42 protein-coding genes and 1 pseudogene are annotated in these 49,807 nt (G+C 42.9%); 13 read left to right on the forward strand and 30 right to left on the reverse strand.

Annotated elements, in window-relative coordinates:
* Positions 1-110: 110 nt before the first annotated feature.
* The 4 genes and pseudogenes from FFR00_RS11565 to FFR00_RS11580 all read right to left on the reverse strand — a co-directional run bounded on the left by FFR00_RS11565 (position 111) and on the right by FFR00_RS11580 (position 4,248).
* Positions 111-1,013, reverse strand: a complete 903-nt coding sequence (locus tag FFR00_RS11565; RefSeq protein WP_137673558.1) for a hypothetical protein — start codon at positions 1,011-1,013, stop codon at positions 111-113.
* 85 nt (positions 1,014-1,098) lie between these two features.
* Positions 1,099-1,809 carry a DUF4145 domain-containing protein gene (locus FFR00_RS11570; protein WP_137673559.1) on the reverse strand — a complete coding sequence of 237 codons (711 nt, stop codon included), beginning with the start codon at positions 1,807-1,809 and terminating at the stop codon, positions 1,099-1,101.
* Between the two features lie 273 nt (positions 1,810-2,082).
* Entirely contained in the window at positions 2,083-2,574 is a 492-nt protein-coding gene (locus tag FFR00_RS11575; protein ID WP_137673560.1) for a hypothetical protein, read from the reverse strand.
* 769 nt (positions 2,575-3,343) lie between these two features.
* Positions 3,344-4,248 (reverse strand): annotated as a pseudogene (locus tag FFR00_RS11580) (IS4 family transposase).
* Positions 4,249-4,401: 153 nt separating this feature from the next.
* Between FFR00_RS11580 and FFR00_RS11585 the strand changes: the two are divergent.
* A complete protein-coding gene (locus FFR00_RS11585) occupies positions 4,402-5,289 on the forward strand; it encodes a GIY-YIG nuclease family protein (RefSeq protein ID WP_137673561.1) in 888 nt (295 codons plus the stop codon).
* A gap of 302 nt (positions 5,290-5,591) precedes the next feature.
* Here FFR00_RS11585 and FFR00_RS11590 read toward each other — a convergent pair whose 3' ends face one another.
* The gene (locus tag FFR00_RS11590) at positions 5,592-6,653 is read right to left on the reverse strand and encodes a hypothetical protein (RefSeq protein WP_137673562.1); all 1,062 of its coding nucleotides are present in this window, start codon (positions 6,651-6,653) and stop codon (positions 5,592-5,594) included.
* Between the two features lie 158 nt (positions 6,654-6,811).
* Between FFR00_RS11590 and FFR00_RS11595 the strand changes: the two genes are divergently transcribed.
* Positions 6,812-7,816, forward strand: coding sequence for a hypothetical protein (locus tag FFR00_RS11595; protein ID WP_137673563.1), 1,005 nt, complete (start codon positions 6,812-6,814; stop codon positions 7,814-7,816).
* 78 nt (positions 7,817-7,894) lie between these two features.
* Here the strand turns inward: FFR00_RS11595 and FFR00_RS11600 are convergent, their stop codons facing one another.
* Positions 7,895-8,929 carry a hypothetical protein gene (locus tag FFR00_RS11600; protein ID WP_137673564.1) on the reverse strand — a complete coding sequence of 345 codons (1,035 nt, stop codon included), beginning with the start codon at positions 8,927-8,929 and terminating at the stop codon, positions 7,895-7,897.
* Between the two features lie 411 nt (positions 8,930-9,340).
* Between FFR00_RS11600 and FFR00_RS11605 the strand changes: the two genes are divergently transcribed.
* Together FFR00_RS11605 and FFR00_RS11610 are read left to right on the forward strand one after the other, a co-directional pair.
* Positions 9,341-10,306 (forward strand): hypothetical protein, encoded by a 966-nt coding sequence (locus tag FFR00_RS11605; RefSeq protein ID WP_137673565.1) that lies wholly within the window; start codon positions 9,341-9,343, stop codon positions 10,304-10,306.
* Positions 10,307-10,408: 102 nt separating this feature from the next.
* Complete coding sequence (locus tag FFR00_RS11610; protein ID WP_161985155.1) at positions 10,409-12,325, forward strand: P-loop NTPase fold protein; 1,917 nt, start codon at positions 10,409-10,411, stop codon at positions 12,323-12,325.
* A 406-nt stretch (positions 12,326-12,731) separates the two neighbouring features.
* Here the strand turns inward: FFR00_RS11610 and FFR00_RS11615 are convergent, their stop codons facing one another.
* From FFR00_RS11615 to FFR00_RS11660, 10 genes are all read right to left on the reverse strand, one after another.
* Positions 12,732-13,073: a helix-turn-helix domain-containing protein gene (locus tag FFR00_RS11615; protein WP_137673567.1), complete on the reverse strand. Its 342-nt coding sequence runs from the start codon at positions 13,071-13,073 to the stop codon at positions 12,732-12,734.
* 78 nt (positions 13,074-13,151) lie between these two features.
* A complete protein-coding gene (locus FFR00_RS11620) occupies positions 13,152-14,315 on the reverse strand; it encodes a site-specific integrase (RefSeq protein ID WP_137673568.1) in 1,164 nt (387 codons plus the stop codon).
* A gap of 170 nt (positions 14,316-14,485) precedes the next feature.
* Entirely contained in the window at positions 14,486-15,850 is a 1,365-nt protein-coding gene (gene mnmE / locus FFR00_RS11625; protein WP_137673569.1) for a tRNA uridine-5-carboxymethylaminomethyl(34) synthesis GTPase MnmE, read from the reverse strand.
* An 87-nt stretch (positions 15,851-15,937) separates the two neighbouring features.
* Complete coding sequence (gene yidC / locus FFR00_RS11630; RefSeq protein ID WP_137673570.1) at positions 15,938-17,578, reverse strand: membrane protein insertase YidC; 1,641 nt, start codon at positions 17,576-17,578, stop codon at positions 15,938-15,940.
* A gap of 8 nt (positions 17,579-17,586) precedes the next feature.
* Positions 17,587-17,841 carry a membrane protein insertion efficiency factor YidD gene (gene yidD / locus FFR00_RS11635; RefSeq protein ID WP_137673571.1) on the reverse strand — a complete coding sequence of 85 codons (255 nt, stop codon included), beginning with the start codon at positions 17,839-17,841 and terminating at the stop codon, positions 17,587-17,589.
* Positions 17,811-18,119: a ribonuclease P protein component gene (gene rnpA / locus FFR00_RS11640; protein WP_373681410.1), complete on the reverse strand. Its 309-nt coding sequence runs from the start codon at positions 18,117-18,119 to the stop codon at positions 17,811-17,813. The genes yidD and rnpA overlap by 31 nt, the downstream gene beginning before the upstream one ends.
* Positions 18,120-18,168: 49 nt before the next feature.
* Complete coding sequence (rpmH, locus tag FFR00_RS11645) at positions 18,169-18,303, reverse strand: 50S ribosomal protein L34 (protein WP_016400276.1); 135 nt, start codon at positions 18,301-18,303, stop codon at positions 18,169-18,171.
* A gap of 217 nt (positions 18,304-18,520) precedes the next feature.
* Positions 18,521-19,267, reverse strand: a complete 747-nt coding sequence (locus FFR00_RS11650) for an amino acid ABC transporter ATP-binding protein (RefSeq protein ID WP_137673573.1) — start codon at positions 19,265-19,267, stop codon at positions 18,521-18,523.
* A gap of 1 nt (position 19,268) precedes the next feature.
* The gene (locus tag FFR00_RS11655) at positions 19,269-19,937 is read right to left on the reverse strand and encodes an amino acid ABC transporter permease (RefSeq protein WP_137673574.1); all 669 of its coding nucleotides are present in this window, start codon (positions 19,935-19,937) and stop codon (positions 19,269-19,271) included.
* The gene (locus FFR00_RS11660; RefSeq protein WP_137673575.1) at positions 19,937-20,695 is read right to left on the reverse strand and encodes an amino acid ABC transporter substrate-binding protein; all 759 of its coding nucleotides are present in this window, start codon (positions 20,693-20,695) and stop codon (positions 19,937-19,939) included. Before FFR00_RS11660 ends, FFR00_RS11655 begins: the two co-directional genes overlap by 1 nt.
* 227 nt (positions 20,696-20,922) lie before the next feature.
* On the opposite strand from FFR00_RS11660, the gene dnaA reads away from it, so the two are divergent.
* The 5 genes from dnaA (at position 20,923) to FFR00_RS11685 (ending at position 27,620) form a co-directional block, all read left to right on the forward strand.
* On the forward strand, positions 20,923-22,326 hold the full coding sequence (dnaA, locus tag FFR00_RS11665; RefSeq protein WP_137673576.1) for a chromosomal replication initiator protein DnaA: 1,404 nt from the start codon (positions 20,923-20,925) through the stop codon (positions 22,324-22,326).
* A 20-nt stretch (positions 22,327-22,346) separates the two neighbouring features.
* A complete protein-coding gene (gene dnaN / locus FFR00_RS11670; RefSeq protein WP_137673577.1) occupies positions 22,347-23,450 on the forward strand; it encodes a DNA polymerase III subunit beta in 1,104 nt (367 codons plus the stop codon).
* Between the two features lie 10 nt (positions 23,451-23,460).
* Positions 23,461-24,546, forward strand: coding sequence for a DNA replication/repair protein RecF (gene recF / locus FFR00_RS11675; RefSeq protein WP_137673578.1), 1,086 nt, complete (start codon positions 23,461-23,463; stop codon positions 24,544-24,546).
* The gene (gene gyrB / locus FFR00_RS11680; protein WP_137673579.1) at positions 24,539-26,956 is read left to right on the forward strand and encodes a DNA topoisomerase (ATP-hydrolyzing) subunit B; all 2,418 of its coding nucleotides are present in this window, start codon (positions 24,539-24,541) and stop codon (positions 26,954-26,956) included. The genes recF and gyrB overlap by 8 nt, the downstream gene beginning before the upstream one ends.
* A gap of 187 nt (positions 26,957-27,143) precedes the next feature.
* Positions 27,144-27,620 carry an Hsp20 family protein gene (locus FFR00_RS11685; RefSeq protein WP_137673580.1) on the forward strand — a complete coding sequence of 159 codons (477 nt, stop codon included), beginning with the start codon at positions 27,144-27,146 and terminating at the stop codon, positions 27,618-27,620.
* 55 nt (positions 27,621-27,675) lie between these two features.
* On the opposite strand, the gene FFR00_RS11690 is transcribed toward FFR00_RS11685, so the two are convergent.
* From FFR00_RS11690 to fadB, 14 genes are all read right to left on the reverse strand, one after another.
* A complete protein-coding gene (locus FFR00_RS11690; protein ID WP_137673581.1) occupies positions 27,676-28,923 on the reverse strand; it encodes a valine--pyruvate transaminase in 1,248 nt (415 codons plus the stop codon).
* Positions 28,924-29,075: 152 nt separating this feature from the next.
* Complete coding sequence (locus FFR00_RS11695; RefSeq protein ID WP_137673582.1) at positions 29,076-30,914, reverse strand: alpha-amylase; 1,839 nt, start codon at positions 30,912-30,914, stop codon at positions 29,076-29,078.
* Between the two features lie 86 nt (positions 30,915-31,000).
* Positions 31,001-31,450, reverse strand: coding sequence for a hypothetical protein (locus FFR00_RS11700; RefSeq protein ID WP_137673583.1), 450 nt, complete (start codon positions 31,448-31,450; stop codon positions 31,001-31,003).
* A gap of 240 nt (positions 31,451-31,690) precedes the next feature.
* Positions 31,691-33,769 carry a glycine--tRNA ligase subunit beta gene (gene glyS, locus FFR00_RS11705; RefSeq protein WP_137673584.1) on the reverse strand — a complete coding sequence of 693 codons (2,079 nt, stop codon included), beginning with the start codon at positions 33,767-33,769 and terminating at the stop codon, positions 31,691-31,693.
* 10 nt (positions 33,770-33,779) lie between these two features.
* Complete coding sequence (gene glyQ / locus FFR00_RS11710; protein WP_137673606.1) at positions 33,780-34,685, reverse strand: glycine--tRNA ligase subunit alpha; 906 nt, start codon at positions 34,683-34,685, stop codon at positions 33,780-33,782.
* A 131-nt stretch (positions 34,686-34,816) separates the two neighbouring features.
* The gene (gene tusA / locus FFR00_RS11715) at positions 34,817-35,068 is read right to left on the reverse strand and encodes a sulfurtransferase TusA (protein ID WP_137673585.1); all 252 of its coding nucleotides are present in this window, start codon (positions 35,066-35,068) and stop codon (positions 34,817-34,819) included.
* 174 nt (positions 35,069-35,242) lie between these two features.
* Positions 35,243-36,355 (reverse strand): ABC transporter ATP-binding protein, encoded by a 1,113-nt coding sequence (locus FFR00_RS11720; RefSeq protein WP_137673586.1) that lies wholly within the window; start codon positions 36,353-36,355, stop codon positions 35,243-35,245.
* Between the two features lie 6 nt (positions 36,356-36,361).
* Positions 36,362-37,216, reverse strand: a complete 855-nt coding sequence (locus tag FFR00_RS11725) for a carbohydrate ABC transporter permease (RefSeq protein WP_137673587.1) — start codon at positions 37,214-37,216, stop codon at positions 36,362-36,364.
* Positions 37,217-37,218: 2 nt separating this feature from the next.
* Positions 37,219-38,091, reverse strand: coding sequence for a carbohydrate ABC transporter permease (locus tag FFR00_RS11730; RefSeq protein ID WP_201798740.1), 873 nt, complete (start codon positions 38,089-38,091; stop codon positions 37,219-37,221).
* Between the two features lie 106 nt (positions 38,092-38,197).
* Complete coding sequence (locus tag FFR00_RS11735) at positions 38,198-39,448, reverse strand: ABC transporter substrate-binding protein (RefSeq protein WP_137673589.1); 1,251 nt, start codon at positions 39,446-39,448, stop codon at positions 38,198-38,200.
* 138 nt (positions 39,449-39,586) lie between these two features.
* Positions 39,587-41,026, reverse strand: a complete 1,440-nt coding sequence (locus tag FFR00_RS11740; protein ID WP_137673590.1) for an ATP-binding protein — start codon at positions 41,024-41,026, stop codon at positions 39,587-39,589.
* The gene (locus tag FFR00_RS11745; protein WP_137673591.1) at positions 41,016-41,732 is read right to left on the reverse strand and encodes a response regulator; all 717 of its coding nucleotides are present in this window, start codon (positions 41,730-41,732) and stop codon (positions 41,016-41,018) included. Before FFR00_RS11745 ends, FFR00_RS11740 begins: the two co-directional genes overlap by 11 nt.
* Before the next feature lie 131 nt (positions 41,733-41,863).
* On the reverse strand, positions 41,864-43,027 hold the full coding sequence (fadA, locus tag FFR00_RS11750; RefSeq protein WP_137673592.1) for an acetyl-CoA C-acyltransferase FadA: 1,164 nt from the start codon (positions 43,025-43,027) through the stop codon (positions 41,864-41,866).
* A gap of 14 nt (positions 43,028-43,041) precedes the next feature.
* Positions 43,042-45,201 (reverse strand): fatty acid oxidation complex subunit alpha FadB, encoded by a 2,160-nt coding sequence (gene fadB, locus FFR00_RS11755; RefSeq protein WP_137673593.1) that lies wholly within the window; start codon positions 45,199-45,201, stop codon positions 43,042-43,044.
* A gap of 271 nt (positions 45,202-45,472) precedes the next feature.
* Between fadB and pepQ the strand changes: the two genes are divergently transcribed.
* From pepQ to hemG, 4 genes are all read left to right on the forward strand, one after another.
* Positions 45,473-46,798, forward strand: a complete 1,326-nt coding sequence (pepQ, locus tag FFR00_RS11760) for a Xaa-Pro dipeptidase (protein ID WP_137673594.1) — start codon at positions 45,473-45,475, stop codon at positions 46,796-46,798.
* Positions 46,789-47,418, forward strand: a complete 630-nt coding sequence (locus FFR00_RS11765; protein WP_137673595.1) for a YigZ family protein — start codon at positions 46,789-46,791, stop codon at positions 47,416-47,418. The genes pepQ and FFR00_RS11765 overlap by 10 nt, the downstream gene beginning before the upstream one ends.
* Positions 47,419-47,487: 69 nt before the next feature.
* The gene (locus tag FFR00_RS11770) at positions 47,488-48,945 is read left to right on the forward strand and encodes a TrkH family potassium uptake protein (protein ID WP_137673596.1); all 1,458 of its coding nucleotides are present in this window, start codon (positions 47,488-47,490) and stop codon (positions 48,943-48,945) included.
* Between the two features lie 2 nt (positions 48,946-48,947).
* Positions 48,948-49,481 (forward strand): menaquinone-dependent protoporphyrinogen IX dehydrogenase, encoded by a 534-nt coding sequence (gene hemG, locus FFR00_RS11775; RefSeq protein ID WP_137673597.1) that lies wholly within the window; start codon positions 48,948-48,950, stop codon positions 49,479-49,481.
* Positions 49,482-49,807: the final 326 nt, after the last annotated feature.

Consider the following 49,807-nt stretch of genomic DNA (forward strand, 5'->3'; position numbering starts at 1 on the left):
CAATTAAGGTGTGAGCCACGCTACCACGATACTCAATTGGGACGCCGCAAACACTAGACTTGACCTAAACCAAAAATGCCAAGCGTGGGGAATCACTCTTAAATTGTTTGTTAGCTTAATACCCAAGGAGTTCTGTAAAGTTCATCATAAGACTGTTCATGTACTACCTGAACACCAACACTGTCTAAGAACAAATCTTGCCCTGTTGGTAATGGTTTTCCATTAGCATGAACAAAGTATGCTCTTTTTCTACGTTGAGGGAACTGATTAAAGTACTTTGCTCGTTCTATCAACAACCATCGTAAAAACACTTCGGTTGTATCTAAGCCGAGCCCAATAAAAACTAAGTCGTTATTAAAAACAACGTGCAACCAGCTTTGATAACCTGACCACTCATCAACATTTTTTCCCGAGAACAACCTCGATTCATTTCCTTTATGGATTAATCGTCTAGCCTTCTCGACAGAGCCCATGTAGTGAGACAACCCCAATCGTATGCTTCGACTGTATCTCTGTATTCCATTAATATGCCAGATCGCAAACTCATTAGCGGGATCATGTACTTTATGATCAGAAAAGTAACTTTGCCATGGATAAAAGTCAGTAAAGGACTTTGAATCAAAGTGTGTGATGTCGCTTGTGATATTTGAGGACAATGTTTCCTCAAAGTTTGTTGTAAGTATTGGTACACCCTGAGACTGAGCCCATTTGGAAATCGAGATATGATGATCTTTAGGTGCCCAACTGCTCATTAACTCACAAAACTCTTTTTGTAAGTTGATTTCGACAGACCTCTTCGTTAGATCAAGAGCATCATAAAACTCAGTAAGCGAAATCCCGTCGGGAGCAGACATCTGCTGTGCAGACACACTGTGCTTTTCCCAAAGCTCCAGTAGCATTTTATCCCAAGAGTTATTCCCATCAGCTTTAGTACTGTTATAACGATTAATGCCATTACCAATTACGAGCGCTGGCTTTAGGTTTTCGTCACTTAGGATATCTACTAATTTCAAATTTAACCTCTTATTAAGCTAACGCCTCAATAACCGGCGCAGCTTTGCTGCGTCCGGCGCCGCAGGCGCGAAGTTGATTGACTTGTTAGCTTTGCTCTTCACGCTGCAAATCTTCTGGTTCTCTTCCGGCTTCTTGTAAGAGTGTTAAAACAGAGCCTCTATCGTCATAGAAGTCCTCAAGGATTCGCTGGCAATAATGACGACAAGCTTCTACGTCTTCTTCAGGAATCTCTTGCCATTCATCGTGAAGAACATCATTGCCTAAAACCCTTATTTCGTCATGCGCCCTTCTTTTTCTTGCCTGGGTAATGACGCCATCTTCGGCTGCAGCTTCAATCTGCTGGTATAAATTCTTTTCTTGATTAGTTTTATAACCGTTTGCTCTCATTGTTTTGTCTAGGACTGATCGAAACAAGCCAGCAGCGGCGCGAAAACAATTATTATCAAAACATTCTTCCGCTTCGCGAAACTCATTCGCGATTCCTCGCGGGGTGTCGGCAGGTATATCTAAGCGTTGTTTTGATTCCGGATAGAAATTGGCAAGCCTATTATACGACCCAGGATAATCTTCGTAGTTTTTATAAAGAATTACTCCGTAGGCACCCATCCCACAGCCTGCGCATCTGAATAATCTAAAGTCGCGTTTACAAGTAGTTCGCCAAGGATTGTTATCGGTGGTATCAGTTATTACGCCAATTTCACGCCCACCGACTTGCCACTCAAACGTACTTCTGCCTCCTCGACATCCCGGACAATGGGCAACAATCGATCCTTGTTTTTCATTAAGTTGAGCCATTGATGATTCCTATTTTTTGTGAAGCTAACGCCTGCATTTGCGGCTTGGGTGAAATGGCGACTTTTGTGCGTATTTTTTGCACAAACGGTGACAGTTTACTCAAGTCAGACAAGATGCACTTGTTAGGCAAACTAGCCTCAACTTCATCTGGTGCCGACAAGAATAGCCTTGGCATTACCTTTCTCTTTGAAACTAAGAAGCAACAGGTAAGGAGCTAAAAACATGATCCCGAAATAGCGACAACAATGATAACACCGTCATTTTTCACAGCCATTATTTGTTGTGCATTAAGGTCCATGGATCATCCAAATTGTTAAAATAAATTCGACAGTTTTCTAGCTCTGAAATAGTTCGGAATAGGACGACATAATCATCACACATTTTGTTGGCTGCATTAACAAAATCAACCATCTCATTTCTTAGCATTTTGTGGCCTGTTTTTATGCCAATAAAGTCCCGAAAAACAGCCCCTTTTGGGTAACCGTTTGGGCCCTTTTTTATGTGCTTAGTGGTAGGCACTGAGGACCTTTTTCTGTAGGTGATTTGGCGAAAATAGAAACAATGTCTCTCGAAAACATGATCGCCCACTTTTATCGAAAAAGTTTTGAAATAGATTTCCCTATATCGAAATCGGAAAAGGGGATTGGCCTTTTTGTGCTCCATGAGCGCCTCAAAATTTTCTTGATTGTAAAGAGCTACCCGTTGCAATAGTACCTCCATTGCTATCCGATATTGCGTACTATAAGGCTCAAACAGTTTGTCCATATCTATCTCCCAAAATTACATAAAACTAGGCATAAAAAGCATGTGCAGAAAAACACGAAAAAGCGTGTGCAAAAAACGCCAGAATCACCAATCATTTCACAAAACAATAGGACCAATTTCCCGTGTGCACTTCTCTAAGAAAAAGCGTGTGCAAAAAGCATGTGAAGATCACCAATTCAGCAAACTGCACATTTCACCAAAAATTTCTGATTTGAGGCGAATTGGCAACTATCTAGTCCCAAAACATACATAGTCAAAGTTTTAAAATGTTATTGTAGACGGGTGAAAAATAAATTTTAGTAACTGATTTTCGAACACGTATCGCCCCCTTTGTTGATAACTCTAATTTTTACGACCTGTTTTTTTTCCTCGGTTTTTTGAATCGCAAATATCTGCAATTTGCACTAAACAGCCTTGCTGTAAATAGCTCAATAAGTTCTGCTTCGTTAGCAAAGGGTGGTGCCAAATTCTGGCACCAAAACTGGCGCCAAATTCTGGCACCAAAACTGGCGCCAAATTCTGGCACCAAAACTGGCGCCAAATTCTGGCACCAAAACTGGCGCCAAAACTGGCGCCAAATTCTGGCGCCAAATCAAAGAGTTGATCAGCAAAAAAAATGCATGAATTGACCGAAAAAAAAGCCCGAAAAAATTGGGCTTGATGTGGGCGTTTTGACCGCCTCATTTAACTAGGCGAGCAAAGATGCCTTATAACAAATAAGAATAGGTGTCGCGCAGCCGACACCTTATTCGGGTGCTGGAGGATCCCCTCATAAATCTTTGAGTCCCGAAGAGTGAGTTAACCAGCTATACGCGTTAATTGCCCAGCGTATTCGCTGTTCTGTTATCATATACTCAGGCCTTCGCCGCACTTCTTTTCCGAACCTGACTACCGATAAAACCGTCCGTTCGTGGATGGTATTGGCCTGAAAGTGTCTTTGCCAACCCACTTGCTGTGCTACTAAACCTAACCACCATAAAATGATGTCTGCCAACATTGCTATCAGCAGTAGTTCATCATAGCGGTGCGGGCATCTTGAACGGCTATGGCGCAAACCAAAGCCGTATTGTGGGCTTTTTAAGTCTCGGAAGGTTTTTTCTATTTGCATCCGTTTGGCATACAGTTTTACCACTTGCTTAACGGTAAACAGCTCTGGTGGCAGGTTTGTGGTCAGTACCCAAGGCTCTTTAGCGGAACGATGATAAAGCTTCTTCGCTGAATGGTTATAGCCTGAGCGGCACGAACGCTTATCTTTACGCTGTTTATCCTTAGATTTAAACACGTATAATTGACAAGGCATGGGCTTCTTGCGGGCAATTTTCACCGCACCTATGTAATGCGCCTTACAGCTTGCCGAATCATACAAGGTTTTAGTCAGCGCCCATTGGTCACTGAGCTGATAACACACTTCGCCCCGCAAATCTGCTGAGCATGACATTGATATATGGCTAAACGTTCGCTATTTAAATGATGATTACCGAGCAAACGGGCCATGCGTTTTATGCTGTGTTTGGGTGAAGTACGGCTGGTGATATTCCGCCCTAGTTCGGTAAAGGACAATTTATCGCGAACTAATAGTGATGTAGTGGCAACCATCAGAGAGTTAGGGCGTTTTTTGTGAATATTAGGGCATAGCTCAATAAGCATTTGGTGTAGAATTTGAATTTCGCGCATCCTGACTGCCTCCGTGCAGGTTTGATAGGATTTGTTTTTGGCGAAATTAATTAGATCAAACAACGGGGTGCGCGTCTACTTATATGAATTCCCGAGGAATTATGAGGGGATTCGCTAGATTAGGGCGTTAGGTTTACAGGAAGTTTCGAGAATATGTCTAAGTTTGGAAGAAGTATAAGAATATTTTTAGCTGACGGTAGTCCCACTGGATTGCGCCATGTAGAAATAGCTAACTGGTCAGGTCAAGCTTTAGCTTGTCCACGAAGTCGATTTTCCGAGCTAGGAAAATGGGAAGAGTCAAAACGACCTGGCGTATATTTCTTATTTGAGAATTCTGCGGGTGATAACAATGTTGCATACATTGGTGAATCTGAAGACGTATTTAAAAGACTTGCAGATCATGACCGTAAAAAAGAATTTTGGAATGAGGTAATAATCTTTACAAGTAAAGATGAAAACCTAACAAAAGGTCATATTAAATATCTAGAGGCAAGGCTCGTAGAAATCAGCAAATCAGCTGATAGATATGAATTAGAAAATAGTAATACACCCACAAAATCTAATCTTCCTCGCGCTGACGCTGCTGCAATGGAAGAGTTTGTCGATAATATTCGTATTGTTTTAGGTAGTTTAAGTCATAGAATTTTGGAGTCTGTTTCTTCAGGGGCTGTTCAAACTATTGTCGAGCCAAAAGAAGACTCTCTAGTAAATTATCCATTTAGTTTTAAGGTAAATAAAGTCACCGCACAAGGCAGAATTACTGATGATGGCTTCTTACTTTTACAAGGTTCTCAAATCGCACATAAATCATCACCGAGTATGCCGGGTAAAAATTTACTCATTAAAGAACAAATGATCTCTGATGGTCTTCTAGAAGATAAAGGTAGTTTTTACCTGCTACTCAAGGATAAGTTAATGAGTTCATCTTCATATGCAGCCGCATTAGTTGCAGGCAATAGTCGCAGTGGTCCACAAAGTTGGAAAACTCCTGAGGGTGAGTATTTAAAAGTAATCGAAGAGCGGTTGGTAAGTAAAACCTAACACATATGAGCCTCCGGGTAGGCAATAGGCGAGTGTAGTGGCTAGTTCTTTTCCATGCGAGAAAATTAGCGTTTCCGGTTAGAACAATTATTTTTCAAAACAAAGAAGATCTATTTTCATTATTTCAATGTGCTAGTTTTTTTCACTAGAAAGATTGTCTTCGTTCTATTCAAATAGTCTTCGTTTTAATTTCATCAAAACAACTGTATTGGTGGAAAAATAACGAAGACAAAGTGCTGTTGTAAACCCACGTATTAGAGCCCACCAAGGACTCTAAAAATGAAATTAAAACGAAGACAATCCTAACTAGCGGAATACTTGGACTTAATCCCCGCAACAATTATTTGAGGTCTTCCGTTACGAAATGCTGCCTTTACTTCCAATTCAGCAACGCAGGGAAACAGCATGGTTTCCAGAGTCGGAATCAGAGACTCATCAAAAACCATAGTATCTACTTCGTAACCACTTCTTGAGCGAACCGTGTAATTGCTAGAGCAACTCCCTGATATCACCTTTCCAACTTTAAGTAATGAGATATCAAAATCACGACCTTTTTTACGTGAGTATCCGTATGCGGAACTGTAACCAAGTAAAAGAACTTGGTGCGGTGTGGGGCTAAGAAGCGGGGTGGCTGGTGTGCTAGAGCTTTGCTCAGTTAACTGATAGTGCTCTATCACGGCAGTTTTCAAGCGTAAGTTTGCTGAAGCGATTTCTTCCTCAAGTTCTCTAGATAACTGCTCTTTAATTTCACTATGAGCTGGATGATACGCCCAGCGGCGGGGTGCCTCGTAAAGCACTGCTTTTTCTAAGGTATCCATGTCTTCCATTGAGTTGTGCCCCGACATGTCGATAACTATCATGGAAATTCCGCTTTCAACAACCTTCTCCAGTTTTTCAGGTGAGATATCATTAGTCACGACGACTTCAATGTGTACCTTTTCCCTTTCTGCTATGCAGGTGAGGTCGGGTCGGAAATCGCCACATGCCTGTTCAACAATGACTTCTTTGAAGAGGAGTTTATAAGCATTATCGGTAAATGCTCGCTGGTGTGCTCGGCCAGCTAAGTCGGTGCCTTGGCAGCTGAGCTCAATTTCAGGGGCTACAACATATCGATTATTCTGAATAATTTGTTTACTCAGTTTATGCAGTATCGATTCGTTGCAGTTTTCGCCATTGCTGTCGTAGTGCGCAAAATGGTGGATATTCACTTCACCTTTTTTGGCTATGAGCGTTGAACCACATCCAGGACATACGCAATTACAGTCTAGTCCTCGCTCAACATCTCGTATGTGAACTATTTGTCCTCCTTTCTCCCCAAATGCAGTTTTTAAAGAATCGTTGGTTAGCTCTACTGGGTTCATCATTGTGTTTTCCTCTTATATACATTGATATGTTTGCAAGGTCTTTCCTTGCGGCTCATAGCGATATTCGAAGAAAAATCTGCGCCAAAACAGAGTATTACATGGCAATACCCGGTAATATTGAGTTAATTATCAAGCCTAGAGAGCCCAGCTGAAAAGACATGGAAAAGGAAGCCCTTGAATTAAGTGATGCAATCGAAGTCGCAGAGTATTTCTGGAGTGAATACAGCAATCAAGATAAAGACATGGTGTGTTGGAAGTTGTTTGCAGCATTATTGGAAATGACTCGAGAGTCGCCTGTACTAAAAGCGGAAAAAGTCGATGAGTGTTATTTTACAACTCAAGAGGTGACGGCAAGGCTAGAAGAGTTAGCACATAAAAAAGCCAATTCATACAATGGGAATAGACTTTCTAAAGAGTTTAATAAGCTTCTTGAGAGACTTGAAGAAGTAGAAGTTAGGCTTACTCAGGTTGCTAGAGAACTGGGTAAAAAAGTTATACCTTGGGTTGTCAAAGAGGGGAGTTCTGGAGGGCAAGGTCGCCAAACGCGCTATAAGCTTGTTGCGATAAAGCTGAAAGAAGGTATAGAAGAAGTCGAACCCCACAGCTCGACTTCTCATAAAGGTGAAATCGAATATTATCTTGAATCGAGCCCTAAGCTTCCAATATGGGCTAGATGGATGCAGCATATCAATATGGATAAATACCGACCTTGGGTATTATTGTTTACTACCAGTCCAATCATCTTTGGCTTGATAGCGTTAGCGCAGAGTTATTTTACGGTGTTTGGATTTAACTATTTATACAATAGTTGGATTTTCACTTTCTCAGCTATTTACTCAATTTTGTTCGTCATACTTTTTCGTCATTTCATATCTGCGATTAACTACAACATCGCCGCCCTTCCTGAATGGGCATTGCCCATGCGGTTACGCTCCGCTGTTCTTCAGTATGAACTGAACAAGCCCGGAAGTGACCTGCCGCGTTTGAAGAGTTTGGGGGTTAAGGTGTATTCAGCCAAGTGCCCGATTTGTGGGCATCGTGTTTATATAAAGCCTAGAGGCTTGGTCTTTAAAGAACGGCTGATTGGAGAGTGCGATTTAAACCCAGTTGAGCATAAATATTCTTTTGATTTTACAACGCTGCTAGGCTCGAAAATCAAATGACTCAGAGCTCTAACTGACAACCTATGATTATTTAGCTGCTCAACTGAATTTAATGACTTCTTTAGCTAATCTCGAGCTTTAGCAAAGTTGACGATCTCTGTTTTCATTATAGAGTTGTTGAGCTAGTTCTTTTGCCCTAGCTTTATCTTCTTCGGCTAATTTGGGCAGATTTACTCCCTCATAAATGACGAAAGCAGGGCCATAATCTTCGTCATTATCAGCAAGGCTTTGAGTGAGGTTAAAGCCATACAATTCGGCTAAGTATACCCACTTGTGAGCTTCAAAAGCAGACGCATTTGTATGTGTATCCGCAGCTTCTCTTGACAGTATTTCAAGGCTTTCTCTGTTCCCCTTTAATGCCGCCGGCTCTAGCCAAGTATCGTCACCATAGTCTTCGACCATCCTTTCTTGTGCTTCAATAGAGCCTAACTTTGCTGCAATCTCGCACCATGTCTCACTGTTATCTTCATCATGTTCAACCAGCAGCAAGGCAGTCTTCATGTCAGCGTTTCCACTGAGCCTCATTAAACAAGACTTAAAAAGGTTATATTGATTGAGTTGTTCCTCATAACTATCGGCCCACTCCGCTGCACTGTTTGAAAGTACTTTTCCTGCTAGCTTTTGTTTATACCAATAAGAGCCTGACGGGTCGGGGGACTCACATTCAAGCAGCGCTAACAGTTCTGTTCGGCCATTTTCGATGGCTTCGATAACTGCCTTGACGCTATTGTGATTTAGCGGTGGGTAGTGGCAGTGCTCAAGCTCTTCATAACTTATAAATGAAGTGCCTGTTTCTTCAATAATATGTGTAAGTGTCTCTAGTAGAATTGGAATATTTTCTTTTTGAACGCAAAGATCTCTAGCTCTTTGGATAAATGAGTTAAAGCTTGGCTCAGGAGCATCAGAATACTCATCATGAAAATCTGTTTCTATAACTGTATTTTCGTTGAAGTCTCGGTAGCTGAGAATAATTCCGGCAGTATCCATACTGGCAAGGCTCGAGAACCCGAAATAAGCCGCAATCAATTCATGTGAGTGAGAATGAGCAATACGGATATTGTGATGTTTTTGTGCTTCATTTTTGAAGCTAAAGGCAAGGTGCTTCTTAGACATAAACTGTTCCTCTGTCGACCAGCTCTTACTCAGTTCAAGTGTGTACGTTTAAATTACTGAGCTCGCCAATCAATGTTGAAATAGTTTATTCATTACAAACACTATCGAATAAGGATGTTACTAACGCCTTGTTTTACTCATACACAAGTAGGGTGGGCACCGTTATTTCGTAGTCTAATCAAGCGACTAAGGTTAGTCAATCTAATAGCTAGGTAAAATGACCACGTAGCGCTTTCAATTGAAGCGTCCAAAAGAGATTATTCATCATCAGTTTTAGACCTGTCAAAAACAGCAGAATCAAAGGTTAGTCATTAAACCGAGAGCCAGGTTCCATCGACTGTGGGGTATGCTATTGACTTTATTGCTATTTGGCTTTGTTATTGTGGACTAGATTCGGTGATGGTGGTGTTGATGGACAAATTTGTAGAAGAGTTAAGGGATTGTATTGCTGAGTTCAACGTGTTTCAGAATCACTATCTAAATTTAAATGTTTTCTCGATTTTGTTATATGACTGTCTAGAAGCTGATGGTTACCGGATAAGTCACTGGCATGACTTATATAACCTTTTTATCGGACTGATTGATGACAAAGAGCAATCTTTGGTTAGAGTAACCTCGCTGGAACTTTCTGCTGATACACAAGGAATTTATCCAGGTGGAAAAGTAACAGAGGTGTGTTCAGGTTTGTTTCTTAAGCATTATCACATGTTTGTACAAAACATTGGTTATGTTGCAGAATTAGAGCTCGATCCACCTGAAGATCATAATTATAACTATTGGCTTACTAAGAAGTTTGAGAATACGTTCAGGTTGCTGAACAAGTTGAGCCTTGCGCTTATTGAAATTACTGAAAGTAACGACTCAACTGGAAAATATTCACAAGCCGTTCAAGCGATGAGTCTTAGCGCTCACACTAACCAAGATCTCGAACATACCTTGCAAGTCCTTCTACAAAAAGGGGACTCTATAGCTTTTGCTGATGAAAGGATTAGAAAAGCTATAGGTGATGGCTACTATTTGGAGGCTATTGCACTGCAAGAGAGTCGGATCGCCGATAGACTTTGCTTGAATTTAGGTTTCAATGGCAGACGTGCCCATAAAAAAGCGTTCGCTAACCTTATTGAAGAAAACCAAAAGGAATTACCACATGGCTTACCGGAACAACTGGATAAGTGGCGGCGTGACAGGAACAAGTTTCTACATCAAATGGTTAGGAGCGACTTCCAGCAGAAACAGATTGCAGCTGAAGACTTTCAAAATGGTGCTAAGCAAGCTGCGATAACTGGAAGTGAATTAGTTGAGAAAATTGAGTGTTGGTTTAGATGTCAAGTTTACAGGGAGCAAAACCCTTTTCGGCTGCGCTTTGCTGAAGGCTAGGCGGTAATGGTGAGATTTCACTGGCAGAAATCATGGATAAAGATTCTTAAATGGTGCCTAAAAGTAGTTAATTTATTCGTTGATAATAAGAAAGGAAAACCTGTGTCAGACTTGAACCAAAATGCTCGAAAGTTAATTGAATACTACTGCTCGATGGAAGTTCCTCCTGAGTACGCATTGTTAATAAAAGGCGCTTGGGGGTGTGGTAAGTCACATCTAGTTAAAGATGTCATTGATAGCATGAAAATTGCGAATAACGAATTGAAATTTCTAAGTGTAAGCTTGTATGGCATTAGTGATATTAGTGATATTGAAGCGAAGTTTTTCGAACAGCTACATCCCGTTTTAGCCAGTAAAAAAATGATGTTTGCAGGTCAAATTGCTAAAGGTGTTTTAAAGGGAGCGCTGAAAATTGATTTGGATGGCGATGGTAAGGCTGATGCTACCGCGAATGTTAGTGTTCCTGATATTAATCTGGCTAAATACTTAACTGACACAAAAAAATGTATTTTGGTTTTTGATGATCTCGAAAGATGCTCAATGGACATCCAAATTATTTTAGGCTATATCAATTATTTTGTTGAAAAAGATGGCTACAAAGTTCTTTTGATTGCAGATGAAACTAAGTTAGTCGCACTTTCCGACGCTATTGAGAATTCGAATAAAAAGTATCAAAGCATAAAAGAGAAATTGATAGGTAAAACCGTAGAAGTTGAAGCTGACGTAGATAGAATTTTTGATCATTTCGTCGAGGAGCTTGTATCGCAGCATCATCAGAAATCATTGTATAAATATAAGAAAACCGTCGTTAATAGTTTCAATGAGTCAAACTATAAAAACCTTCGTTCACTTAGAAAGTGCTTTCTCGACCTAGGGTACTGGTTCGGACTGCTGGATAGAGAGGTCATCAATAATGTTGACCTAATGGAACATTTCCTTGCGGTCTTTATCTCTGTTTCTATGGAAGTCCATGCCGGTAGATTATTGCCAAAACAAGTTGCACAGCTTTATGGCATTGGCATCAATTACCTAGCGATGCCTGACGAAGAGCTATCCAATAGGAAAGATGAATTTAAAGATATTAAGGATAAGTACTCTATAACATTTCTAGACTCGATTATTGATATTGGCTATTTGAAACGGTTCTTTGAGGCGGGGTATATTAATGCACTAGAAATAAATTCTGCATTTAAAGAATCAAGATATTTCTCAAAAGAGAATACGCCTGATTGGAAGAAGTTATGGTATTTTTATGAGTTAGAAGATAAAGAGTTTATAGTCTTACAAGAATCTGTGCTTAAGTCCTTTGAAGATCGGGATTTTACGAATCTTTGCGAACTAAAGCATGTTTTGGGTTTATTTTTAATGCACTCAAAAAATAAATTACTAGATAAAACTCCGCAAGAGCTATTGAACGATACAAATGACTATTTAAACGATATTGATAATGAAAAAACTTTTGAAATCAGTGATGAATTGCTTGAAGAACTAAATGGATATGGTTCTTATCAAGGTTTAGGTTATACCTGTAGAGAAGATGCAGATTTCCAATTAATCTCGAATGCGATTAATGAATTTATTCTTCGAATCAAGGTTGTTTCAATGAAGGAAGATGCAGTTAGTTTTGTTGAAGCGATGAATACTGATCCACAAAGACTTATATCATTATTTCGCTGGTCTAATGAGCAAAAGCATTACGCGGACACCCCTATTTTACAGTTTGCTCCAATAGATGCATTTTTTACCGCGTTTCTAAATCTACCTAATGGTGCTAAACGTAGTTTGCTAAGTATTTTTGTAGAACGTTTAAACTATAATTGTGACGTTGAGCATAAGCTTTATCCTGAATTCGTTTGGATGAAATCATTCCATTCAAAGCTTAGTGAGCACTTAGCAAAAGCATCACCATCGGTTTCTAAGGTTGTTATTGAGCATAATGTTAAGTTGCTAAGTGAACGCATTAGTGTTTTAGAAGAGTCTATAGCCCAGAAAAACGCAGTAAATCCAAAGCCCATATAGAAGTTATCGCACACCCAACATATTTAACGTAATCACCCTTATGCATATTTAACCCGGCTCTATGTTAAATCAAGGGCTTGGAGAGCAAGCCCACAATAACTGTAACTGTTGGCCGTCTTGTTATTGGGATTTATTCGTAATTTGGGGGCGAAGTAAGAACGCTGAAGGAGATAAGAAGCCACCATTGATAGTGCAAGTAACGTTTAGCAAACACTCGGGAATTCTTTCTGCTTTGATAGAAGTTGTCCGGCATTGCGGACGTCAACTCTACTTCAGTCATACTTTTGCTTTTCCTGTATGCTTTAGTACAAAGGATCTTTGTAACACGCTTTTGTCCAATAATCACTTAGCGTACGGCAAACCAGCTACAAAGGTTTGTTTAAGTTTAGCTGTAGTTGTTCGTGGCTTACGTGGCCGCTTTTCGCTTAGTTACATGATTTGAAGCTCTTCGCTCTATTTCGCGCCGAGTGGCGATACGGTTGTTCTTTACCCATTCAATGATGTCCTCGCGGTTGAATCTGAGGTGTTTTCCAATTTTTGAATGAGGGATCTCCCGGCTCGAGGTCAACTTATAGATTTGTGCAGATGTCATTGAGAGTAAAATACCGCACTCATTGATATCTAAAATTGGCTTATTAGTTAGGTCAGCTATTTTGGATCTTCTCTCCATTTCAGCGACGCTTGTTCGTACTTTGGTTAGTTGTTCCAGTACCATTTTCATTAGTGCTGCTTCGTTATTTCCTGCCATTAGCGATTACCGATTTATGATTGGTAATCGCTAAAGCCCAAGTTATTTTTAGGATTTGCAGATTTTTTAATAAATTTCCTAAATTATTTTTATTTCAGGAAAAGTAAGCATTGCATCCATGCGCTTTTGCTCGATGATATCGGCATAAATTTCAGTTGTTTTTAGTTCACTATGGCCAAGCAGTCGAGAGACGGCATAGATGTCAATACCACGTGAAAGTTGGATTACTGCAAAAGTATGGCGGCCGCAATGAAAGGTGACGTGCTTACTAATACCAGCCGCTAGGCACCACCTTAACAACTCCACATTAGTGTATGAGGAGTAGCGCAGACCTTTAAAAACACGTTCACTAGATGTCTTGGGCTTTCCCAGTAATTGCTCTGCAGATTTAGGTAGATCTAGGTACTGTAAACTTTTTGCATTGCCATGCGAGAGTTTGCTTTGGTCAAAGGTAATGCGTTTGTGATTTTGAAAGGTTTCAACTTCTGCCCAAGTGAGCTTTTGAATGTCACTCCAACGCATTCCCGTTAAGCATGAAAATAAAAACGCTCTTTTGAGGATAGGGTAACGGCAATCTGTTTGCGCTAGCACTTTGAGCTCATCTTGGGTGAGGTAAACCCTTTTAGATGTTTTTTCTTTAATACTGGCGACTTGCCGCAGAGGGTTTTTGCGAATTACGCCATCTCGATATGCTTCGTTGATGGAAGCCCTGATCTTATTGAAGTAAGTACTTTGAGTATTACGGGACAATACTTGCTCGCTTTTTGTTTTTGCTTCATTCATAAGATAAGTTTTGAAGCCTTCTAACCAGTCTTTATCTAGTTCATCAAAGCTAAGGTCATGCTTTCCGCAATACAACAGCAGGTGCTTACGTGCAGATATCCAGATTGAATGATTGGATCTTGAGGTGGTTTGTTCTTTGATACTAACTTGCTGCTGAAAGTAGTCGATAAAACTGGCCGAACGTTTAGTTCGATCTTCAAAGCCATGCTTTTGAGATTGCCACTCAACGAGCCTTTTACTTTTTATTGCTTCAGCAAGTTGTAGTTGTTCTTTGTTGTGCTGGCGTTGTTGAGAGGTTTTTGGCTGGTCATAAACAAATAAATCTAAGGTTTCGTAGCTGCGCTTGCGCTTATTTGGGGATTCACCTACAGCTTTTACAGTGTAACCATGATCATAAACCAAGCGTAATGAGTGTGTATCATCTACCCTAAGTGCTCGTTTTTGAATAGAAATTTTCATTTTGGACTCCATTTGGGCCCCAATCGGTGCGATTAGCATGTCATGGAGTCCAATTGGGGACCATAATTAGAAAATAACGGAAACTAATGAAAACTAACGAACAGTGAGATCTAATAAAATCAGTAGCTTAGTTGTCGTTGTTTGCCGTTAATTTCCCTTATTTGCCCACTTTACTTTCCGATACAGAAACTGGTGAAAATGCGGCTAAGTAAATCGTCGGAGCTGAACTCACCGGTAATTTCGCTTAAGTGTTGTTGTACCAAGCGCAGTTCTTCGGCCAACAGTTCACCTGCTTGATAAACTTCTAGTTGGGTTTTGCCATTGTCTAAATGTTCTGCTGCAAGTTCGATGGCGTTAAGGTGGCGACGACGCGCCATAAAACCCCCTTCCATATTGCCTTGAAAACCCATGCATTGTTTTAGGTGGTCTTTTAGCTCTGCTAAGCCTAGCTCGGTTTTAGCTGAAATCTTATAAACAGGGTGTCCGTGATCCATTACTACGTCTAAGCTTTCGCCGGTAACATCGGCTTTGTTTCGCACTACCGTCATGCCCATATTGGTGGGTAGCTTCGCCACAAATTCAGGCCAAATTTTTACGGGGTCTAATTCTTCAGTGGTGGTGCCATCCACCATAAACAACACCCGATCAGCATTATTGATTTCTTCCCAGGCGCGCTCTATACCTATTTGCTCTACTACATCGGCATCTTCTCGCAAACCGGCGGTATCGATGATGTGTAAGGGCATGCCATCAATATGGATATGCTCGCGCAATACATCACGAGTCGTGCCGGCTATGTCGGTAACAATGGCGGCTTGTTTGCCCGCTAACGCATTCAGTAAGCTTGATTTACCCGCATTTGGCCTACCCGCAATAACCACACGCATGCCTTCTCGTAATAGCGAACCTTGGCGTGCTTGCGCTTGAACAGTACTTAGCTCATTGATAATCGCGTGTAAGTCGGTTTGAACTTTACCGTCACTTAAAAAGTCGATTTCTTCTTCTGGGAAATCGATGGCAGCTTCTACATAAATACGTAAGCGAGTAACGTTTTCTACCAAGCTGTGAATCTTGTTAGAAAATTCACCCTGTAGCGATTGTAAGGCACTTTTAGCAGCTTGCTCACTGGTAGCTTCAATAAGGTCTGCAATGGCTTCTGCTTGGGCTAAATCGAGCTTATCGTTGAGAAAAGCACGCTCACTAAACTCACCTGGGCGCGCCATTCGCAATCCGTCTATCTGGCTTATTTCTCGGATTAGCATATCAATCACTACTGGACCGCCGTGGCCTTGTAGTTCTAATACATCTTCGCCGGTGAAGGAGTTCGGCCCTTTAAAATACAAAGCTATGCCTTGGTCTAAGGTATCGCCTTGTAGGTTTTTAAACGCTAGGTAGTCGGCATAACGAGGAGCAGGGCATTTACCCAATAATTTTTCTGCCACTTGTTGTGATAAGGGACCGGATACACGAATAATACCTACGCCGCCACGACCAGGTGCTGTGGCTTGGGCCACAATCGTATCATTTGAATTCATGCTGACTCTCTCTGAAATTATGCGTCAAAAAAAATGCCACTCAGTTTTCACTGAATGGCATTTTAGCATTGTAGCTAAACTTTGTGCCTAGCGTTTATGCAGGCCGTTTTTCTCTAGGTTACGGTAAATAATGGTTTGCTGAATCAGCGTTACCACGTTACTCATTAGCCAGTAAAGTACTAGACCAGCTGGGAACCATAAGAAGAATACGGTAAAGATAACAGGCATAAATTGCATAATTTTAGCCTGCATTGGGTCAGCAACCGTAGTTGGAGACATCTTCTGAATGAAGAACATGCTCACACCCATTAGCACTGGTAAGATGTAAAACGGGTCTTGAACCGATAAATCGGTAATCCAACCAAAGAACGGTGCATGACGCAGTTCTACGCTTTCCATTAATGACCAATACAATGCAATGAAGATAGGCATTTGCAGCAAGATAGGGAAACAGCCACCTAAGGGGTTAACCTTTTCTTTCTTGTAGAGTTCCATCATGCCTTGCGACATTTTCTGACGGTCGTCACCATACTTCTCACGTAGTGCTGCCATTTTTGGCTGTAGCAAACGCATTTTCGCCATTGAGGTGTATTGCGCTTTAGTTAGCGGGTACAACAAACCTTTAACGGTGAAGGTAATCAGGATAATAGCTACACCCCAGTTGCCTACAAAGCTATGGAAGAACTTAAGCAGCTTAGATAGCGGTTGAGCAATAAACCATAACCAACCGTAATCTACAGTAAGATCTAGGTGCTTAGCTGATTCAGCCATTTGTTCTTGAAGCTTAGGACCCACCCACAATGCACTGCTTAACTTAGCACTTTGGCTAGGCGCAACGGTTTGTACAGGAGCTTTATAACCCATGAACACAAAACCATTGTTGCTGTTAGAGTACAGTTGATTGGTGTCGCCAGCATTTGGTAGCCAAGCCGTTACAAAGTAATGCTGCATCATGGCAACCCAACCACCTGTAGTGGTTTCACTTAGGTCAGATTTTTTGATGTCTTTGATGCTGTACTTAGAGTAGCGCGTAGACTCACTTGAGTATGCGCCACCGCGGTAAACAGGCATTACCATACTAGAGCTATGCTCTTTTTCAGTTTGCTTAATTTGGCTGTAAAGTTGCAGACTTAAAGCGTTGTCACCATTGTTGGTCACATCAAAATCTACTTTAACGTCGTAGCTACCGCGGGTAAGGGTAAAGCTTTTAGTAAAGCTACTGCCGTTTTCGTCTTGGTAAGTAAAGGCTACTACCAATTCATCGCTGCCATCGGTCATTTCAAAACTGTCGCTGCTTACTTGATAAACAGGGCGACCATTGGCGTTAGCGTCTGGGCCATCACGACCAATCAAACCACTTTGGGCGATGTAGGTAAAATTCGGGTTTTCTTCAAGTAGCACAAACGGGTCTGCAGAGTCTTCTTCTATTGGGTAAGCCAATAGCTCAGCACTTACTACATCACCGCCTTGAGCGCTAATTTTAAGTTTTAATACGTCTGTCGTTACAGTGATTAACTGACCCGCCGAAGTGGCTTGAGTTAAGTCTGAATCGTCGTGAGATAATGCACTGGCTGGCACATCACTATTTGCATTCGCACCAGTTGCGTTAACAGTATTGGTGGCAGTTGCTACTACAGGCTGTGGGCCGTAGTCTTTTTGCCATTGCTGATATATAAGAAAACTTACAAACAGCAACCCAATTATCAGTAAATTGCGTTGAGATTCCATAATATTAGTTAATCACTATTTGTTTTTTCGGAACCTGGAACCGGATCGTGTCCGCCAGGATGTAGAGGATGGCATTTTAATAGACGTTGGCTTGCTAACCAACAACCTTTTATCACACCGTGCAAATTAATTGCTTCAATCGCATAGTCTGAACACGATGGCGTAAATCGGCAGCGCGGGCCAAGTAGTGGACTTATCACATATTGATAAGCCTTTATCGGCATAATTGCGATTATTCGCAACGGCGCGTTAGTCTTCGCCATGATTTCTCCAGAAGCTTCATCAATTCTTGATTACTTAAATCTGAAATACCGTTCTTGGAAATAACCACAATGTCTACTGCAGGTAATTGATGCTGATGTAGACGAAAGCTTTCTCTTGCTAAACGCTTAATACGATTACGACCTACAGCGAGTTTAATACTTTTTTTGGAAACAGCTAAACCCAAACGAGGATGAGAGAGAGTATTGGTTTTTGCAAGGATGGTGAGTTGAGGAGTACCCACACGAACGGGGTTGGAGAATACGTGTTTAAAATGCATGGGAGTTAACAAACGTAACTCCCTGCCAAAAGTTTGTCTTTGCACTTAATTATGCAGACAAACTTGCGCGACCTTTAGCGCGACGACGTGCCAAAACTTGGCGGCCGTTTTTAGTTGCCATGCGAGCGCGGAAACCGTGGCTACGCTTACGCTTTAATACGCTTGGTTGAAAAGTACGTTTCATATTTATTACTCTTGCTAGCTAGTTTTTTACTGTACAGTCGGTGCAATTAACCAAAATGGTAGGCGCACCGGGTAAAAAAGAGGCGAAATTCTAATCATTCGCCACTTCTAAGTCAAACGAAATATCGCTTAATCTTAAATACTCTTTTTCAAAAGATCCTTTGGATCTTGGGCGGCATTATAGTGCTCCTATATATAGGTGCAACAGATCTATTTAATTAGACTTCGCCGCGCTTTACAATTCGAGAGATAAATTGTTGAGTTCTGGGATCTTTTGGGCTGTTAAATAGTTGCTCTGGGCTACCTTGCTCTACTATTGTCCCATCACTCATAAATACCACTCGATCCGCCACTTCTCTTGCAAAGGCCATTTCATGGGTGACAATAATTAAAGTTTGCTTTCGCTGGGCCAGTTTCTTTATCAGGGCCAGCACTTCGCCCACCCATTCAGGATCTAGTGCCGAGGTGGGCTCATCAAACAAAATGGCTTTGCTATGGGTGGCCATTGCTCGACCAATACCTACTCGTTGCTGTTGACCACCCGAAAGTTGGCTAGGGTAATGTTTGGCTTTATCCGCTAAACCAATGTCGCTTAAGATCTCTCTGGCGGTATTCAGTGCTTCCGCTTTCGGTTGTTTCCACACAGTAATTAACGCTTCGGCGATATTCTGCTCAGCATTTAGATTGGCAAACAAGGAGTAGTTTTGAAAAACAAAAGACAACTTCCTGCGTAATGCCAATACATCCTGTTGTTGATGATGCTTTGCCTCAACATTCAAATTGTCGACACTAATGGTCCCTGAGTCTGGTTGCTCAAGGTAGTTAATGCAGCGCAAAAAAGTAGATTTACCCGTTCCAGAAGGCCCGATGATAGCAACAACTTCGCCCTCTTTAACCTCTAAATCGATGCTGTTAAGCACTGTTTGACCATCAAAGGCTTTACTAAGGTTGGATACTTTAATCATGCTAATAAGCCTTGGATAATCGTTTTTCTGCTACGTTTTGTAGCTGGGTAAACACGGCCACTACGGCCCAATAAATAAGTGCAACAGCTAAAAATGATTCAAAGAACTTAAAGCTACTTGAAGCTTCCATTTGCGCTTTGGCCATTATCTCGGCAACCCCTAAGGTGAATGCTAAAGAGGTGCTCTTAATCATATCAATCAGGTAGTTCATTAAAGACGGCAACGCGGTACGTAATGCTTGCGGTAATATTACTCTGCGCAGCGCTTGCATGCGGGTCATGCCAAACGCATAGCTAGCATCCCACTGGCTTTTATCAATAGAGTTTATTGCTGCTCTAATGCTCTCTGCTTTATATGCCGAGAAATGCAGGCTTAAACCTATGACCGATGCGCTAAAGGCGTCTAAGCCAATCAGTATTGGGAATACTTGTGGTAAACCGTAATACAAAATAAATAGTTGGACTAACAATGGAGTACCACGGAAAAACGAGATAAACACCACTGCAAATTGGTTGAGCACTGGCAGCTTAAATACCCTAAATAGGGCTAAGATTAAGGCCAGTATTAACGCAAAAACGGCTGCAATAGCAGCCATTTCCATGGTTGTTCCCAAATACTTAAACAGTATTGGGAACAATTCCATCATGTAGTTAAAGTCAAAAGTTGACATTATTTGGTGATGTCCCCGTCAAACCATTTTTCAGATATTGTGCTTAAGCTACCATCTTGCTGCATTGCTTCTAAGCTAGCATTTACTTTTGCTTGTAAGGCTTGGCCTGCTTCGTTGTTTTTGAAAGGCATCGCGTTTTCAATGGTTTCGAATGGCTGGCCTGCTAGCGCTAAGGGTAGACCAGATTTTTTAATCAAGGCTAAAGATGATACTCGGTCCATAACAAAAGCGTCTGAGCGACCCAAGGCAACGTCTTGCTCAATGCCGGTGTCGTAGGTAGCAATATTTATTTGCTTATCGCTGTCGTGTTTTCTTAATAGCTGCTCAAAGTTTGAACCTAGGTTAACTGCTACTTTTTTGCCTTTAAGATCGTTAATGTCCTTTATCTCGTCGTTACCTTTACGCACAACAATTTGCGCACCGTCTACAACATAAGGATGTGAGAACAAGTATTTGGCTTTACGCTCATCAGTAATAGTGATTTGGTTAGAAATAGTATCTACTCTACCTGTTTCTAACATGCCAAATAGGCCAGAGAAGTTTGCGGTAACGTACTCAACCTTCCAGTCGTTACGTTTAGCTATTTCATCCCATACATCAACTTCAAAACCTTGTAGCTTGTCTTGCTGAACAAAAGTGAAGGGGAAGTAACGACCAGACATACCCACTTTGACGGTATCTTGAGCAAATGCTGACCAAGGACTTAGGCTAACCAGCAGTAAAGCCATTAGTAATCGTGATTTATTTAGTAGTTTCATTTCGATTCTTCTATTCAGCGAGTAGTGTATGGCAAAAAATTCTAGTTCATAGATGATATTTGCACAAATACGCTGTTGTTATATCAAATAACCAAGCTGTTATGTGGTGACCAGAATGTTATTCACATATTTGTTATCTGCTTGTGAATAATTCATAAGAAACCTAGAGTTTAAGCGGCTTCCGTTATAAAATAGACGGTCTTTTTGGTGATAACGCGGAGTCGCGAGTGAGTGGGTCTCTTTGGCAACAAATCTTAGTACGTTTACAAGATGAATTGCCGGCAACAGAATTTAGTATGTGGATCCGACCACTTCAAGTAGAACAAGATGCAGAGCTATTGGTGTTGTATGCACCAAATCGTTTTGTACTCGATTGGGTAAAAGACAAATACCTGATTCGTGTGAACGCCTTGCTCGAAGAGTTTTGTGGAAGTGATAAGCCTAGTTTGCGTTTTGAGGTAGGCAGTAAGCCTGCAAGCGTAACCAGAACCGCTACAGTTAAAAGCGAGCCTGCTCCAACAGGTGTGAGAAATGTTTACGTCAATAACAATGACTCAGGTAAAAGTTGGGATAAGGAACCCGCTGTTAAGTCAGCTTTAGAAGCTAATCACCGCAACAACATTAATGCCACCTACCAGTTTGATAATTTTGTTGAAGGTAAATCAAACCAGTTGGCTAGGGCGGCAGCTACGCAAGTTGCTAATAACCCTGGTGGGGCGTATAACCCACTATTCCTATATGGCGGTACCGGCTTAGGTAAAACTCACTTATTGCATGCTGTGGGTAACGGCATTATTGCTAATAAAAAGAACGCAAAAGTTGTGTATATGCACTCTGAACGTTTTGTTCAGGATATGGTAAAAGCATTACAAAACAATGCGATAGAAGATTTTAAACGCTACTACCGCAGTGTAGATGCCTTGCTCATTGATGACATTCAGTTTTTTGCTAATAAAGAACGCTCACAAGAAGAGTTCTTTCATACCTTTAATGCACTGTTAGAAGGTAATCAGCAAATCATCCTTACCAGTGATCGCTACCCTAAAGAAATCGACGGCGTTGAAGACCGTTTAAAAAGTCGTTTTGGCTGGGGCTTAACTGTTGCTATTGAACCGCCTGAGTTAGAAACGCGGGTGGCTATTCTAATGACTAAGGCTAACGAAAATAATATCCGCCTGCCTGACGAAGTTGCTTTCTTCATTGCCAAACGCTTACGTTCTAACGTACGTGAACTAGAAGGGGCGTTGAACCGGGTGATTGCTAACGCTAATTTCACTGGGCGCGCTATTACTATTGATTTCGTTCGTGAAGCTTTGCGCGATTTACTGGCGCTGCAAGAGAAGCTAGTCACCATCGACAATATTCAAAAAACCGTCGCAGAGTACTACAAGATTAAAGTGGCAGACCTGCTATCTAAGCGTCGTTCTCGCTCTGTGGCTCGTCCACGCCAGTTAGCCATGGCCTTGGCCAAAGAGCTAACTAACCATAGCTTGCCAGAAATTGGTGATGCTTTTGGCGGGCGAGACCACACTACGGTATTACATGCGTGTCGTAAAATTGCTCAGTTAAAAGAAGAAAGTCACGACATCAAAGAAGATTACCAGAATTTAATTCGTACATTATCGTCATAATCGGAGAGGCGTTATTAAGTATGCAATTTAGTATTAATCGGGAACAACTGCTTAAACCTTTACAGCAGGTAAGTGCCGCACTCGGTGGGCGCCCAACTATTCCTATTTTAGGTAACGTATTGCTAGATATTAGCAATCAGCAATTGTCTATCACTGGCACCGATATGGAAGTAGAGCTTATCGCTACGCTTCCTTTAGAGAGCGCAGTAAATGAAGGGCGTGTAACCGTACCGGCTAAAAAGTTTGTTGATATTTGCCGAGGCTTGCCAGATGGTTGTGAAATTAGCTGTAAGGCTGATGACAACCGTTTAGTGCTTAAATCTGGCCGCAGCCGTTTTTCTCTGGCTACATTACCTGCCACTGATTTTCCTAATATTGAAGATTGGCAAAGTCAGCAAGTTATTCAACTTACTCAGGGTCAGTTAAAGAACCTGATTGATAGCACACAGTTTTCTATGGCGAGCCAAGATGTTCGTTATTACTTAAACGGTATGTTGTTTGAAACCGACGATAAAGGCTTAAAAACCATTGCTACCGACGGCCACCGATTGGCCTTAGCAGAGCAAACTTTTGATCAGCCTTTACAGCCGCAACAAGTGATTGTGCCACGAAAGGGCGTAATTGAGTTGGCCCGGATGTTGGAACACGAAGACCAATTGGTTGAACTGCAAATTGGCAGTAATAACATCAGGGCAAGTGTTCAAGGTTACACGTTTACCAGCAAATTGGTCGATGGTCGCTTTCCTGACTATCGCCGCGTGCTTCCAGCAAATAGCGATAAGGCCTTGATCTCGGGTCGTGATGAGCTTAAACAAGCATTTTCACGAGCGGCTATTTTGTCTAATGAAAAATTTAGAGGTGTGCGACTTCAACTAGAGTCAGGCACCTTAAATATTACTGCTAACAACCCTGAACAAGAAGAGGCCGAAGAGATCTTGGATGTTGATTACAACGCCGAAGACTTAGAGATTGGCTTCAATGTTGTTTATGTACTCGACGTGCTTAATGCGCTTAAGTGCGAGCAAATTCGTATTAACATGAGTAACAGCAATAGCAGTGCGCTAATTGAAGACGCAGAGCAAACAGGCAAAGCAATGTATGTTGTTATGCCAATGCGTTTGTAGAACTGTTTAGATGCAGATACAAAGCTTAGGCTTACAACATTTTAGAAATATAGAAAGTGCCAGCCTTAACCTCAATCCACAGCTTAATGTGGTATTGGGAAAAAATGGCAGCGGAAAGACCAGTGTACTAGAAGCTATTTATTATTTGGGCTTTGGTCGGTCTTTTCGTAGTAATAGAGCCAGTAAGGTGATTAGTTACCAGCAAGACAGTTTTGTAGTGTTTGCTCAGTTGGAGGAACACAAAATTGGTTTGCAAAAATTTAAAGGCGGAGACACAGCCTTAAGAATTAACAAAGAAACGGTACGTAGCCAAGCGGTTCTTGCCTCTTTGTTGCCTATACAGATTCTTCACCCCGAAGGATACGGCTTAGTAGATGGTAGTCCTAAACATCGAAGAGCCTATTTGGATTGGGGAGTGTTTCACGTGGAACATCAGTTTCACGGTGCTTGGCAGAACTATAAACGAATATTGAAACAGCGTAACGCACTGTTAAAACAAACGCGTCAGTACCAAGACTTAGTTTACTGGGATAAGCAGCTTGTAGAACTGGCTCTAGTAGTTAGTAAGCAACGGCTGGAGTATGTTACGAGTATTAAGTCGACTCTATTTGATTTGGTTGAAGAGTTTCTTCCTGAATACAAATTTGAGTTAGCCTTTTATCAAGGTTGGGACGAACAAAGCGATTTAGCTGATTTGCTAAAAAGCAGTTTTGAGAGGGATAGAATGTTGGGTTATACCCAATATGGGCCTCACAAAGCAGATTTAAAGTTTAAGTTTAATGGCATCAATGCGGTTGATTTAATCTCGAGAGGGCAGTTAAAGCTATTTGTGTGCGCACTAATATTGGCGCAAGGGCAACATGCTCAACAAACTAGTGGTAAGAAAACTGTATACCTTATTGATGATTTTGCTGCCGAACTAGATATGTCTAAACGACAGTTGTTGGCAACGTGCTTACAACGACATGGGTCTCAAGTTTTTGTTTCTGCAATTGAGGAACAAATGCTAGATGGATTTGATTTAGAAGGATGCACAATGTTTCACGTGGAACATGGTGTTATCAGCGACTATAAAACGAGAGTAAAACATGGCTGAAAATGAATATGGCTCATCGAGTATTAAGGTACTAAAGGGCCTTGATGCAGTAAGAAAACGTCCTGGGATGTATATTGGCGACACCGATGATGGCTCAGGTTTACATCACATGGTCTTCGAAGTTGTAGATAACTCTATCGATGAAGCATTGGCTGGTCACTGTACAGATGTGGTTGTTACCATTCATAGCGATGGTTCGGTATCTGTATCTGATGATGGTCGTGGTATCCCTGTTGATATTCACCCAGAAGAGGGGGTATCTGCAGCTGAAGTAATTATGACGGTACTTCACGCTGGTGGTAAATTCGATGATAATTCTTATAAAGTATCGGGTGGTTTGCACGGTGTTGGTGTTTCTGTAGTAAACGCGTTATCTATTAAGTTACAACTTACAGTTAAGCGCCAAGGACATGTTTACGAACAGTTTTACACTTTAGGTGAACCGGATGCACCTTTAGCTGTAGTAGGCGATACCGACAAAACAGGTACTGAATTACGTTTTTGGCCAAGTGAAGAGATTTTCTCTGATACTAAATTCCACTACGATATTCTTGCTAAGCGCTTACGTGAATTATCATTTTTGAACTCGGGTGTATCGATCATCCTTAAAGATGAGCGTGATGATAAGCAAGATCACTTCTGTTATGAAGGTGGTATTGAAGCGTTTGTATCTTACCTAAATACCAACAAAACGCCGATTCACCCTAAAGCATTTAGCTTTAACTTCCAGCGTGAAGATGGCATTGCTGTTGAATTAGCGATGCAGTGGAATGATGGGTTCCAGGAAAACGTTTATTGTTTTACCAATAACATTCCGCAAAAAGATGGTGGTACCCACTTAGCTGGATTTAGAGCGGCGTTAACTCGTACTCTAAATAGCTACATGGAGAAGGAAGGCGTTAACAAGAAAGACAAGAATAACGCGACCGGTGATGACGCTCGCGAAGGTTTAACTGCGGTTGTTTCGGTTAAAGTACCTGATCCTAAGTTCTCAAGCCAAACTAAAGATAAGCTAGTTTCTTCAGAAGTTAAGTCTGCGGTTGAACAGACCATGGGTGAGAAACTAAGTGAATACTTGCTAGAGAACCCTCAAGAAGCCAAAATTATCACTCAGAAAATTTTGGATGCTGCTCGCGCACGAGAAGCTGCTCGTAAAGCACGAGATATGACTCGTCGTAAAGGTGCGCTAGATTTGGCTGGTTTACCAGGAAAACTGGCCGACTGCCAAGAGAAAGATCCTGCTCTTTCTGAACTATACATAGTGGAGGGTGATTCTGCGGGAGGTAGTGCTAAGCAAGCGCGTAACCGTAAGAACCAAGCTATTCTTCCGCTAAAAGGTAAAATTTTAAACGTAGAAAAAGCCCGCTTTGATAAGATGCTTTCTTCTCAAGAGGTAGCTACTCTTATTACCGCAATGGGTTGTGGCATTGGTAGAGATGAATATAACCCGGATAAAACGCGTTACCACAACATCATCATCATGACCGATGCGGATGTGGATGGCTCGCACATCCGCACCTTGCTACTAACTTTCTTCTACCGTCAAATGCCTGAAATTATTGAGCGTGGTTACATTTATATTGCTCAGCCTCCTTTATATAAGGTGAAGAAAGGTAAACAAGAGCGCTATGTTAAGGATGAAGAATCACTAACAGAATACTTAACTACTTTAGCCTTGGATAATTCAGGATTGCATGTAAACCCTGAAGCGCCTGCTATTGGTGGCGAACAGTTGGAAGGTTTAGTAACCCAGTACCGTCGAGTATGGAAAAACAACGAGCGTTTGTCTCGTCGCTACCCAATTGCTCTGCTTAGCCAAATGGTATATCAGCGTCCTATTAGCGTTGAAGAACTAAAAGACAATGAAGTGTTAGAGCAGTGGTCAGAAGAACTTATTGCACCAATTAATGCTGAATTGCCAAGTGGTAACTACTACTCTATTGAAGTAGAAAAACACGAAGAACGTGATATCTACTATCCAGTAGTTACGCTTCGCCAACATGGTGTTGACGTACAATTTAAGTTTGAGCCGGAGTTCTTTGCTTCAAATGACTACCAAGATATTTGTAGTTTACATGGCAAGTTAAATGGTTTGATCGAAGAAGGTGCTTACATTAAGCGTGGTGAGAAAACCAAGCCAGTTAAGAACTTTGAAGAAGCGCTTAATTGGTTAATGGCTGAGTCACGTCGTGGTCTATATATTCAACGTTATAAAGGACTAGGTGAAATGAACCCAGACCAATTGTGGGAAACTACAATGGACCCTGAAACTCGCCGTATGCTGCAAGTAACGGTTGAAGATGCGATTGCCTGTGATCAATTATTTACTACTTTGATGGGTGACCATGTTGAACCTCGTCGTAACTTCATTGAAGCTAACGCGTTGAACGTGGAAAACCTTGACGTGTAATCGATAGCGTTAAAGGTTAAGACTAAAAAGGCAATATGAAAATATTGCCTTTTTTGTACTTGAAAGAGTAAAACTTACCCCCATATATAGTAATAACAGGATGCCGCATAGGTGGGTGCTGTTTAGAAAGGGACGCAGCAATAGTGCTGGTCCAATACAATTTATTGCTCTATGAGGATAATATACAATGCGTAATCAATATGACTTTTCACCTCTTTATCGCACCGCTATTGGTTTTGATCGCTTAGCTAGTTTTATTGAAGCGGCTTCTAACCAAAGTGCCCAATCTCAAAACAATGGTTACCCGCCTTATAATATTGAAGCGGTAGACGAAAACCATTATCGAATTACTTTAGCTGTTGCAGGTTTTGCTGAAGATGAGTTATCAATCGTTGCTCGAGAAAATGCATTGATTGTTACTGGAACTAAGCAGAAAAAAGCCAACAATACAGAAACTAAGTTCTTACACCAAGGTATAGCTGAACGCGGCTTTGAGCGAAAATATCAAATCGCTGACCACGTTAAAGTGAAAGCTGCAAATCTTGAAAACGGGTTACTGTTTATTGAACTTGAGCGCGAGATTCCTGAAGCGCTTAAGCCTAAGCAAATTCCAATTAATGGAAAAATAAATTCGGTAGAAACTTTGGAAGCTAAAACAGCTTAAAGATGAAGTAATAAAGATAAAGAATGAAAAGGGCCACAAGGCCCTTTTTTAGTGTTTAATCCTCGAGTAGAGGATTAACGACTGAGGCGAGTATTTCAATGCCTTGTTTTACGTTGGCTTCACTTTGGGCGAAATTAAGTCGAATACATTCTTGAGTATGTCGCCAGCTATTACTCACACCAGGGAAGAAATAACTACCAGGTACAATCAATAGACCTTTCTGTTTAAGTGCTTGGTACAGCTCTTTATCGCTGATGGCTAAACCTTCGAACCATAACCATAAAAACATTGCACCTTCTGATTTATGAATCTTGAATTTGGTTGAGGGTATTGCCGCTTGTAACCAATTTATTGCCTGCTGAGATTTACGCTGATAAAAAGGGCGAATAATGTTGTTGCTGGCATCTAGTAGGCTATTGTCTTTAAGCATCTCATTCGCTAATGCAGGGCCAACACCACCGGGAGACAAATTAATAATCCCAGATAAATTACTCACCGCCTTAATAGTTTCTGGCTTGGCTATTACAACACCGCAGCGGGTGCCTGGTAATCCAAGCTTCGATAAGCTCAAACATAAAATCGTATTGTCATCCCAAAATGGCGTAGCTTCGTCGGTAAACACCAAGTTAGGGAAGGGCAGGCCATAAGCATTGTCGATAAGCAGTGGCACGCCATGTTGCTTGGCTAGTACCGATAGTTTGCTAATTTCATCATCGGTAATGACATTGCCAGTAGGGTTGGTTGGCCGAGAAACACAGACTAGCCCAATGCTTTGATCTAGATGTAGGTGGTCAAAATCAACGTGGTACTTAAACTGTCGCTTATCCAAATATTCAATGTTGGGTTTGTTGCCAATAAATAGGTCTTCGTCTATGCCGCTGTCTTCGTAACCGATATATTCAGGTGCTAAGGGAAACAGGACCTTCTTGTTGTTTTTACCTTTTCCAGCAAATAGATTGAAAAGGTAAAAAAATGCGCTTTGACTACCATTCGTTAAGGCAATGTTCTCACTTTTTATGTTCCAGTGGAATTCATTGCTTAGAAATTCAGCTAAGTTAGAAATAAATGCCTTATTTCCTTGAGGGGCGTCGTAATTACATAGCGCGCTGAGCAAGCTCTTGTTATCTAAGCCGTTACGAAGATGATGCTCAAAAATTTCGGTCATTTCTGGTATTTGAGCTGGGTTGCCACCGCCAAGCATGATCATCTCATCGCCCGCCCGAATACCTTCATCAAGGTCATCCATAAGCTGAGTGATGCCTGCATGGCGAGTGAATTTATTGCCAAAATCTGAATATGTCATAACACACCTTTTTCTATATAGGCGTCACCATAACAAAGATTGCTTTCTAATGGCAATTAGCCCAGTTGTTCTAGGTTGATTAGTTCATCAAAGAGGAAATAGATATAAAAAAAGCGGCCTAAGCCGCTTAAATATATGTTGTGAGTATCGCTTTAGTTAGCTGCTTGTCCTACATAAACTACCACTACTGCATCATCACCTTTGCGTCGTTCAAATACGTAAGGAGCGGTATTCAACTGTTTATGCTCCCCTGCGCCAATTGCTTGGTGACGCTTACGGAATTGAAGCAATTTTTGCCAGTGATTGTGGACGGCTAAACGTTGCTCATCATTCAATTGCTCCCAATTCATATCTGAACGGGTCGCTTGATGTTTATCTGAGCTGCGTGGTCCTTTCTCGCGAGCAGTTTCATCACCGTAGTATACTTGAATGGCTGTTGGCATGAGTAAGAAAGCAGAGCCCAATTGTTTTTGTTGCTCTAGATCTTTGCTGATGCTGCCATAGGCAAGTTTTGTATCGTGAGATGAGACGTAACTCAATACTTTGCCATCTCGCTTACCAAGTACGTCTGCGTAACGCTGATAGCCGTCTTGCATGTTAGTGAAGCAGTTCATGCCTTGCTTAGCTAAATCTGTTTGGTAAGTAAAGTCGATGAGTGAATCAAAGCCGCTATTGAATAGCTTTGAATTATTAAGGCCTTGCCCCCAGAACTCACCAGTCATCCAAAAGTCACTGTCATCTAGTACTTTATCGGGATTGTTTTGTTTCCACTCGCTAAAGGCTTTGCTTGAAGCCAGTTTTAGTTCCATCCACGCTTCTGGTTCTACGTGTTTCACGGTATCAGCTCGAAAGCCATCGATACCGTACTCACGTACCCAATCAGACAACCATGTAACTAGGTAATCTCGAACTGTTGCACCAGGAATTTCTACTGCTTTTGTATCGGGCTTGTTTTTGTAGAAAGGAGGTAGGCTTACTACATTGTCTGATTCAGTTTTGAAATCTGGCAAGTAAGCCAAAGACATTTCTAAATCACTTGGGCCTGGATTTGGGTAGCCTGAAATATCAGTACGAACCCACTCTGGTCCCCACCACTTAACCCATTCTGTTCTCGCACCGTAATCAATGTAGTCGTTAAAGCTGTGCCAAGTTTCGCCTTTACCTGGAGTCCAGTTAGTCCACTTCTCACCTAAGTAGGTTTCAATGGGGACATCATATTCTTGAGTCGCACCAAAACCGAACTCTTGCATATCGCCTAAGGTCGCGTATCCGGTGTGATTCATTACAATGTCCATTACCACGCGTATGCCACGAGCATGAGCATCATCAACAAACTGCTTAAACTCTTCAGCGGTACCCATGTTTTGGTCCATTACTGTGTAGTCTTGTACATAGTAGCCGTGGTACCCATAATGCTTAAAGTCGCCACGCATACCACCGCCAACCCAGCCGCGAATCTGTTCGTAAGGAGCGGTAATCCAAATGGCATTGATGCCTAAGTCTTCAATATAATCGAGCTTTTTACTTAAGCCCGCGATGTCACCACCATGGAAAGTACCAATTTCATTTTTGCCGTCATTACTGCGGCCGTAGCTATTGTCGTTGCCAGGGTTACCATTGTAGAAGCGATCGGTCATCACAAAATAAACAGATGCGCTATCCCAACTAAACTCATCCGCTTTTTTAGTGACTGACTCGAGTAACAGTAAACCTCCACTTTCTGGTGCGGGAGTAAAGGTGACTTTACCTTGATATACAGTGCTCATTTGGCCGCTGTAAAAGTCTCTTACGGCTGTACCTTCTTCAAAGCTGCTGCTTACATCCACAGATACGGGCTGACCATCCCATTGTAGACATTGCGCGCTTTGGCTTAATGCTTCGCTTGAACTACTGGCTGCGCTGGTGCTATTGCCTGTTTGAGGCGAAGAGCAACCGGCTATAGCCATACTGACTAAACAGCCGAGCAGAGCGGGTTTAATGAATTGCTGCATTTTTTTACATCCATATAGTTTTTGTTAGTGACCGACAGAAACAAAAAAGCCCCCTCATAGGGGGCTTTGAATAGAAAAGCTAAGGCTTACATTTCAACTTTTTCTACGTAAGTTACAGGAATCTCTTCTGACCAGTCTAAGTAGAAGCGGTATACGCCATCAACTTCTGGAGTGAATTTGAAGTTATCAAATGCTGAACATTTGTTTAACTGGCGACGGTCACCAATTTTAATTTCAGCTTCACCAGCTAGGAAACCAAAGTTAGTACCACACTGCCATGCAGCATCACCAAATTTCCACTCGTACGGTTGGCCATCAGCAATTAAAGGCTCATCAACAGATGAAGTAGCTGACCATACGTTTTTCTTACCTTCTACAGGCATCAATTTGTATTCTGGAGCCGCATCCCACCAAGTGAATACGCCACGTAGATATACGTCACGAGTTAATTTACTGTCGCCGCCGCTAGAAGCACAACCAGCTGCTACTATGGTGATTAGTGCTAGCACACCTGCTTTCATTAAATTCTTAAGCATTTCCAATTCCTTTATATTTTTATAGCTTTCCTTTGTCTTTGCAGACAAACATTACGTAATGAGCTGAACTCGAGCCTATTTATATCGAAGCTAGCCCAGAAAAAACGTGCCAAGCTCACACTACTATGCTGAAAAGGATTTCAAGATTTAGCTAATTTTATTAAAAGGGTTAACTAGATCAAAAAAAGCCATCTCCTTGTTTAGAAGATAGCTTTTTTATTACACCAATTAGCTGTGAAGCTACTGAATCACTGAGATGTCTGCAATTTCTAAAAATAGCTGACGAAGTGAATTTAGCAGGCTTAAACGGTTAATTTTTAGTCCGTCATCTTCGCTCATTACCATCACGTTATCGAAGAAGTTATCTACAACATCGCGTAAGTTGGCAAGCTCGATTAGTGCTTGTTGATAATCGCCTTTTTCAAGCAAAGGTTTTAGCGTAACAGCCATCGAATCAACTGCAGATGCTAAGGCTTGTTCTTGCGGCTCTTGAAGCAAACTAGCGTCAACTTGTGGTTTAACAAAGTCTGGGTTTTTCGCCAGAATGTTAGACACTCGTTTGTTGGCTGCCGCTAATGCTTGGGCTTGATCTAAAGAACGGAAGTGGCTTACCGCCTTAATGCGTTGCTCAATGTCCGCCAACTTAGTTGGTTTACGTTCCAATACGGCGGTAATCACGCTGGCATCAATACCTTGCTCGAGGTACATCGCGCGTAGGCGAGCATAAATAAACTCGATAAGCTGAGTATGAACCTTGGCTTGTTGATCTTGGCTAAGTTCAAGCGGCAATAACAGCAGTGCACTATTAATTAGCGTATCTAAATCTAATTCAAAACCTTTGTCTTGAATGATACGAATAATACCTAAGCTTGCCCGGCGCAAAGCAAATGGGTCTTTATCACCTTTTGGTAGTTGGCCAATGGCAAAAATACCCACCAAGGTATCTAGTTTGTCGGCAATCGCGACTGCTGATGCCACCTTGGACTCAGGCAGTTTATCGCCTGAAAAGCGCGGCCAGTATTGCTGATTTAAGGCATTAGCGACATCTTCATGCTCGCCGTCGAACTTGGCGTAATACATGCCCATAACGCCTTGAATATCTGGAAACTCAAGAACCATTTCGCTGTTTAAATCAGCTTTTGATAACAAACCTGCACGTTGAGCGTGCTGGCTATCGCCACCAATTTCGCCTGCAACTTGTGCTGCTAATTCAGAAACGCGGTTAGCCTTATCTAATAAGCTACCAAGTTTTTGTTGGAATACCACGTTAGCAAGCTTATCTAAACGGCTGTCTAAACGTGACTTTTTGTCGGTATTAAAGAAAAACTCGGCATCGGCTAGGCGAGGGCGAACCACTTTTTCGTTACCAACAATTACTTGTTGAGGATCTTTGCTGACAATATTAGATACGAAGATAAAGCGCGGTAATAAGTTACCTTTGGTATCTAAAATTGGAAAGTATTTCTGGTTATCTTTCATGGTGTAGATAAGCGCTTCAGCAGGCACGTCTAAGAACTTGTCCTCAAAACTACCTACCATAGCTACTGGCCACTCAACCAATGAACATACTTCTTCAAGTAGTGCTTCATCCATTTCTACTACACCGCCTTCGCGGGCAGCTTCAGCTTCGATTTGTTCACGAATAATCGCTTTACGCTGTTCGTAGTTAACTATCACTTTACCGCGACGGTCTAACTGTTGAACATAATCGTTGGCGTGGTTTAGTTCAAATTCAGCATCGCCCATAAAACGGTGGCCGCGCACAGTGCGAGCAGATTCGATACCAAGAATATTGCCTTGAACTAATTTCTCTCCGTACAACATAGTAATAGTATGTACAGGGCGAATGAATTGAATCGATTTAGCTCCCCAACGCATTGGTTTAGGGATAGGTAATTTTGCTAAGGCATCTGCAACAATATCTGGGAACAATTGATAAATAGTTTGGCCGCTAATTTCAGCCTTATGCAGTAGCCATTCGCCTTTGTCGGTTTTTAGTCGTTCGGCTTGTTCAACGGTAATGCCATTTGAGCGTGCCCAACCATCGGCTGCTTTAGTGGCATTGCCGTTAGCATCAAATGCGCTGCTAATGGCTGGACCGCGTTTTTCTACGACTTTATCGGGTGTTTTTTCATTCAAAGCTTGAACAGAAAGCGCTAGGCGACGAGGCGCAGCAAACCATTCAATACTATCAAACTCAAAACCAGCTTTTTCTAAGCTTTGTTGTACATTGCTTTTAAAAGACTCAGCCAAGCCACGTAAGGCTTTTGGTGGCAACTCTTCGGTGCCGATTTCTACTAATAGGTTCTCGTTACTCATGCTGCCTCCGTTACTTCTTGTCTTTGCATAAAGGGAAACCAAGCGCTTCTCGTGCACTGTAATAGGTTTCCGCTACGGCTTTTGATAACGCTCTAACGCGCAAAATGTAGCGTTGGCGTTCGGTGACCGAGATAGCATGACGAGCATCAAGTAGGTTGAAGGCGTGTGAGGCTTTCATTACTTGTTCGTAAGCGGGCAAAGGTAAACCTGCTTCAACTAATTGTTGGCTGTCTTTTTCGCACTGATCGAATTGTGCAAATAGTGCAGTAGTGTCGGCGTGTTCAAAATTGTAGGTTGATTGCTCAACTTCGTTCTGGTGGAACACATCGCCATAGGTCACTTTACCCATTGGGCCGTCGGTCCATACTAGGTCGTAGATACTATCTACGCCTTGAATGTACATCGCTAAGCGCTCTAAACCGTAGGTGATTTCACCGGTTACTGGTGAGCACTCTAAGCCACCCACTTGTTGGAAATAAGTGAACTGAGTAATTTCCATACCGTTCAACCAAATTTCCCAGCCAAGGCCCCAAGCACCTAAAGTTGGCGATTCCCAGTTATCTTCTACGAAGCGGATATCGTGAACTTCAGGGTTAATGCCTAGTTCGACTAATGAACCTAGGTATAACTCTTGAATGTTATCTGGAGAAGGCTTCATCACTACTTGAAATTGGTAGTAATGCTGCAAGCGGTTAGGGTTTTCACCATAACGGCCATCGGTTGGACGACGACATGGTTGTACATAAGCACTCGACATCGGTTCTGGACCGATAGAGCGCAAAAATGTTTGCGGATGAAAGGTGCCTGCACCTACTTCCATGTCTAAAGGTTGAACAAGAACACAGCCCTGACGAGCCCAGTAGTCTTGCAGGGCCAAAATAAGGCCTTGAAAGGTTTTAATATCGTATTTATGCATGATTTTAGTGTCGCGCGTATGAAAAATAATCGGTTTTATAACTGACGGAGTATACCCTAGCACGCAGGCAGACCCTAGTGCTGTTGTATCGGGAATCGCTGATAAATTAGACTTTTTTGAAACAAACTCGGCTAACTACCTTTCTTGATCAAATATTGAAAGGGAGTTTGGTCAGTTTTTTTGGCCACTAAGGTGTGATCCATAAACTCACAAAAGCTTACCATGTCACGAGTGGTGGACGGATCGTCGGCTTGCACCAGCAAGGTTTCGCCGATATTTATGTTACGAATGGCTTTGCGCACCATCATCACCGGTTCTGGACAGCGCAGGCCCAAAGCATTTAATTGGTGATCGGCTTGGCTAAATTCTGTGTTATTGCTCATCAAACGTGGTCTCTTTTTGCTACTTTGTCATTGTATAACAGCTGGTTGAAAAGTGGCAGCTGTCAGCATTGACGATTGACAGCTTAACTTGTAGAGAGTGATGTTCAGATAAAAGAAAAGAGGCCGAAACCTCTTTATTGCAGGGATAACTAAAGGGAGTGGTGCAACAAATACTTAGCGAATGCGCTGTTCGTTATTCGGGTCGAAATACACTGCGCTAGACAGATCAAACATTAAATTTAGGTTTTCTCCCATTGTTGCTGGTTTATCGGGGTCGAGTCGGCAACTAATTTCTTTGCCATTCAAGGTTACCAAGGCAATGGTGTCGGGGCCGGTAGGTTCTAATACACCGAGCTTCAAGTTAAGGGTGGTGACTAAGGGTTTGTCTTTTTTGTAAGGATTCACATGGGTTATTTGTTCTGGCCTTATGCCCACCACTAATGATTTACCCGCATATTTTCCTAGGTGCTCTGGCAGCGGAATTTGATGTTGCTGTTGTTGGTCACATACCAATGAGCCCATCAAGCCATGTTCGCTTTGCTCAACACTGCAGTGCAAAAAGTTCATTGCAGGAGAGCCCATAAAACCAGCGACAAACATATCAGCAGGATCGTTATAAATCTCCGAGGGGCTACCTAGTTGCAAGAGCTGACCGTCTTTCATCACGGCAATTCTATCGGCTAGGGTCATTGCTTCAATTTGGTCGTGGGTCACATATACAATGGTGGTGCCTAAACGTTGGTGTAGCTTTTTAATCTCGTGGCGCATCTCTACGCGCAGTTTGGCATCTAAGTTACTTAAGGGTTCGTCAAACAAATAGATTTTGGGTTGGCGGGCTAGGGCGCGTCCCATTGATACTCTCTGTTGCTGACCGCCAGAGAGCTGTGAAGGCTTACGGTCTAACAGGTGTTCAATTTGCAGTAACTGCGCGACTCGAGTGATTTCAGTCTCGCGGGCATCCTTATCCATTTTTTGAATTTTTAGGGCAAATTCGATATTGCCGCGAACGGTCATATTTGGATATAGCGCATAAGATTGAAACACCATGGCGATGTCGCGATCTTTGGGGTCAACATCGTTAACCACTTTTCCGTCAATGCAAATGTCGCCGCTAGTTATTTCTTCTAGGCCAGCAATCATATTCATGAGTGTAGATTTACCACAGCCAGAGGGACCCACTAAAATTAAAAACTCGCCGGCATTAATCGAGATATTAATGTCTTCCAGGGTATTAGGGGCACTTTTACCATAGCGTTTGTAGAGTTGTTTTATATCTAAGGTCGCCATTGTTTCTTATCCTTTTACTGAGCCAGCGGTTAAACCGCGCACAAAATACTTTCCAGCTACTACATAGACAAACAGAGTGGGTAGCGCAGCAATAATGGCAGCGGCCATATCCACGTTGTATTCCTTCACTCCGGTGCTGGTATTTACTAGGTTGTTTAACGCGACCGTAATGGGTTGTGAATCGGAGCCCGAATACACCACTCCAAACAAGAAGTCGTTCCAAATTTGTGTGAACTGCCAAATGATGCACACCATGATGATGGGCTTAGAAATAGGCAGCATAATTTTGAAGAAAATAGTGAAGAAGCCTGCGCCATCTAATTTAGCGGCTTTTACTAACTCCCCGGGAACCGACACATAAAAATTACGGAAGAATAGAGTAGTAAATACCAAACCGTAGACAACATGCACAAACACTAAGCCAGTGGTGGTATTAGCCAAGCCAAACTTACCTAAGGTGGCGGCCATGGGCAGCAAAATTACCTGAAAAGGAATAAAACAGCCAAATAGCATTAAGGCAAAGAATAGGTTTGAGCCTTTAAAGCGCCAATGCGCAATAACGTAGCCGTTTAGTGCTCCAATTAAGGTTGAAATGAAAACCGCAGGAACCGCCATTTTAAAGGAGTTCCAGAAATAACCTTTTACTCCCTCACAGGTAACCCCGGTACAGGCAGTGCCCCAGGCTTTAAACCATGCGTCAAAGACCCATACTTCAGGTAGAGATAGTAAGTTGCCACCGCGAATATCCGGCAAAGATTTAAACGAGGTAAGCAGCATTACTAATAGCGGCATTAAATAGATAGCGCAAAATAGCACTAATATTGAATAGATGAAGATGCGACCCGGTGAAAATTTAGTCATGATTATTGCTCCCGGTTACGCAGTTCTGAGTACAAATACGGCACTAAAATGGCGAGTACACCGGCTAGCATCATCATCGCACTGGCGGCACCTAAGCCCATTTGTCCGCGGGTAAAGGCGTGGGTATACATAAACAGTGCTGGTAAGTCTGACGAGTAACCCGGCCCACCGGAGGTGAGTGCGGTCACTAAATCAAAACTCTTAATCGCGATGTGCGAGGTAATAATCACCGCACTGAAAAAGACCGGACGTAAACAAGGCAGGATGATTTTCCAGTAAATAGTGGGCATGCTGGCGCCGTCGATCTGTGCTGCTTTAACAATGCTTGAATCAATGCCACGTAGGCCCGCCAAAAACATCGCCATAACAAAGCCTGAAGATTGCCACACGGCAGCAATAACCAGGGTATACACCGACATGTCATTGCTCACCAGCCAGTTAAATTCAAAACTGGTCCAGCCCCAATCATGCATCATCTTCTCTAAGCCCAGCCCAGGGTTTAAAATCCACTTCCAAGCCGTGCCCGTGACAATGAACGACAAGGCCATAGGGTAGAGATAAATGGTACGAATAGCCCCTTCTTGGCGAATATTTTGGTCTAACAAAATAGCCAGTAAGGTGCCTAAAATTATTGAAATGATAATGAACAGTACGCCAAAAATCAGCAGGTTGATGCAGGAGGTAACCCAGCGATCATTCTCCATCAGTTTGTTGTATTGCAGTAAGCCAGCCCACTTAAAATTAGGTAGAAAACGTGAGTGGGTTAGAGACAGGTAGCCAGTCCAAGCTACGTAGCCATAAATACATACCGTCACCAAAAAAATTGAAGGTGACAAGATGATTTTGGGCAACCATTTTTGCAAGGTATTAAACATAGTACAGCCTCGTTCGAACGCCATGTTCAAACTAACAAGGTAATAGCAGGTGCAAGCTCCGACCAGCTGGCCGGAGCATGATACTTATTTAGATAAGTGGGTAGGTTTACTTAGCGGCTTTAACAACACGCGCTAATTTAGTCACGGTTTCTTTAGGGTCACCATCAGGGTCGTTAAAGAAGTTCGTTACTACGTCATAAATAGCGCCTTGTACATAACCCGTGGTGGCTAGGCCGTGGGCCATACTTGGCACCAAATCACCCGAGGTATTACTGGCCTTAAAGGTAGCCATTGAATCCAAGGCACAGCTATCAAATTTGCTCATATCCATATCGGTACGTACTGGAATCGAGCCTTTGTTTAAGTTGAAGACCTCTTGGAATTCAGGAGTTAAAATAGTTTTCGCTAAACTCTTTTGGGCAGTCACATTATCAGCATTACTTAGCTCAAACATGGCAAAGCTGTCGATGTTAAAGGTAAATTGGCCATCGGTGCCTGGTGCTGGTAAACAAACAAAATCTTTACCGGGTACTTTGCCTGCAGCAATAAATTCGCCTTTCGCCCAGTCACCCATAATTTGCATGCCTGCTTGGCCATTTATCACCATGCTGGTGGCAATGTTCCAATCGCGGCCAGGAGAGTCACTGTCGATGTAGTTACGCATTTTTTTGAATACGGTGAAAACTTCCACCATTTTGTCGCCACTAAGCACTGCATCATCGTGCATTACAAACGCTTTGTTGTAGTCTTCTGAACCCAGTATATCTAAGGCTATTGCTTCAAATACTGTAGCGTCTTGCCAAGCTTGGCCACCGTGAGCTAGCGGAATAATGCCTGCAGCTTTTAACTTCTCAGCAGAGACAAAAAATTCATCCATGGTGGTAGGGATCTTAGCGCCGGCTTTTTCAAATACGGCTGGGTTTGCCCATAACCAGTTTACTCGGTGAACGTTTACCGGTACTGCTACATAGTCACCGTTAAACTTCATTACATTTGTGACAACTGCTGGAACAACCTCATCCCATTTTTCTGCCTTAGCCACGTCGTTCAAGTTACTCAGGAAGCCAAGATCAGCCCATTCTTGAATATCATGACCTTTAATTTGCGCTGCCGCTGGTGGGTTACCTGAAATAGCGCGGGTTTTTAATACCGTCATAGCACTTTCACCGCCGCCGCCTGCTACTGCAAAGTCTTTCCACGAATGACCTTGTGCTTCTAGCATTTCTTTAAGTACGCCTACCGATTTGGCTTCACCACCTGAAGTCCACCAGTGTAAAACTTCTACTTCACCTGCGTATGCCAGGTTAATCGCGCTAGTAAGTGCCAGGGTAGAGGCTAGAGTTGCAAATTTACGCATATTGATGCCTTTGTTATTTTTTTGTGAATTCCATTCCTTAATCACCAATCTTTACAGCAGGCGATTGGCTAATTAATAGACTAGATGAAACAGCTTGATAACAAAGTAACCTTTTGTAACCAGGTTGTTACAAAGTGGTTATTTTATGTGAGGCAGTTGGAGTTTTACTTCTAAACCTCCTTGAGGCAGGTTTTGCAGAGTAATATCACCACCGTGAGCGTGGGCAATATTGCGGGCAATACCTAAGCCCAAACCCGAGCCTGAATCATCTTTGCTGATACGAACATAAGGATTAAATACTTCTTTAATCCGTTCCTCTGGAATACCAGGGCCGTGGTCTACAAACAGTAAACACAGTTCTACATCGTCATCGAGTAAGTAAATCTCAATGTCGTTGCCGTACTTAATGCCATTTTCAACCAGGTTGCTAATACAGCGCTTAATCGCCAAGGGCTTACCGCGGTATGGTTCAAGAGCCTCACCAAACACAATCACCTTACCCGAGAAGGGTTCTATGCAGTGTTTGAGGTGAGTCATTATATTTATATCACTTAAGTTTTCGTGAATATCGGTATCTTTTACCGTTTGTAGTGCGCCTTTGGCCATGATTTCCAGTTCATCTAAATCACGGTTAAAGGCATCAATGACGGTATCATCGTCTAATAACTCTGCGCGTAAGCGCAAACGAGTAATCGGTGTCTTTAAATCGTGTGAGATAGAGCGGAATAGCAATTCCCGATCTTCAATATACCGTTTCAATTTACCCTGCATGGTATTAAAGGCGCGAGTGGCCTTACGGATTTCGTCGCTGCCTTCTTCTGTTAGTGGCGGCTGGAACAAGTCGATAGTCAGCCGAGAAGCCGCTTTGGCTAAACGCCGCAGTGGTCGAGTTTGCCTACGCACTAATACAAAGGTAAACAGCAGCAAGAAGAACGTCATAAGAGCGATAAACATCACGCGATCTTGCGGCAGTAAATTGTCCTGCAGCGTCATATAGGGAGCGGGTAAAAGTGCGGCCAAGTAAATCCATTCACCACTCTCTAGTTCGATTTGAGTAACCAAGATTGGCGGATTTAGCGGTTCAATTTGCAGTGTATGTGAGGCCCAAGAAGAGGGTAAATCTTTAAGCAAAATGTCATTTTTAAGAACATGCAGCTTGTCAGGCATGGAAAAATCAACATCAATCATTGGGCTGCGACTTAGCTCTCGATGTAATACTTCGCCAACCGTTTGAATCACAATGTTTTTGCGGTGGCTGTCGGGAATAGATTCAATGTTAATGTAATCTTTGTTCAATGAGACAAAGAAACGGGTACCGCCCATTTTACGAAGCTGATTCAACACGATGTGTCGATACTCAGAAGGTAACGATTCAAAAAAGGTAACCGTAGAGGCTAGGCTCAAGGCCAAGTTTTGCGAGGTAGAGCGCAAGCCATCAGATTCTGATTGGCGTAGCTGATAAAACCAAATAAAGCTGCTGGCACCTTGCGCTAAGCCAATGGCCAGTAACAGTAACAGCAGCATCCTCGCTAGTAGCGAGTTAGGCTTTATGCGTTCAATAAAGGCCTTAAACTTCATGGCTGACTTGCGTCACCATCATATAACCTACGCCACGTATGGTGCGAATTAAGCGAGTTTGGCTGCCGTCATCTTTGAGGCGCTGGCGTAAACGACTAATTTGTACATCTATACCGCGCTCCATAGGCAAGCTTTCGCGACCGCGAGTCGCATCGCTAATGGTATCTCTGTCTAGGGTTTCGTTAGGGTGTTGCAAAAACAGCTGTAACAAGCGGTAATCACTGCTCGATAACTCAAGCTTGTCGCCATCTTCATGCTCAAGCTGTTGTGTTTGACTGTCTAAACGCCATTGACCAAAGCGAATATAGCGAGTGTTTTGTTGGGCATTTGCGGTGACTTGCGAGCGTCGTAACAAGGCTTTGATTCGAGCCAGTAGTTCACGCGGATTAAATGGTTTGCCAATATAATCGTCGGCACCCAGCTCTAAACCCACAATGCGATCCATTTCGTCAGAGTTCGCGGTGAGCATGATGATAGGCACGTTTGAAGTACGGCGAATTTTTTGACACAGCGTGAAGCCATCATCTCCCGGCAGCATGATGTCGAGAATGATCAGTTCTGGGTCATTGGTTTCAAGCAATTTGGCCATTTCTTCACCGTCATTGGCGCTAATCACATCAAAACCTGACTTACTTAAATATTGTTCAAGTAAGCTACGAATTTCTAAGTCATCATCAACAACCAATAACTGTTTAGCTAAAACCATGGGCCTCTGTACTATTTTTTGCGAAGTAAGTGGCGTTAAGGATAACAAACAACCGGCTTAGGAAAAATGCCTGCGGAGCGTGAGTAAAAAAAATGGGAGCTCAATGCTCCCAGTTTTGAGTTAAAGCTTGCTTATGGTCGTTCAAATACCGTAGCAATACCTTGGCCTAAACCAATACACATGGTGGCCACACCTAGCTTGGCGTCTTTGGCTTCCATTAGATTGATAAGGGTGGTGGAGATTCGGGTACCCGAACAACCTAGTGGGTGCCCTAAAGCGATGGCGCCACCGTTTAAGTTAACCTTGTCTTCCACTTGGTCCAATAACCCTAAATCTTTAACGCAAGGTAATGATTGCGCGGCAAAGGCTTCATTTAGTTCAAATAGGTCAATGTCTTCTACCTTTAAACCAGCACGTTTAAGCGCTTTTTGTGTAGCAGGTACAGGGCCATAACCCATGATAGAAGGATCGCAACCAGCAATCGCCATTGAGCGTACTTTGGCGCGAACGGTTAAACCTAGCTCGGCGGCTTTGTCTGCCGACATCACCAACATGGCTGAAGCGCCATCTGATAAAGCAGAAGACGTACCGGCGGTCACTTTACCGTTGGCGGGGTCAAATACCGGGCGTAATTGCGACAAACCTTCAGTTGTGGTTTCAGGGCGAATTACTTCGTCGCTTTCAATTAGCTTTAAAGTACCGTCTGCATCGTGACCTTCAATTGGGAAGATTTCGTTAGTGAATCGGCCTTCTAGGGTTGCCTGGTGTGCTAAGCGGTGTGAACGCGCACCAAATTCATCCATGGCTTCTCGGCTAATGCCGTGCATTTGTGAAAGCAATTCGGCGGTTAAACCCATCATACCGGCAGCTTTGGCTACCGATTTAGCCATACCCGGGTGAAAGTCTACGCCATGGTTCATTGGTACGTGACCCATATGCTCAACACCACCAACAATAAATACATCACCTTGGTCGGCCATAATTGCGCGAGCGGCGTCATGCAAAGCTTGCATCGACGAACCACATAAACGGTTTACGGTAACAGCACCCGTTGAATGTGGTAAACCCGCCAATAGCGCCGCATTACGCGCTACGTTGAAACCTTGTTCTAGGGTTTGTTGTACACAACCCCAGTACACATCTTCAATGTCATTTGGATCTAGCTTAGGGTTACGCTCCACCAAGCCTTTCATTAGCTGGGCAGACAAATCTTCGGCGCGAACATTTCTAAAACAGCCATTCTTTGAGCGGCCCATAGGAGTTCGAATACAATCAACAATCACTACTTCTTTCATTTTATGTTCCTCCATTAGCCTTGTTTGCCATAGTAAGTTTCACCTGCCGCTGCTTTAGTGCGCAAGCCGTCAGTTACTTGATAAAGTGGACCCAAATCGGCGTATTTATCTGCTAAGGCTACGTACTTATCAAGACCCATGGTATCTAAATAGCGGAACACGCCGCCACGGAAAGGAGGGAATCCTAAGCCGTACACTAGTGCCATATCGGCTTCTGCAGGGCTTTGAATAATGCCCTCTTCTAAACAACGTACTACTTCGTTAATCATTGGAATCATCATTCGAGCAATAATCTGCTCGCTGCTGTATTCGTAACGTTCGTTGCAAATTTGCTTGAGTAAGTCGTAGCTGGCTGGATCGGCATCTTTCTTGGGTTTGCCTCTACGATCTTTGGTGTAGGCATAAAAACCTAAGCCATTTTTCTGGCCAAAACGTTCAGCTTGGTACATCACATCAATGGCATCTTCACCGTCTTTGCTCATGCGCTCTGGGAAGCCATTTGCCATTACCGCGCCGGCGTGGTGGCCGGTATCAATGCCGACGACATCAAGTAAGTAAGCAGGGCCCATTGGCCAACCGAATTGCTTCTCCATGATTTTGTCTACTTTTACAAAGTCGGCACCGTCTTGGAGTAAGCGAGTAAAGCCAAAGAAGTAAGGGAACAATACGCGGTTAACAAAGAAGCCTGGGCAGTCGTTAACCACTACCGGGGTTTTACCCATTTTAGCGGCGTAGGCGACTACGCTGTCTATGGTTTCCTGTGAAGTCTTCTCACCGCGAATCACTTCAACCAACGGCATACGATGCACTGGGTTGAAGAAGTGCATACCACAGAATTTTTCTGGGCGGCTCAGGTTTTCCGCGAGTAGCGAGATAGGGATGGTAGAAGTATTGGACGCCACAATGGTGTCTTCAGACACTTTTTGTTCTACTTCTTGTAGTACAGCCGCTTTAACTTTTGGATTCTCTACTACTGCTTCTACTACGATATCGCAGTTAGCAATGGCTTCGTAATTAAGGCTTGGGTTAATGGCCGATAGAATTTTACCCATCTTCAAGCCATCAATGCGGCCACGCTCAAGTTGCTTATTCAGTAACTTGCTGGCTTCATTCATGCCAAGCTCTAATGCCGCTTGGTTAATGTCTTTCATTACTGCCGGTACGCCACGGCTAGCGCTTTGATAAGCAATGCCGCCACCCATAATACCTGCGCCTAATACAGCAGCTTGATTAATGTTTTGGGCATTCTTCGAGGCTTTTTTAGCAAGGCCTTTAAGTTGTTGGTCGTTTAAGAAGATACCGACTAAGGCTTGGGCTACTTCAGATTGAGCCAAACCGATGAAGTATTTGCCTTCTAAGGCAAGGGCCTCGGTGCGGCCACAACGGGCGGCTTTTTCCATGGTTTTAACCGCGGTGATCGGCGCGGGGTAGTGAGGGCCTGCTTTAGCTATCACCATGCCTTTGGCACAGTTAAAGCTCATAGTGGCTTCTATTTGGTTTAAAGCTAGTGGTGATAACTTAGCTTGGCGACGACTCTGCCAGTCGATTTTTTCGCTAATAGCGTCTTGCAACATCGCTAAGGCGGCATCATGCAATTTCTCTGCTGGGACTACGGCGTCTAACATGCCAAATTTTTGAGAGGCTGCGGCCTTATAGTTTTTACCGGTGGTAATCCACTCCATCGCATTGTCGGCGCCAATGACTCGTGGCAATCGTACGGTGCCGCCAAAGCCAGGCATAATACCTAATTGGGTTTCTGGTAGGCCAATACGCGCACCGGGCTCGCCTACACGTAAGTCAGTAGACAGTACAAATTCGCAACCGCCACCTAGGGCGTAACCATTAATCGCAGAAATAGTTGGAACGGCTAAATCTTCTAGGGCATTGAAGATGTCATTCGCTTTGGTTAGCCATGCGGCTAACTCTTGCTCTGGTAGGGCGAATAGGCCCAAAAACTCGGTGATGTCAGCACCAACAATGAAGGCATCTTTGGCTGAACTTACTAACAAACCTTGTAAAGCTGATTGCTGCTGCAATGCAGTAATGGCCTCATCCAGTGAGACTAAAGTGCTTTTGTCTAGCTTATTTACACTTCCTTGCTTGGCATCGAATGTTAGTTCAGCGATACCGTCGGCAATATAGCGAACACTGAGGTTCTCGCCTTGATATATCATTCTGCTCTCCTTGTAGCTGGCGTACATTGCACCAGTTTTGTGTAGGGGTTAGAGATTAATTTTGTAATCAGTTTGTTACTCAAACATTAAAACAAATATAACGACCATTTAAAACACTTGTTTAATTTTTTGTCGGAAGCCGCACAAAACAAATGGGTCACTGCAACTTGTTTCCGGCAAGAAATCGTCAATTAACTGCTCTAGATCCAACAATCTGTTTATTAAATGCGCTATAACTAAATAGCTAATTAATAGTCGTAGAGAGGGTGCTATGCCAACTATTCATCAACTGTTTACTCAGCATATCGAGCAACTACAGCATCGGGTGGCTGATGTATTAGAGCGAGAGAATCTAGAGGCGCTGATTATTCACTCGGGTTATCCGCTTAGAACCTTTCTTGATGACCAGCATTACCCTTTCAAAACAAATCCGCATTTCAAACATTGGTTGCCACTAACCACTCATCCACATTGTTGGCTAGTGGTTGATGGTCACACTAAACCCACGCTTATTTATCACCAACCGAGTGACTATTGGCTTAAAGCCGCGGGGGATCCTGAAGGCTTTTGGGTAGATAGCTTTAATATTAAGTTGATGGCAAACCCGCAAGATATAGAACCGTTCTTACCCCGCAATAGGCAACGTTGCGCCTATATTGGCGAGCATCCGGAGTTAGCAGAAGCCTTAGCCATTGGTGAGCGTAATCCCGAATCAACACTAAGCTATTTGCATTACTACCGCGCCTATAAAACCGATTACGAAATAGAGTGCATTGGCGAAGCGAACCGCAGAGCGGTAAAAGCACATTTAGTCGCCAAGGACTTGTTCTTTGCTGGCGCCTCTGAGTTTGAAATTAACTTGGCGTATTTGTCTAGTTTAGGGAAAAGTGAACACTCACTACCGTACTCCAACATTATTGCACTTAACGAAAATGCCGCCACTCTCCACTACACAGCTCTAAGTGCAAAGAAATTGGCAGAACAACAACATTATTCTTTATTGATTGATGCGGGTGCAGAATATCGTGGCTACGCGGCAGACATCACCCGTACTTACGCTTATCGAAAAGGCTTGTTTGCTGAACTGGTGGCCGAGATGGACAAATTGCAGTTAGCCCTAATTGCTGATTTAAAACCTGGTCACCCTTATACCGACTTACACCTAAAAGCCCATCGTCAGCTAGCAAAGTTGCTGGTGGACTTTGAGTTTGTTTATTGCAGCGCAGCAGCGGCGGTTGAGAAAGGCATTACTCGATGCTTTTTCCCGCATGGTTTAGGACATCACTTGGGTTTGCAGGTGCACGATGTAGGTGGTTTTATGCTAAATGAAGATGGTGAGGTTCAAGCTGCTCCTAGCAACGATCCATTTTTGCGCTGTACTCGCATCATCGAGCCGCGTCATGTATTAACTATTGAACCTGGTTTGTACTTTATTGAAAGTTTGTTGAGTGAACTGGCTGAATCTGAGCATACCCGCTTGATTAATTGGTCACGGGTTGATGAAATGCGTCGCTTTGGCGGCATTCGCATTGAGGACAATGTGGTGGTTACCGCGCAAGCTTGCAACAACTTAACCCGAGAGCAGAATTGGAAATAGCACACACTAGCGACTATTTACGACCTATTGAGCAAGTTAGCACTGAAGAAACTATTAAACGTAGTCGTTTTATTAGCTACCTTATTCCGGTGGCTAATCGGCAAATGGCTCAACAGCAGCTGGCAGAAATAAAACAAGTACACCCTCAAGCTCGTCATCACTGTTGGGCTTTTGTGGCAGGTCATCCAAACGACAGCCAATGTTTAGGCTTTAGTGATGATGGCGAACCCTCGGGCACTGCTGGTAAGCCTATGCTGGCTCAATTACAGGGGAGTGGCTTAGGACAAATACTGGCAGTGGTAGTACGCTATTCTGGCGGAATAAAGTTGGGTACTGGTGGTTTGGTTAAAGCTTATGGTGGCGGCGTTCAACAGGCGTTAAAACTAGTCAATACCGAAACGGTTGTGGCTAGCGGTCAGTGTTGGTTAACCTTTGACTATGCCTTTACTACCCAAGTTGAAATGCTGCTTAGCCGCTTTCAAGCCAGCAAACTGGATACTCAGTTTTCAGATTCTGCGCAAATGCAGGTAAGCCTCCCCTTAAGCGAATATGAGTCCTTTAGACAGCAACTCATTAATGTCTCAAGTGGGCAAATTAGCGTGAGTAAGCTGTTGTCTTAAGTTGTCTTGTGTGGCGCTTTACTTCAAGATATACAGCATAAACTTTATTTAGACAGAGAAACGACACGGATGCAAATCAGAGCGATTATTAGGATCGTTGGGCTTCTAGTAATGCTATTTAGTCTCGCTATGATTGTTCCAGCCTTGGTGGCGGCTGTTTATAAGGATGGTGCGGGTAAAGCCTTTATGGCGGCATTTGCACTGTGTGTTAGTGCCGGTTTTCTGTTGTGGTTCCCCCAACGTCATCAAAAAACTGAATTAAAAGCCAAAGAGGGTTTTTTAATTGTGGTGCTGTTCTGGACAGTACTAGGCAGTGTAGGAGCGTTGCCGTTTATTCTTACCGAAAACCCCAATATGTCGATTACCGACTCCTTCTTTGAATCCTTCTCTGGGCTTACGACGACCGGTGCAACGGTTATTGTAGGCATAGAAGAACTGCCCAAAGGCATATTGTTTTATCGGCAAATGCTGCAGTGGTTAGGGGGGATGGGAATCATTGTTCTTGCGGTTGCGGTACTGCCCATTCTAGGTGTTGGCGGTATGCAGCTGTATCGCGCCGAGATCCCTGGGCCAGTAAAAGATAAGAAGATGACCCCGCGAATTGCCGAAACCGCTAAAGTGCTGTGGTACATCTATCTGTTTCTCACCATTAGTTGTTCGGTGGCGTTTTGGCTAGCGGGAATGTCTTTGTTCGATGCGATATGCCATGCTTTCTCTACCATCGCTATTGGTGGCTTCTCCACTTACGACGCCAGCCTTGGCCATTTCGATAGCTCATTAATCAATACCATTTGTGCAGTATTTCTTATCATCTCTGGGATTAACTTCTCCTTACACTTTGCTGCCATTAATGGCCGAGCCATTACCTTTAAGTACTATTTTCTTGATCCCGAGTGTCGTGCTTTCTTCTTTATACAAATGAGTCTAACCCTGATTTGTGTGGCTATTTTGCTTGCTCAGCAAGTTTATAGTTCGCCTACTGTGGCCTTAGACCAAGCCTTTATTCAGTCTGTCTCCATTTCTACTACTGCTGGTTTTACAACAACCAGTTTCTCAGAGTGGCCGCTGTTCTTGCCTGTACTACTGGTATTTTCCAGTTTTATTGGCGGCTGTGCAGGGTCAACGGGAGGGGGCTTAAAGGTTATTCGAGTATTCTTGTTAAGCCTGCAGGGGATGCGCGAGTTAAAACGCTTAGTCCATCCGCGAGCGGTATTTCAAATTAAGCTGGCCAACAAAGCATTGCCAGACCGCGTGCTCGAAGCAGTTTGGGGCTTTTTCTCTGCATATACCTTAGTGTTTGTTATTTGTATGTTAGGGCTTATTGCGGCGGGGATGGACGAACTGTCGGCATTTTCAGCCGTGGTCGCTTGTTTAAATAACTTGGGGCCAGGGCTGGGCCAAGTGGCGGTGCATTACTCAGACATTACCGACGCAAGTAAATGGGTGTTGCTTACTGCAATGCTATTTGGACGTTTAGAAGTATTTACCTTATTGGTGTTGTTTACACCTGCCTTTTGGAAAAGTTAATCATGAAACTACTGGTACTGTATTCAAGCTGTGAAGGGCAAACCTTAAAGATAGCTAAACACATTGTTGCTAAACAAGCTGACGCTATCGAGAGCGCAGATTACCTCAATATAGAAGAGAGTAAGCTAACTCTTGAATTAGAAGGTTACGACAAAGTACTTATTGGTGCGTCTATTCGTTACGGAAAGTTTAGGCCGCAGTTATTTGCAATGCTTTCTGAGTACCAACAACAGCTCGCCAAACTGCCCGTAGCATTTTTTGGGGTATGTTTAACTGCACGCAAGCCAGAGAAGAGTACCCCTGAAACCAGTGTATATATGAAGAAGCTAAATCAAACCGCAGCCTGGACCCCTAAACTTCAAGCAGTGTTTGCCGGCGCCTTGCTGTATTCTCGATACACATGGTGGCAAGCATTATTAATTCAACTGATTATGAAGATGACCGGCGGAAGCACAGATAAAAGCCAAGATATCGAATTAACCGATTGGAACAAAGTTGATGAATTCGCTACAGAGTTCGCAAATCTGCATGAATAAACAACAATCCGAGCGTTTTTAAAGTGTTCTTGCACAAGCTTTGAACACTTAAACAAAAAACTTCAATTTTCTTCAAAAAACGCTTGCGCCGCCAGCGCGGATCCCTATAATGCGACTCCACTGACACGGCAAGCGGCGCTGCAAAGCGATGTAGAAACGATGTCAGGGTTGGTAAGGCCTGAGGCTTTATTAACGGCGCAAAAACTTCTTCTTAATTAATATTAAAAAGCGGTTGACAGCCACAGAGGAAAGCGTAGAATGCGCACCTCGCTTCGGCAACGAAGCAACGCTCTTTAACAATTTATCAAGCAATCTGTGTGAGCACT

Origin of the sequence: Agarivorans sp. Toyoura001 (genome assembly GCF_005405585.1) — a bacterium.
GTDB lineage: Bacteria > Pseudomonadota > Gammaproteobacteria > Enterobacterales > Celerinatantimonadaceae > Agarivorans.

Coding starts and splice junctions, on each gene's coding strand:
- FFR00_RS11735 (WP_137673589.1), bottom strand. CDS start 39,448: ATGCGTAAATTTGCAACTCTAGCCTCTACCCTGGCACTTACTAGCGCG.
- FFR00_RS11700 (WP_137673583.1), bottom strand. CDS start 31,450: ATGCTTAAGAATTTAATGAAAGCAGGTGTGCTAGCACTAATCACCATA.
- FFR00_RS11685 (WP_137673580.1), top strand. CDS start 27,144: ATGCGTAATCAATATGACTTTTCACCTCTTTATCGCACCGCTATTGGT.
- rpmH (WP_016400276.1), bottom strand. CDS start 18,303: ATGAAACGTACTTTTCAACCAAGCGTATTAAAGCGTAAGCGTAGCCAC.
- recF (WP_137673578.1), top strand. CDS start 23,461: ATGCAGATACAAAGCTTAGGCTTACAACATTTTAGAAATATAGAAAGT.
- gyrB (WP_137673579.1), top strand. CDS start 24,539: ATGGCTGAAAATGAATATGGCTCATCGAGTATTAAGGTACTAAAGGGC.
- FFR00_RS11695 (WP_137673582.1), bottom strand. CDS start 30,914: ATGCAGCAATTCATTAAACCCGCTCTGCTCGGCTGTTTAGTCAGTATG.
- tusA (WP_137673585.1), bottom strand. CDS start 35,068: ATGAGCAATAACACAGAATTTAGCCAAGCCGATCACCAATTAAATGCT.
- FFR00_RS11600 (WP_137673564.1), bottom strand. CDS start 8,929: ATGTCTAAGAAGCACCTTGCCTTTAGCTTCAAAAATGAAGCACAAAAA.
- fadB (WP_137673593.1), bottom strand. CDS start 45,201: ATGATATATCAAGGCGAGAACCTCAGTGTTCGCTATATTGCCGACGGT.
- FFR00_RS11615 (WP_137673567.1), bottom strand. CDS start 13,073: ATGGCAGGAAATAACGAAGCAGCACTAATGAAAATGGTACTGGAACAA.
- yidC (WP_137673570.1), bottom strand. CDS start 17,578: ATGGAATCTCAACGCAATTTACTGATAATTGGGTTGCTGTTTGTAAGT.
- FFR00_RS11650 (WP_137673573.1), bottom strand. CDS start 19,267: ATGATTAAAGTATCCAACCTTAGTAAAGCCTTTGATGGTCAAACAGTG.
- FFR00_RS11745 (WP_137673591.1), bottom strand. CDS start 41,732: ATGGTTTTAGCTAAACAGTTATTGGTTGTTGATGATGACTTAGAAATT.
- hemG (WP_137673597.1), top strand. CDS start 48,948: ATGAAACTACTGGTACTGTATTCAAGCTGTGAAGGGCAAACCTTAAAG.
- rnpA (WP_373681410.1), bottom strand. CDS start 18,119: ATGCATTTTAAACACGTATTCTCCAACCCCGTTCGTGTGGGTACTCCT.
- FFR00_RS11660 (WP_137673575.1), bottom strand. CDS start 20,695: ATGAAACTACTAAATAAATCACGATTACTAATGGCTTTACTGCTGGTT.
- dnaN (WP_137673577.1), top strand. CDS start 22,347: ATGCAATTTAGTATTAATCGGGAACAACTGCTTAAACCTTTACAGCAG.
- FFR00_RS11620 (WP_137673568.1), bottom strand. CDS start 14,315: ATGAAAATTTCTATTCAAAAACGAGCACTTAGGGTAGATGATACACAC.
- FFR00_RS11585 (WP_137673561.1), top strand. CDS start 4,402: ATGTCTAAGTTTGGAAGAAGTATAAGAATATTTTTAGCTGACGGTAGT.
- FFR00_RS11740 (WP_137673590.1), bottom strand. CDS start 41,026: ATGAAGTTTAAGGCCTTTATTGAACGCATAAAGCCTAACTCGCTACTA.
- FFR00_RS11570 (WP_137673559.1), bottom strand. CDS start 1,809: ATGGCTCAACTTAATGAAAAACAAGGATCGATTGTTGCCCATTGTCCG.
- FFR00_RS11590 (WP_137673562.1), bottom strand. CDS start 6,653: ATGATGAACCCAGTAGAGCTAACCAACGATTCTTTAAAAACTGCATTT.
- FFR00_RS11575 (WP_137673560.1), bottom strand. CDS start 2,574: ATGGACAAACTGTTTGAGCCTTATAGTACGCAATATCGGATAGCAATG.
- FFR00_RS11605 (WP_137673565.1), top strand. CDS start 9,341: ATGGACAAATTTGTAGAAGAGTTAAGGGATTGTATTGCTGAGTTCAAC.
- FFR00_RS11655 (WP_137673574.1), bottom strand. CDS start 19,937: ATGTCAACTTTTGACTTTAACTACATGATGGAATTGTTCCCAATACTG.
- FFR00_RS11720 (WP_137673586.1), bottom strand. CDS start 36,355: ATGGCGACCTTAGATATAAAACAACTCTACAAACGCTATGGTAAAAGT.
- glyS (WP_137673584.1), bottom strand. CDS start 33,769: ATGAGTAACGAGAACCTATTAGTAGAAATCGGCACCGAAGAGTTGCCA.
- glyQ (WP_137673606.1), bottom strand. CDS start 34,685: ATGCATAAATACGATATTAAAACCTTTCAAGGCCTTATTTTGGCCCTG.
- yidD (WP_137673571.1), bottom strand. CDS start 17,841: ATGGCGAAGACTAACGCGCCGTTGCGAATAATCGCAATTATGCCGATA.
- mnmE (WP_137673569.1), bottom strand. CDS start 15,850: ATGAATTCAAATGATACGATTGTGGCCCAAGCCACAGCACCTGGTCGT.
- FFR00_RS11595 (WP_137673563.1), top strand. CDS start 6,812: ATGGAAAAGGAAGCCCTTGAATTAAGTGATGCAATCGAAGTCGCAGAG.
- pepQ (WP_137673594.1), top strand. CDS start 45,473: ATGCCAACTATTCATCAACTGTTTACTCAGCATATCGAGCAACTACAG.
- FFR00_RS11770 (WP_137673596.1), top strand. CDS start 47,488: ATGCAAATCAGAGCGATTATTAGGATCGTTGGGCTTCTAGTAATGCTA.
- fadA (WP_137673592.1), bottom strand. CDS start 43,027: ATGAAAGAAGTAGTGATTGTTGATTGTATTCGAACTCCTATGGGCCGC.
- FFR00_RS11725 (WP_137673587.1), bottom strand. CDS start 37,216: ATGACTAAATTTTCACCGGGTCGCATCTTCATCTATTCAATATTAGTG.
- FFR00_RS11730 (WP_201798740.1), bottom strand. CDS start 38,091: ATGTTTAATACCTTGCAAAAATGGTTGCCCAAAATCATCTTGTCACCT.
- FFR00_RS11690 (WP_137673581.1), bottom strand. CDS start 28,923: ATGACATATTCAGATTTTGGCAATAAATTCACTCGCCATGCAGGCATC.